Here is a 56,817-nt window from a genome sequence, read left to right on the forward strand (position 1 = left end):
CGAGCAGAACCGGCGGCAGCAGTTCGACGAGGTGTCCAGATAGACGTTGCCGCAGCGCTCGTCGGCGCAGACCCCGAAGCGGGAACTGCCGTACTCGCAGAGCCAGACGGCCAGCCCCCAGACGGCCCCGGCCAGATACTCGGCGCCGCAGTTGGCGGCCCGGCTGGTGACGTGCATGTGCCAGTCGCCGGCGTCGTGCCCGGAGATGCGCGGCTGGACCGGATGCACCTCCAGCAGGGTGTTCAGCTCCTCGACCGCCTCGGCGTCGCGCCCGGCGTTGCCGTGGATGAAGACCTCCCGGAGCCGTTTGCGGGCCCGGCGGAAGAGGGAGAGGTCACGGTCTGTCAATTCGTCGCCGGCCCAGTCGGGCAACAGCGTTCGCAAGTCGTCGAGGTCGTCCAGGCGGGCGTTGGCTAGATCAACTCCGGTCCGAGCGTACGCGTCGAAGTCCACCCGTCAAAGGTAGACGACGCCGCAAACACGGGCGGCGTCGATCGGAGAGGGCACCCGGGAGGTGATCGCGGCGGGGGTTGGAGCGCTCCCGATCAGCTCCGGTGGTCCCCGTCCGCCGCTGCGTGCTCCGCTCCCGGGCGAAAGGGCGGCCGGAGGCGTTAGGCTCCGATCATGCTCCGCTCGGTGATTCTCGCCGCATCCCGTTCCCCGCGGGTCGAACGGCTGGTCGCCGCGTTGCCGGCCACCCGGGACCTGGCCCACCGCTTCGTCGCCGGTGTCGACGCCGACGACGCGCTGCACGCGGCCACCGACGCGATCGGCGGTGGCCGGTCGGTGACCCTGGAGCACCTCGGCCCGGCCACGCACACCGTCGAGGCGGCGACCGCCATCCGCGACGAGTACGTCGAGCTGCTCACCCGGCTCGCCGCGGCGGGGCTCACCCCGGCCGGTGACGTCACCGTGCGGCTCTCCGCCCTCGGCCGTCGTTTCGACGAGCGTTTCGCCTACGACAACGCGCGCGCCGTCTGCGCCGCCGCTGCCGCGGCCGGGACGTCGGTGACCCTCGGCATGGAGGACCACACCACCACCGACCCCACCCTCGACGTGCTGCTCAAGCTCCGCGAGGAGTACCCGGCGACCGGGGTGACCCTCCAGGCGTACCTGCGGCGCACCGAGTCCGACTGCCGCGACCTGGCCGCCGCAGGCTCGCGGGTCCGGCTCTGCAGGGGCGGCTACCGCGAGCCGGAGTCGGTGGCCTACCGCTCGGCGCGTGACATCGGCAAGTCCTATGTGCGCTGCGCCAAGGTGCTGCTCGCCGGCGGCGGATACCCGATGTTCGCCACCGCCGACCCTCGGCTGATCGCCATCATCGAGGACCGGTCCCGCTGGTTCGACCGGCGGCCGGACCAGTTCGAGTTCCAGCTCCGCTACGGCGTCCGGCCCTCGGAGCAGGAGCGACTGGTCACCGAGGGCTACACCGTGCGGATCCAGATCCCGTACGGCCGGAACTGGTACCCCCACCTGATGCGCCGGCTCGCCGTACGCCCGGCGGTCCTCGGCCGCGCCCTGCTCCCGGCCGGCTGACGAGATGCCCTACGGGGTGTCGTTCCGGCTGAGACCGAGCAGGTGCCCGTCGACGATCATTTCGAACAGTTGGATGTCGTAGGCATCATCACCGCGGTACAGGTCCTGGTTTCGTTCGACATGCAGCTCACTGATTCGCCAGCCGTGGGCGTCGCGGGTGAAGCGGACGGCGTGGATGCCGTAGCCGGTCCAGCTGCGGTGCGTGTACAGCCACTCGTCGGACACGCGCAGGTCCCACTTCTCGTCCATGTCCTGCGCGGTGTATCCGGCCTGAATCCGCTGCCACTGCTCGTCGCTGAACACCCGCTGCGGCGCCGGGATCTGCTGTGGTTGCGTGATCGGCCAGCTCCGAATGCCGATCCAGTGCGGCAGCGTCTCCGTCTGCTCCCACCAGAATGCCGGTGGCCGGTCGGGGCCCGGTCGAGCACCGAGGATGCCACCGACGATCGCGCAGGTGGTGTCGATGTCCCCGCCGGCCGCCGCCATGGTCCAGAACGCGCGGGCGAAGTCGGCGCGGTGATGCGCGGCCACCCACAGGGTGATCGGCACGGTGTCGGGCGCACTGACCGCCGATCCGTTGCCGAGTACCCGGCCGACCTGCCGCGGGTCGCTCTCCCCGGGAATACCGGCAGCCGCGAGGATGCCGGCCCGAACGGCGCTGCCGGGTGTCCGCTCGCCAACCGCGGCAAGGAATTCGGCAGGATCGCCCGGGTCGTCTCCGGACGCGACCAGCGAGGCAGCGACCGCCACCGCGACCGCACCGGCGACCGCCTCCGGATGCGTGTGGGTCACCAGCGCGGACAGACGCGCCTGCTCCACCACGGCGTCAAGGTCGGCGGCGTACCAGGCCCCCAACGGGGCCACCCGCATCGCGGCACCGTTGCCATACGATCCCTGCCCGTCGAACAGCTCGCCGGCGAGCCGGCGCCAGTCGCCACCCGTACGGATCAGACGTAGCAGTCGGTTGGCGGCCGGTCCGTAGCCCCGGTCGAAGTCATGCCGGGTTGCGAAGCTCGCCGCCAGCGCGTCCTGGTCGACGTGACCATGTGTTTCGAGGATGTGCAGAACCGAGCAGGCCATCTCGGTGTCGTCGGTCCACTGCCACTGCCCCGGCGGCAGTGTCCGCTGCTCGAAGTGACCGCGGTTGTCCGGAACGAAGAACTGGGAACCCAACGCATCGCCCACGGCCAGGCCCCGCAGCGACGCCGAGGCACGAAGCCGAGAGTCGGAAGTCATTCCCGCCATGTTTCCAACCGGGCGGCTCGGCGTCCACCCCTCAAGGCAGCGTGACGTTCGGCTTCAGTCGTTGGCGAGGTGGGGTGGGAAGCCGCCGGTCGCCTGCGGACCCCAGCGGTCGATGGTGATGCGGATCAGGGCCTTCTGCTGGCGGAGCATGGCCTGCCGGTATTCGTCCCAGTCCGGGTGCTCGCCGGAGATGCAGCGGTAGTAGTCGACCAGCGGCTCCAGCGCCTCGGGCAGGTCCAGCACCTCGGCGGTCCCCTCCACCTGCACCCACGGGCCGTTCCAGTCGTCCGACAGGATGCACGCCGCGGCGCGGGGGTCACGGCGCAGGTTGGCCACCTTGGCCCGCTCCGGGTACGTCGACACCACGAGCCGGCCGGCCTCGTCCAGCCCACAGGAGACGGGCGAGAGCTGTGGGCGTCCGTCGGCCCGGTTGGTCATCAGGATCATCCGGTGCCGGGTATGGAGGAAGTCGTTCAACCCGGTGCGGTCGAGGCGGGTGTTGGTGGCGATGGCGCGTGGCATGGGGCGGGCTCCCGTCGTCGGCTGACGTCAGGCTACGTCCGGCTGGCGTTGCGTGCCCGAAGTCGTCAGGTGGAGCACTTACGGTGTCGGCATGGCTGACCGGCAGCAGGTGGGCAGGTTCCGGGCGCGGGCGCAGCAACTCGACCGGGAGCAGGCCACTCTCGACGAGACGGCGATCTGCGACATCGGCGTGCAGGACACCGGCCCGGACGGTGCCCGCTGGGCGCTGGCCGTGCGCGGGGTCGACGTGCAGGCCCTCGCCGACGACGACCTGATCCTGGCCTGGACCGTACGCGGTGCGCCGCATCTCTACCGCCGGGCGGAGATCGGGCAGGTCGCCGCAGCGGTGGAGCCCTACTCCGACGCGGACGCCGGCAAGCGCATCTTCGACGCCGCGAAGCCGCTGAAGGCGGCCGGCATCGCCAACCTGGACGCGCTCGACGAGATCGCCGCCCGGATGCGCGCCATCGTCACCACCCCGACCGTCAAGGGCGAGGTCTCCGCCCGGCTGACCGAGGCGATGCCCGAGCCGTACCTGCGTTTCTGCCGCCCCTGCAACGCCACCCACCTCTATGAGCAGCCGTTCCGGCTGGCGGCGCTGCGGGCCGGGCTGGAGCTGCGGCCGGGCACCTCACCGCCGGTGCTGCAACGGATCCGTGGCTTCCGAAAGGCGGCCGGTGCCGATTCGCGCTTCGATCTGATCCGGGCGTACCTGCGCCTGCTCGGCCCGGCCACCCCGAAACACGTCGCCGAATATCTGGACGCGCCGGCCCGGGAGGTCAAGGCCCGCTGGCCCGCCGACACGGTCGAGGTACGCGTCGACGGCGAGACCCGCTGGCTGCTCGACGCCGACCGGCCGGCGTGGGAGAGGGCCGAGGCGCGCGGCACCCGCCTGCTGGGCCCCTTCGACCTCTTCCTCCAGGCGCGGGACCGCGCCACGCTGGTGCCCGAGGCGGCGCGGATCAAGGAGATGTGGCCGGTGCTGGGCCGTCCCGGTGCCGTCCTGGTCGACGGCGAGATCGTCGGAGCCTGGCGGCCGCGCAAGTCCGGCAGGTCCTTCCGAATCGCCGTGACCGGCTGGCGCAAACTCCCCGCCACCACCCGCGAGGCCATCGCCGAGCAGGCAGAACGCCTCGCCGCCTACCGTGGAGTCCCGCTCTCCGGCGTCGACTTCACCGTCTGACCAGTGCCGCCGGTCAGGGTTGCGGAAGTTCGGTGTTGCGGACAGTCGGTGTCGGGGGCCGTCAGGGCCAACGCGGCAGGCAGCGGCCGGGATGCTGCCAGGTCCGCACGCACCGCTGCCCGCCGTCGAGCAGCCGGTCGCAGAAGACCCGATGATGTACGCCCTGCTGGTCCTCTGTGGAGACGGTTGTCTCGCCGGTGTCGATCTCGGGCAGGAAGGTGACCGAGTTGGCCAGGGCTCGGGCGAGGAACGCGGCCCGGCCGAGGTTCGCCGTCACGACCGGCAGGTGGATGACGTACCGGTGCTCGCCCGGCTCGCTCATACCCGGACCCGTGCCTGACGGGACTGCCAGTCGCGCAGCGCGTTCTTGATGCGGACGTTCTCGTCCCGGGCCACGCGCAGCTCGAGCTGGGTGATGGCGAGTTCGTCGGCGACCCGGGCGAGGAACGCCTCGACCTCGTCGGCGGCCAGGCCGCGCCGCCGCACCCCGAACCGCCGGTCGCGGATCTGATCCGCGCTCAACGGCGGCCGGTACGCGGAGCGGTAGTAGGTGCCGCCGCTGTTGCCGTACTTGCTCGCGTTGGTCGTGGGTGGCGACGTGGGACCGGACTGCCGTCGCAGCGGCCGGACCAGCCGGATGAGCCTGCGCATGACCTCTCACCTGCATTTCGATTGGGACTGATGCGGGCGGTCCGAGGTGGGGGCACGCCGGACCGCCCGGAGCGGAGTCATCGTTGCCACGCGAAGGCCGCTCTCGATGTAACTTATTCAAAGAACTGGCAGTAGTCAAAGCTTTCTTGTCCCGGATTCGGGCGGCGTGATCGAATCGGAGGTGCCACGCGAGGAGAGCCGATGCCTGCTACCCCGGATTACATCCGTATCGCCGACGAGATCATGGCCGAAGTGAGATCGGGCCAGCGCAAGCCAGGGGAGAAGCTGCCCACGATCGCCGAACTGTGTGACGCCTATGGCGTCAGCGCCTCCACCGTCAACTTGGCCAACGTTCGATTGGAGGCGCTGGGGGTGATCGATCGCCGACAGGGCAAGGGCATCTTCGTCACTGATCCCGACACCTGGCTGCGAAAGCCCGATCGGCCGCACCGCTGAGATCCTTGCTGGCGGTGGAGAGCCGGCGCTGGACCGGGCGGCTTGTGCCGTAATCGCGGAGGTGCGATGGAAGGAGTGCCGATGCCTGCTACCCCGGACTACGTCCGGATCGCCGACGAGATCATGTCCGATGTGCAATCGGGCCAGCGCAAGCCAGGGGAGAAGTTGCCGACGATTGCCGAGCTCTGCCTTGCCTACGGGGTGAGCTCCTCCACGATTCAGCTCGTCAACGTGCGGCTCGAAGCGCTCGGTGTGATCGATCGACGGCAGGGCAAGGGCGTCTTCGTCACCGACCCCGACACCTGGCTGCGTAAGCCAGGCGGTTGACACGGTAGAGGTCCTGACTGGCGTGGTGGGCGTTGCGGAGGTCGCACCGGCCGGGCGGCTGAGCAGTCCCGGTACGCGACCTGAGATAGTGGAGGCCGCTCCCAGCGCGGAGCCCCGAGTCGCGTCCGGACGTGGCGCGGGGCACCCGTCCGGTGGCTTCGGTGGCGCCGCCGGAGCCGCCGGGCGCCTTCCGCGGCTGCCCCGCCCGACGTGACCCGCAACCGTCGGCGGCGAGATCATCCTGTTGCCCATGATGGCGGCGTCGCGTCGCGAAACGGGCGAAATTCACACCTCGGTCTCGACTCTCGCCCCGGCCCATGATCCTTTCAAAGAAGGGATCGCGCCGGTCACAACCGCACCGCTACCGTACTGATAACACGCGCGTGCCCACCGTCACGGGAGCATCCCGCAGGACGGCTCGCGCCGGGTAACGGATGGGTCGGTGAGCATGGCCACGTCACATTCCGACGGCCGGTTGTCGGAGGTCAGGTTCCTCACCGTCGCCGAGGTGGCGACGGTGATGCGGGTGTCGAAGATGACGGTCTACCGCCTGGTGCACTCCGGTGAGCTCACCGCGGTGCGGGTCGGCCGCTCCTTCCGGGTCCCCGAGCACGCCGTCCATGAATACCTGCGAGGCGCGTTTCAGGAATCCGCCTGAATCAGGCGGGTGACGAAACCGCGGGAACAGGCCACCGTACCGAACCCCCGTTGGCCCGCCCGACGGGCTCGGGCTACCCTGGATCGCGACCGTGACCCCCTGCCGGTATCTCCCGGCTCCCGCCAGGCGGGTTCGGTTCGTTGTCCAGATCGGTTGTCGGTGGCGCCCCCGGTGCCTGCCGGCCCGACCCGCACGTTGCATCGAAAGGCTGTCGTATGGGCTCGGTGGTCAAGAAGCGCCGCAAGCGCATGGCTAAGAAGAAGCACCGCAAGCTGCTGCGCAAGACCCGCGTCCAGCGTCGCCGTCTCGGCAAGTGACCCGCGCCGGGCTGCCGCCCGGCCGTTTCACCTGCCTTTCAGTCGACCCTCGGAGGACCCGGTCATGAGGTCACGGCGGTCCCGATTTTCGTCGGGTCTGCCGGTGGGGTGCGCAAAATGACCCCCGGTGGCACGTCACGTGCGCCGGGGGTCGTTGTTGTCACCGGCATCAGCCGCTACCTCGGGGCGCAGGTCGCCGCCCGCCTCGCCGCCGAGCCCGGCATCGACCGGGTCGTCGGCCTCGACCCGGCCGACCCGCCGCCGGAGCTGGCGGCGATGCTCGACGGCGTCGAACACATCCGCGCCGGGTTCGACACCGCCGTGACCCTGCTGCCCAGCCTCGACGCCGACACGCTCGTGCACCTGGCCCTGGTCAGCACCCCCGAACAGGGCGGCCGGCAGGCGATGAAGGACCAGAACGTCATCGGCACGATGCAGCTGCTCGCCGCCGCCCAGCAGACGCCCCGGTTGCAGCGGCTCATCGTCCGTTCCTCCACCGCGGCGTACGGCGCCTCCTTCCGCGACCCGGCGGTCTTCACCGAGGAGACCGAACCGCGGGAAGTGCCCCGCGGCGGCTTCGGCCGCGACATCCTCGACATCGAGGGGTATGTGCGCGGCTTCCGCCGGCGCCGCCCCGACACCACCGTCACTGTGCTGCGCTTCGCCCCGTTCATCGGGTCCACCGCCGACACCACCATCACCCGCTACTTCGCCCAGCCGGTGCTCCCCACCGTGCTCGGCCGCGACCCGCGGCTGCAGTTCGTGCACGTCGACGACGCACTGACGGTGCTGCACCGCTCCATCGTCGAGGAGCACCCGGGGACGTACAACGTCGCCGGCGCCGGGGTGCTCATGCTCTCGCAGGCGATCCGGCGCGCCGGCCGGCTCGCGGTGCCCGTACTCGAAACCGGGCTGCCCGGTCGCGGCGGCCTGGCCCGGCCCTTCGGCGTCGACGAGTACGGCCTCGACCAGCTCGACCTCTTCGTGCACGGCCGGGTCGTCGACACCAGCCGGCTCATCGCCGAGTACGGCTTCACGCCCCGCAGCACCGCCGCCGCCTTCGACGACTTCATCAGCGCCGGACGCGGCCGGCGGATCTACCGGCGTGAGCAGCTGCTCGCCGCCGAGCAGGCGATCCTCGACGGCATCCGCCGGGTCCGCGCCGGACGGGAGATTTCGTGAGCGCCGAGCACCCCCGCAACGGCGCGGGCTCCCCGACGTCCCAGGGCCGCCGCTTCGAGGTGCCCAAGCAGGACCAGCCGGTGGCCTCGGCCAACGGGCACCGGCCCGCCGTCGCCGACCAGCCCGGCGACGTCTGGGATCAGCGGGTCGCCTCCGGCCTGGCGTTCCTGCGCCGGCGGCTCGCCGGGGACTACGACGTTGACGAGTTCGGCTTCGACCCCGAGCTGACCGACACCCTCATCTTCCCGATGCTGCGCCTGCTCTACCGGGACTGGTTCCGCACCGAGGTCTCCGGACTTGAACACCTGCCGCGCGACGACGCGGGCCTGGTGGTGGGCAACCACGCCGGCACCATCGCCCTCGACGCGATGGTCCTCGCCGCGGTCCTGCACGACCGGCACCCGACCAACCGCCACCTGCGGCTGCTCGGCGCGGACCTGGTCTTCCGGATGCCCTTCGTCTCCGAGATCGCCCGCAAGACCGGCGGCACCGTCGCCTGCAACGCCGACGCCGAACGGCTGCTGCGCGGCGGCGAACTGGTGGGCGTCTTCCCGGAAGGCTTCAAGGGCGTCGGCAAGCCCTACTCGGAGCGCTACAAACTGCAGCGCTTCGGCCGGGGCGGGTTCGTCGCGGCGGCGCTGCGCACCGGCACCCCGATCGTGCCGGTGGCGATCGTCGGATCCGAGGAGATCTATCCGCTGATCGGCGACATCGAGCCGCTGGCCCGGCTGCTCAAGACGCCGTACTTCCCGGTCACCCCGACCTTCCCGTGGCTCGGGCCGCTCGGCGCGGTCCCGCTGCCCAGCAAGTGGCTCATCGAGTTCTGCCCGCCGATCCCGACCGCGCACCTCAGCGACGCCGTCGACGACCCGATGGTGGTCTTCAACCTCGCCGACCAGGTGCGCGACACCATCCAGCAGCGCGTCAACGAGCTGCTGAAACGCCGCCCGGACCCGTTCGGCCCCTGAGCCCGCCGGACGACCCGTTCGGCCCCTCCAGCCGGCCGGGGTCGCGGATCAGTCCAGGTCCCGCAGGTCCAGCAGATGCCACCGGTCCGGGTCGCCGCGCTCGTCGCTGGTCGACCACCAGAGCGTGCCGCCCCGGACCGTCGCGCCCCGCACCCCCTGCGCCACCACCGCCGTACGGCCGGAGGTGATGTCGTGCAGCAGCAGCTCGCGGCCGTCGGCGGCGATCCGTTCGGCGTCGGCCAGCAGCAGCGGCACGAAGCGATCGAGTGCGATGACGTCCGGGCCGATCGCCTCGGTCTGCGGTCCGGCGATGCGGCGCCGGTCGCTGCCGTCGGTGCGCATCAGCTCCGTGGCGGTGGGTGCGGCGTCGGCGTGCACCAGCACCCGGCACCAGCGCGCGCCGCAGGTGGCGAGTTCGTCGGCGGTCACCGGCACCCGGACCGTCCCGCCGGTGACGGAGTCGCGCAGCACCGGCGCGTCGATGGCGGTGTCGCCGGCGGGGACCAGCCACGGCCAGGTCGTCCGGCGCCAGTGGCCCGCCGCGGTACGCACCTCGACCTCGCCCCCGGAAAGCGGCACCGACCGCAGTTCGGTGCCGGCCGCGGCGGCCGCCACCCAGTGCAGCCGGCCGTCGTGGATCACCAGGTCGTGTTCGGAGCCGGCCGGGGTGAACGCGCCGGTGTCGGCGGTGAGCAGCCGGGGCGTACCGCCGAGCGTCAACGCCCAGATCTCGTGGCGGACCCGGCCGGCGGGATCGGTCGTCGACTCCGCCCAGGCCACCTCCGCGCCGTCGCGGGTGAAGCCGCTGTAGCCGGGGGAGCGGTCCACGGGCAGCCGGCGCAGCTGCCGCACCTCGCCGTCGGCGTGGCGCAGCACCAGCCGCTGGTGGGTGCCGTCCGGGTCGGGGGAGGTGCCGAGGGTGTCGCCGCCGTCGAGGACGTACTCCAGCCGGTAGGCGGGACCGCCGGCGAGGTCGGCGGGGAAGGTGACGGGCGCCGCCTGCGGCCAGAGGTCGGCGAGCGGGACGCTGGTGGCGGCTTCGCTGCCGTCGGGTCCGGAACGCAGGAGCGCGACGGTCCCCGCGCCGATCAGCAGCACGGCGGCCAGGGCGGCGACGAGCCAACGCGCCGGGCGCGCCGGGGCGCGGCCGGTCACTTGCTCAGACGCCGCCGGCGAGCGGCGAGGCCGGCGGTGACGGCCCCGGCGACGATCCCGGCCGCGGCGGTCGACGGCACGGCGATCTTGACGGCTTTGCGGCCGGTGCGGAAGTCCCGCACCTCCCAGCCACGCTGCCGGGCCTCGCGCAGGAGCACGCTGTCGGGATTGACGGCGACGGCCCGCCCGACGGCGGTGAGCATCGGCATGTCGTTGGCCGAGTCGCTGTAGGCGACGCAGTGGGCGAGGTCGAGCCCTTCGGCGCCGGCGAGCCCGACGACCGCCTCGGCCTTGGCCGGGCCGTGCATCAGGTCGCCCACCAGTCGTCCGGTGTACGCGCCGTCGACGATCTCGGCGACCGTGCCGATGGCGCCGGTGAGCCCCAGCCGGGCGGCGATGACCCGGCCGATCTCCACCGGGGCGGCGCTGACCAGCCAGACCCGGGTGCCGGCCTCGAGGTGCTGCTGGGCCAGGGCGCGGGTGCCGGCCCAGATCCTCGGCTCCATCAGCTCGTCGAAGATCTCCTCGGCGAGCCGTTGGACGTCGGCGACCTTCCAGCCGGCCACGAAGGCGAGCGCGGCCTCCTTCGCCTCGGACATGTCCGTGGCGTTCTCCTTGGCGGAGAGGCGGAACCGCAGCTGACGCCAGGCGAAGCGGGCGAGGTCGGTGGTGGTGAAGTACTTGCGGCTGGCGAGGCCGCGGGCGAACCAGTAGATCGAGGCGCCCTGCATCATCGTGTTGTCGATGTCGAAGAAGGCGGCCGAGGTCGGATCCGGCGCTACCGGGGTGGTCGGGGCGAGCTCGGCGGCCGCCCAGCCGGGAACATGACTGTCGGGGTCGATGCCGACGGTCACCTTCTTCGTGCGAGCTGCCACGCACGTCCTCCCTGCGGTTCGGCTGAGCTGGTTGCCTGCCTCAGGCGAGACTATCCGTCGCGCTCGCGCCGTCGGCCGCACTGCCGGGATGTGGTCGCCCTGAGCAGGGCGTGGCGGCGGGGGGAGTAAGCGACATCACGTCGCAGTGGTGTCGGAGAGCCGTTCGGGAAGCAGCGGACGGGATCAGTCGCCGGGGCGGTCGGCCGCCGGCTTGTCGCGCTCCGTGCCGGTCTCCGGGCGGACCTCGACGCCGGTCTGCGCGGGCGCGTCGGCGGGCTCGCCGGTGGCCCGCGGCGCGTCCGGCGCGTCCTGGGCGGGCTGGGTCTCCTGGGCGGTGCGCACCGTCGCCGGGCAGCGGCCCGGCCGCGGGCCGAGGCTGTCGGCGCGGCCCGGCTCGGCGTCGCAGGCGACCGCCGTACGCATGTCCTCGGAGCGGTCGGCGACCGTGTCGATCAGGGCGAGCGAGGTGCGGATGCGGCCCTGCAGGGTGCCGGTGGCGGAATCCGCCAGCTGCTCGACGGTGGGGCGCTGGCCGGTCACGAAGAGGTCGATCAGGTCGAGGGCCGCCTCGTCCTGCCGGTGCACCGACGCCGAGGTCAGCAGCCGTACGCCCTCACGGGTCTCCTTGTCCATCTCGTCGAGGACGGCCAGGAGGCCGTTGACGTCGTCGCCGAGCACCTCCGCCTCGCCGAGACGGGTGCGGGCGAAGTCCAGGAAGAGCTGGCCTCGGCTCAGGTCGGAGCTGGCGAGCGCGAGCTGGGCGCGTTCGGTGGAGCGTTTCACCTGGTACAGGGTGTCGCCGGGCATCGCGTTCTCGCTCGCCGCCGACATCCCGCTCACGGTGATGGCGCCGGCGGCGATCCCGATCAGGATGGCGCCGCGGGCACGTACCCGGCGTCGGGTGACGGCGACGGCGTCGGCCGTACGGCGTGGGGCCGGGATGGCCGGGCGGGCGGTGACCGGCGCGACGGCCGGGGTGTGGTCGCCGACGCCCTCGCGTTCGGCGGCGGCCATCAGCATCGCCCGCAGGTCACTGCGGAAGCGCGGGTCGATCCCGGCGTCGGACTCTTCGGCGCCGGCGGTGCGGACCTGCCGGCCGAGTTCGACCAGTGTGGACAGCTGCTCGTCGTCACGGGTCCGCAGGCGGTGGCGGCGGCCGCCGTTGGCCTCGTCGAGAAGCTGCGCGAAGCGCTCGGCGCGGCGGCGGAAAAGGGAGAAGAAGTTCACCGGCGAACACCTCCTCTCCTGAAACAGCCCGATCGGCGCTTCCGGTCACAGCGGGCGCGGCGCCTGACGTCGCTCGCACTTCGTCAAACGCCGCAGAGCGGGGCGGAGTTACGGCGCGAGCAGGGCCTCTCCGGCAGGTCGCCGAGGTACGGCGGCGTGTCGCCACATGGCGGTGACCCGGATCACGATCGGAAACCGTCGGGGAGCAGCCGTGCCAACGCCCGGACGGCGCGGTACTGGAGGGCTTTGATCGCACCCTCGTTCTTGCCCATGGCGCGCGCGGTCTCGGCGACGGAGAAGCCCTGCAGGAACCGGAGCACGATGCACTCCTGCTGTTCCGGGTTGAGCTCCTTGACGGCGCTGAGCAGGGCGACGTTGGTGATGTGCTCCACCACCGCCAGCTCCGGGCTGCCCTCGGGGCCGCGGTCCTCGCGGTCGGCGTCCAGGACGTCGCCGGTGGTGACCTCGAGCCGGTACCGGCCGGACTTGAAGTGGTCGGCGATGAGGTTGCGGGCGATGGTCACCAGCCAGGCGCCGAGGTCGCGGCCCTGCCAGGTGAAGCTGCCGATGCGCTTGAGCGCCCGCAGGAAGGTGTCTGAGGTCAGGTCCTCGGCGAGCTGGCGGTTGCCGACGCGGAAGTAGATGAAGCGGAAGACGGTGTCGACGTAGCGGTCGTAGAGCTGCCCGAAGGCCTCGGCCTCACCGGCCTGCGCCCGCTCGACCAGGCCCCAGACCTCGGTCGCCGGGCGGTCGGAGGGGTCGGGGCGGCTGGGCGCGGCAGCGGGCGCCGCCGGGTCGGGTGCGACGGCGGGGATGACGGCGGTGGTGTCGGCGGGGACGGCGGGGATCACCGCGGTGGTGTCGGCGGTGATCGCCGGCAGCAGTGCCGTGCTGTCGGCGGCGCCGGGCGACGGTGGCGCCGTGGCCTCGGTGACGACGGGGATCAGGGCCGTCTCGCACTCCGTGGTCTCCGCCGGTGCCGGGCCGGCCGGCGTCCGCCCGTCGGCGGGGCGTCCCTGGGTGGGCATCACCGGCCGGGCGGGTGCGGTGACCAGGGCGCTCGTACGGCTGTTGGCGCCGGGGGTGGCCGGGCGGGCCGGCGGTTCGTTGCGGCGGGATCGGCTGCGTGCCCGCGGCGCGGCCTCCTCCCCGCGTACGCCGAGGTTGGACAGCTCCTCCACCGAGCTGCGCAGCAGCGCGACCCCTTCCTGCAGGGCGCGTGGCGCGGGGGCGGGCTGTTGTCCGGGCCGGTCGGCGAATCCGAAGGTGGTCACCGGGCGACCTCCACTGTCGCCACCGTCCGCGCGGTGCGCGGAGGGGGTGCCGCGGGTCTGGACCCGCGGTACGCGATGATGTCGGCCGGAGTCCGGCAGACATCCTTGAGGTGCTGATCCGGTGCGATTACTGGCACAGCGGCCTCCTCGGGGCGAGGGGTGTCGACTCACGGCAAAACGGGCGAGTCGACCCGAGTGATATTAGGGCCAACGTCACCCAGATGTGCTAAGTCCGTCACACAGAGCGCAAGTATTCACTGCCGCGTCGCACCGGTGCCGCACACTTTGTCCGTCGTCCGACGGCGGATCGAAGGGCGTTTTTCGTGAAGTTCCTTTCCGGGTGCCCCTGCTCCGGCGCGCCGGGCGCGACGGCAGACTGGTCGTGCTAACGACCCACCGGAGGAGAACCGATGAGCGCCGCCTCGTCCCGCCTGACCCTGATCACCCGGCCCGGTTGCCACCTCTGCGAGACGGCCCGCGAGGCGATCGCCCGGGTGGCCGCCGTCGCCGGTGAGGAATGGACCGAACTCGACGTCACCGAGGACCTGGAGTGGGAGCGCGAGTACGGCGACCGGGTGCCGGTGGTGCTGCTCGACGGCAAGGAGCACGGCTACTGGCGGGTGGAGGAGGAGCGGCTGCTGCGCGACCTGAGCGCGCCACGCAGCTGATCATCGGCGGCGCCGGATTGGACGGGGCGCGTGTGCCGGCGAGTAGAGTTCACTGATGACTCCGGCACGCAATCACCTGGTCTGGGACTGGAACGGCACCCTCCTCGACGACCTGCAGTTGATGGTCGACGCGACGAATGCCGCCTTCGCCAGCGTCGGTGGTCCCCGGATCTCCGCTGATCAGCACCGGACCCTTTTCCGGCGGCCGATCATCGACTACTACACCGAGGTCCTCGGCCGGTCGATCGACGACGAGGCGTTCGCCCGCTGCGACCGGATCTTCCATGACGCCTACCGCGACGGACTGACCGTCTGCGGTCTGGCCGCCGATGCCACCACCGCGATGCGTTCGTGGCAGGGCACCCAGTCACTGCTCTCCATGTGGTTCCACGACGAGCTGGTGCCGACCGTGCAGACCTTCGGCCTGAGCGGGCACTTCCGCCGCGTCGACGGGCTGCGCGAGACCATCGGAGGCGGGCCGAAGGCCGGTCACCTGGCCCGGCACCTGACCGAGCTGGCGGTGCCCGGGGGCTCGGTGGTGTTGATCGGGGACTCGATCGACGACGCGCTCGCCGCCGACGCGGTCGGTGCGCGCTGCGTGCTCTACGCCGGCGGGGTCACCCATCCGGACCGGCTGCGGGATTCCGGCTGGCCGGTTGCGGATTCGCTGACCGAGGCGGTCCAGCTGGCCTCGACCCTGGACTGAGCGCCGGGCGGATGGTCCCCGCCGTCGCTTTTCCGCTCCGCCGGACGGTTTTCCCGGCGTGGTCCGGCCGGTGGGTGTGAGCAAGGCTACGGTGGCGATTAGCGATGGAAGTCGGAATTGAGCAATAATCGCCGAGCGGTTCCGGTGGGAACCGCTTTACCGATCATGGGGAATGGAGAGCCTGGTGAATGCATGTCGCGGTCTAACAAGATCGCGATTTGTGCACGTCTTCACAAGCGCATACTCTGTAACTCCGACGAGCCCTGCTGGCACAGCCGGTCACCGCGGCAGCCGGCGGGAGTCCCTAATTGATCCGCCGCTCTGGCAGATCGAGGAACGCACCGCACGGAGTCTCATGAGTCAGCATCGTCACCCGGGCGCGTCCGGACGCGCCGGTGCCGTACCGGCGCTCCCGGATCTGCCGGAGGCGACCGTGGCCCGGCTCCCAGAATATCTGCGTGCGCTGCATCACCTCGCAGAGGCCGGACACGAAACCACCTCCAGCGAGGGGCTCGCCGCCGTGGCCGGAGTCAACTCCGCCAAGTTGCGCAAGGACCTCTCCCACCTCGGCTCGTACGGCACCCGCGGCGTCGGATACGACATCGCCCTGCTGGTCGAGCAGATCGAGTTCGTGCTCGGCCTGACCCAGCGGCGCGGCGTGGCGCTGGTCGGGATCGGCAACCTCGGGCACGCGCTCGCCGGGTACGCCGGTTTCGCCAGCCGTGGTTTCCGCATCACCGCCCTCTTCGACGCCGATCCCGAGCTGATCGGCGAGGAGATCAACGGTCTGGTCGTCCAGCCGATCACCGAGCTGCCGGCTGCCGCCGCCTCCGGGTCGATCGCCATCGGCGTGATCGCCACTCCCGCCGCCGCCGCGCAGCAGGTGGCGGATCTGCTGGTCTCCGCCGGAGTGACCAGCATCCTGAACTTCGCCCCGTGCGTGCTCGTGGTGCCCGAGGGGGTCGACGTACGCAAGGTGGATCTCGCCATCGAGCTGCAGATCCTCTCCTTCCACGAACACCGCAAGTCCACCCTGACCGGTATCCCCGGTGCAGGTCGCAACGCCCTCACCGCGTTCCCCGGCCCCCTGGGTGGCGGCGGTGCCCAGGAGGCGGTCGGCACGTGAACCTGCTCGTCGTCGGTGCGTCCTACCGCACCGCTCCGGTCTCCACTCTGGAGCGGCTGGCGGTTGCCGCCACCGACCTTCCTGATGTCCTGGCCCGGCTCGTGGCCCAGCCCTATGTCAACGAGGCGGTCGTCGTCTCCACCTGCAACCGGGTGGAGGTCTACGCCGCGGTCTCCGGCTTCCACGGCGGCCTCGGCGACGTCTGCGCGATCCTGGCCCAACACGCCGGGATCGCCCCCAACTCCCTGGCCGGCAACCTCTACGTGCACTACGAGCGCGCGGCGGTCGAGCACGTCTTCCGGGTCGCCGCCGGGCTGGATTCGATGGTGGTGGGCGAGGCGCAGATCCTCGGCCAGCTCCGTGACGCCTACCACGGTGCCGGTGAGGCCGACACGGCCGGACGGCTGCTGCACGAGCTGATGCAGCAGGCGCTGCGGGTCGGCAAGCGGGCGCACGCCGAGACCGGCATCGACAGTGCCGGGCGCAGTGTCGTCACCGCCGCCCTCGACCTGGCCGCCGCACAGCTCGGTGACGACCTGGCCGGGCGTCCCGCCCTGGTCATCGGTGCCGGCGCGATGGGCGCGCTCTCGGTCGCCACCCTCGCCCGGCGTGGCGCGGGCCCGCTCGCGGTGACCAACCGCAGCCCGCAACGCGCGGTGCGGCTGGCCGAGTCGTACGGCGCGGAGGCGGTCGCCGTCGAGCGACTCACCGAGGTGCTGTCCACTGTGGACATCGTAGTGGCCGCCACCGCCTCCACGGAAGCGGTCCTCACCCGCGAGGTGGTCTCGGCCGCGCTCGCCGTTCGCGGCCCCGCCCGCGGCCGGTTGGTCCTGCTCGACCTCGCCGTGCCCCGCGACATCGAGCCGGAGGTGGCGCAGCTGCCCGGCGTCGAGGTCATCGACATCGAACGCCTCGGCGAGGCGATCGCCGACAGCTCCGTCACCGCCGACGCCGCCGCGGTCGCCGGCATCGTCGACGGCGAGGTCGACTCCTTCCTCGCCTGGATGCGCGGCGCGGACGTCGGGCCGACAGTCGCCGCCCTGCGCTCACGCGCCGACGACGTCGTCACCACCGAACTGCGGCGCCTCGCCCAGCGCCGGTCCGAGTTCACCGACGACCAGCGCGCCGACATCGCGCGTACCGTGCACCGCATCGTGCAGCGCCTGCTGCACCAGCCCACCGTGCGGGTACGCCAACTCGCCGCCGAACCCGGCGGCGACCAGTACGCCGCACTGCTGCGCGAGCTCTTCGACCTCGACGTCCAGCAGAGCGCGCCGGTCGACGGCGTACCCGATCTCTCCGCCGTCCCACCTGCCACCGGAGCCGCCCGATGACCGCCGCACTACGCCTCGGCACCCGGGGCAGCGCCCTGGCGATGGCGCAGTCCCAGCAGTTCGCCGACTCGCTCACGGCCGCAACCGGCCGCGCCGTCGAGCTGGTGCCGATCGTCACCGCCGGTGACCGCTCGAGCGAACCCGTGGCCCGTCTGGGCGTGGGCGTCTTCGTCTCCGCCCTGCGCGACGCGCTGATCGACGGGCAGATCGACTTCGCCGTGCACTCCTACAAGGACCTGCCCACCGCCGGTGACGCCCGGCTGCACATCGCCGCCGTGCCGGTGCGGGAGGACCCGCGTGACGCGCTGATCTCCCGCGACGGCCGCACCCTGGCGGAGCTGCCCCCCGGCTCCAGGATCGGCACCGGGGCGCTGCGCCGCATCGCCCAGCTGCACGCCCTCGGACTCCAGCTGGAGGTGGCCCCGATCCGGGGCAACGTCGACACCCGGCTGGCACGGGTCCGCGGACCCGAGGCCGACCTCGACGCGATCATCCTGGCCCGCGCCGGGCTGAGCCGCCTCGGACGCCTCGACGAGATCACCGAGACGCTCGACCCGATGCTGATGCTGCCGGCCCCCGCCCAGGGCGCGCTGGCCATCGAGTGCCGGGCCGACGACTCCGAGACGGCCGAGCTGCTCGCGCTGCTCGACCACCCGCCGACCCGAGCCGCGGTCACCGCGGAACGGGCGCTGATGGCCACGCTGGAAGCCGGCTGCAGCGCTCCCGTCGCGGCGTTCGCGGTCCTCGCCGAGGGCGAACCGACCGAATCCGGCGACAGCACAGAAGAGATCTACCTGCGCGGGGCGGTGATCAGCCCGGACGGCTCCAGCGACCTCCGGCGGTCGCGCACCGGTACGCCCGCCGAAGCGGCGGAGATCGGCAAGGCACTCGCCGCCGAACTCCTCGACCTCGGCGCCGACTCGATCCTCGGTCAGCCTGCACGACACTCAGATCCGGGGACCCAGGAAATTGGGAGCACAGAATGACCCGCACCCGTAAGCCCGTAGGCCGCATCGCGTTCGTCGGGGCGGGCCCCGGCGACCCCGGTCTGCTGACCCGCCGGGCGCACGATGCCCTCACCGACGCCGATCACGTGGTCTACGACCGCAGTGTCCCGGCCGCGCTGCTCGACGTGGTACGCGCCCAGGCCAAGCCGGAGGCCGAGTTCACCCCGGCCGAGGGCGCACCGGGAGACGTGGCCAAGGTGTTGATCTCCGCGGCCCGCTCCGGGCTGGCCGCCGTGCACCTGGTCGCCGGTGACCCGTTCGGTCACGAGTCGGTCGTCAAGGAGGTGCAGGCCGTCGCCCGTACCGCCGCCCAGTTCGAGGTCGTGCCGGGCGTGAGCCAGGCCGAGGGCGTGGCCACCTACGCGGGTGTGCCGCTGCCGGGCGTACGCACGGTCGCCGACGTCGAGGACGTCAACACGCTCGACTTCGACGCGCTCGCCGCCGCCGTCGGCCGCGGCGCGCTGTCGCTGGCCGTGGACGCCGGCGACCTCGCCGCCATCCGCGACGGGCTGCTCGCCGCCGGCGTCGACGGCGCCACCACCGTGGCCGTCACCGGCGACGGCACCGGCGAGACGCAGTACACCACCACCTCCACCGTCGACAGCTTCGTCGCGGCGGCGCTCGGCTTCACCGGCCGGGTCGTGCTCAGCCTCGGCGCGGCGGTCGCCGACCGGGACACCCTGAGCTGGTGGGAGAACCGGCCGCTCTACGGCTGGAAGGTCCTGGTGCCCCGCACCAAGGAGCAGGCCGGTGTGATGAGCGCCCGGCTGCGCGCCTACGGCGCCATCCCCTGTGAGGTGCCGACGATCGCGGTCGAGCCGCCGCGTACCCCGGCGCAGATGGAGCGGGCGGTCAAGGGCCTGGTCGACGGGCGCTACGCCTGGGTCGTCTTCACCTCGGTCAACGCCGTGCGGGCGGTCTGGGAGAAGTTCGCCGAGCACGGCCTCGACGCCCGCCACTTCGGCGGCGTCAAGATCGCCTGCATCGGGGACGCCACCGCCGACGCGGTGCGCGCCTTCGGCATCCAGCCGGAGCTGGTCCCCAGCGGTGAGCAGTCCTCCGACGGGCTACTGGCCGAGTTCTCGCCGCACGACGAGATCCTCGACCCGGTCGGCCGGGTGCTGCTGCCCCGCGCCGACATCGCCACCGAGACCCTCGCCGCCGGCCTGACCGAGCGCGGCTGGGAGGTCGACGACGTGACCGCGTACCGGACCGTGCGGGCGGCGCCGCCGCCGGCCGAGATCCGCGACGCGATCAAGTCGGGCGGCTTCGACGCGGTGCTCTTCACCTCCTCCTCGACCGTGCGCAACCTCGTCGGCATCGCCGGCAAGCCGCACGCCCGTACCGTGGTGGCGGTGATCGGCCCCAAGACCGCCGAGACGGCGACCGAGTTCGGGCTGCGGGTCGACGTGCAGCCTCCGCACGCCGCCGTGCCGGACCTCGTCGAGGCGCTCGCCGCGTACGCCGTCGAACTCCGCGAGAAGCTGGCGGCCATGCCGGCCAAGCAGCGTCGCGGTTCCAAGGTGCAGGGGCCGACCGCGCTACGGTTCCGGTAGTCCCCCAGGAGGTCGCCATGTCGTACCCGCGGATCCGTCCCCGCCGCCTGCGCCGTACCCCGGCGCTGCGGCGGCTGGTCGCCGAGACCCGGCTCGACCCGGCGGAGCTGATCCTGCCGATGTTCGTCCGGGAGGGGCTGACCGAGCCACGGCCGATCAGCTCCCTTCCGGGCGTCGTCCAGCACTCCCGGGACTCGTTGCGCAAGGCCGCAGCCGAGGCGGTGCAGGCGGGCGTGGGTGGACTCATGCTCTTCGGGGTGCCGGCCGAGCGGGACGCCACCGGCTCCGGCGGCATCGACCCGGCCGGCATCCTCAACACCGCCATCCGGGACGTCGTCGCCGAGGTCGGTGACGCGACGGTGGTGATGAGTGACCTCTGCCTGGACGAGTTCACCTCGCACGGCCACTGCGGGCTGCTCACCCCCGCCGGTGACGTGGAGAACGACGCCACCCTGCGCGCCTACGCCGAGATGGCGCTCGCCCAGGCCACCGCCGGGGTCCACGTGGTCGGGCCGTCCGGGATGATGGACGGCCAGGTCGCCGCCGTACGCGAGGCGCTGGACGTCGCCGGCTTCACCGACGTGTCGATCCTCGCCTACGCCGCGAAGTACGCCTCCGCCTTCTACGGGCCGTTCCGGGAAGCGGTGGAGTCGGCGCTGGACGGCGACCGGCGCACCTACCAGCAGGACCCGGCGAACCTGCGGGAGTCGCTGCGCGAGGTCGCCCTGGACGTCGCCGAGGGCGCGGACATGGTGATGGTCAAGCCGGCGCTGCCGTACCTGGACGTGCTCGCCGCGGTCCGCGCGGCCGTGGACGTCCCGGTCGCGGCCTACCAGGTCTCCGGCGAGTACGCGATGGTCGAGGCCGCCGCGGCCAACGGCTGGATCGACCGCGAGCGGGTGATGTTGGAGACCCTGACTTCGATCCGGCGGGCCGGCGCCCAGATGATCCTCACCTACTGGGCCGTCGAGGCCGCCGACCTGCTGCGCCGAACGGGCTGATCGTCCCGCTTCGTCTCCCGTCACCCCACCACAACGGACAGACCCGTTACTCTCCCGGGGGATTGATCTAGTGGGGAGTGTGTCGTGGCGCGTCGAGGTCTGAAGTTGATGGCGGCCGGGGCCCTGGCGGCGCTCCTGACGGCCGGGTGCGCGCCGCCGGGCGTCGACGGGGACCTGGTCGACGACTGGCCCGTCGTCGCGGAGCCGCAGAGCTGGTCACCGGTGGCAGGGGAATGTCACCCCGCCGCCTACTGGGGCGAGAACAGCCTGGCCAAGTACACGCCGGTCAGCTGCGACGAGTCACACAGCTGGGAGACCTTCCACGTGGGCACCCTGCCCGCCGAGCGGGTGACCCTGCCGCCGGCGGGCGGCGTGGACCGGGCAGCCGTCTTCAAGGAGTGCTCGGCCGAGGCGGACAAGTTCCTCGGTGGCGACTGGCGCGACGCCCGGCTGTCGCTGCAGGTTCTCTATCCGACCAAGGAGGCATGGTCGGGTGGGGCCCGCTGGTTCCGCTGCGAACTCGCCAACATCGACATCGAGTTTCCGGTGAACCGGCGGGAGAGCCTGCGGGACTCGCTGGCCGGGTCGGCGCCGGCGCTGGCCCGCGGTTGTTACACCCGCGAGGGCGACAACTTCGAGCCGATCGCCTGCGACAAACCGCATAATTACGAGTACGTCGGCACGTGGTTCGCCGAGCCGTCGATGGAGTACGCGGACCTGCTGCGCCGCGCCAGCCGGATCCACCGGGAGTGCCGTTCGCTGGTGGCGAAGTTCGCGAAGGTCCCCGATGACGCCGCGATCAATGCCCGCACCGGCACTCAGCTTCTCCTGCCGGGCAGGCAGGAATGGGACGAAGGCGACCGGGGAGTGGGCTGCATGCTCTTCCTGAGCCGTACGTTGCACCGCTCGATGAAGGACGCCGGCACCAAGGGGCTCCCGATCAACTACCGCTGAGCCGGCAACGACCGGGCCCGCCGTCGGCTGTGGAACGGCGGCCCGGTCGTCGGACATCCCGGCCCCGCACCACAGCGGAGCGACCCGCTACCCTCCCCGGGGCATTGATCTAGGTGGGGAGTGTGACGTGGCACGTCGAGGTCTGAGGTTGACAGCGGTCGGAGCCCTGGCGGTGCTCCTGATCGCCGGCTGTGCGCCGCCGGGGACCGACGGCGACCTGGTCGACGACTGGCCGGCCATGGCACAGCCGCAGGTGTGGTCACCGGTGGAAGGTGACTGCCACGGTCCCAGCGGCTACGTCATCCGCCATGATCTGGGTGGCTACAAGCCGGTGAGCTGCACCGACGCCCACCAATGGGAGACCTTCCGGGTCGCTGCCTTCACCGGTGAGCGGGCGGAGCGGAAGAGCCCGCCGCCGGCGGGTGGGGTGGACCGCCGGGCCACTTTCGACGAGTGCTCGGCGGAGGCCGACAAATTTGTCGGCGGAAGCTGGCGCGACGGCCGGCTGGGGCTGCGGGTTCTCTATCCCACCGCGCAGGCCTGGTCCCACGGTGCGCGCTGGTTCCGCTGCGAACTCGCCCAGGTCGACACGATCTATCCGGTCGATCGCAAGGAGAGCCTGCGGGACGCGCTGACCGGCGCGGCGCCGCTCGCGCGCGGCTGCTACCGCACCGACGTGGAGTTCGACAAGGTGCCGGTCGCCTGCGACAAAGCGCACCAGTACGAGTACGTCGGCACCTGGTTGGCCCCGAACGGGGACTGGGCCGAGTTCGCCGCCCGGGAAAAGATGATCCACAAGCGCTGTCTCTCGCTGGTGGCGAAGTTCGCCGGTCTCCGCGACGACAGCACGATGCCTTACCGGAGCGGGACCAGCTACGCGCTTCCCGACCGGTCGCAGTGGGAAGAAGGCGACCGCGGGGTGGTCTGCCATCTGTGGCTGGACCGCAAGCTCACCCGATCCCTCAAGGGCGCCGGCGCCAAGGGCCTGCCGATGAACTGACGGCCGCGCCGGTCACCGACGTGCGACGGCCCGCCGGTCAGCGGTGACCGGCGGGCCGGACCCCGGACGGTGCGGCTAGTGCCGCACGCCTGGTGCCGCAGCGGTCTGGACCGTCAATCCCAGTACGCCGGTGTCCAGACGGCCACTGCGGTCCACCGTGAAACGCCAACGCTCCTGCCGGCTGGAGCCGAGGGCGACGGCGGCCCAGGCCGGCCGCGGCCGCGAGATCAGACCCTGCACCTGGTCCGCCTCCGCGGCGGTGGGGGCGGAGGCGAGGATCAGCACGCCGGGTCCGCTCGCCGGCTGATCCGGACCGTCAGCCTCGGTCAGCGCTTCGCTGGTGCCGTTGACCGAAACGATCCGCGAGTCAGTGTCGGCAGGTGTTGCGCGGAAGCCGCCCGTCACGACAGTGACCCCGTCGGACCAGGGGCTGCCGGCAAGCTCGGCCGCCCAGCCCAGGACCAGGAGCCGGGCGGCTGCCGTATCGCCGGTGACCGTGATCAACCCGTTCGCCTCGCCGAGGTCGACAAGCTCGCGCCGCCCGTCGTGGGTGCCGAGCGTGACCAGCCGCGGGAACGGCGCGTCGGTGCCGGGTTCCACCGGGAGCTGCTGCGTCATCCGCAGCGGCGCGCGCCAGGCCCGGCCGTTCTCCTCGGCCACCCACGGTTCGACTGGGCGCGGATCGGCGGTCGCCAGTCGGAGCATGATCTGTTCGTCGTCGAGGCTGACTCCGTGGATTCCGGGCACCGACCGGCCGGCCCGGGCGCAACTCGTGGCCAGCACCCGCAGTGCACGGTCGACCGTCCAGGCCGTCTCGGTGTCGAGGTGGCGGGCAGGAGTGGGCGCGGCGGCCCCGCGGCGCTGCCGCAGCCGCGCCAGGACGCCACCCTTGGCGGCGGCGTCGCCACCGCCGGCCGTTCCCGTGCTGCCGGCCCTGCCCGTGCTGCCCGTGCCACCGGCCCGGCCGGCATCCCGCGCCGTCGCCGGCCGGCTGGGCGCGCCGGCAGTGGCCGGTGCGGGCGTACGCCGCCGCCACCAGAGGCCGCCGACCGTGAGCAGCAGCACCACCATGGCGGCCAGCGCGATCGGCAGCACCGGCACGCCCGCGCCGCCGCGCTCGGCGGGAGCAGGCGCGGCGGCTTCCGCCGGGGGGGCCTCCGCCGGTGGCGCGGCGGTCGTCGGCGCCACCGCGGGCGCGGTCGGCAGTACGCCGAACTCGATTCCCTCACCCTTGGCGTCCGGCGGCAGCTGCAGGATCCAACCGGGCAGGATCGCCGCCGGGTTGGTCAACCGCTGTCCGTCCGGCTGGACCCGGCCCTTGTTCAGCTCGAAGATCTCCGGGTTGCGGTTCCCGTCGCCGAGGAACCGCTGGGCGATGGCGAAGAGGTACTCCTGCTCACCGTTGAAGCTCTGCTGGACGCGGTAGTACTTGACCGGTTCGTCGCTTAACGCACGCTGCGGCAGGACCGGCCCGGCGACGGCCGCGGTGGTCACCTGAGCGGCGGCCGGCGTTCCGGCCGGCACGGCCGTGGCGAGGACCGCGGCCAGCAGTCCCGTGCCGATCAGCGCAGCGGCAGCCGGCAGAGGTCGCCCCCGATCGGGTGTGATCATCCGAAAGCGGGCCGGCACAGTCCTGTGACGAGCGGTTCTGGCCATGTACGTCTTCCTTCGTGTCCAGCAGTGCGGGCCTGAGCGGAACCGGCCCGCCGGTCACGTGCTGACCGGCGGGCCGTTTGCTGTTCGTCGGGTGGATCAGTCGTTGTCGACGATGGTGCCGACGGCGACCGGGTCGGCCAGGCGCAGCCCCGGCACCCCGGCGACCAGGAGGGTGAACGTCTCGGTCCCCTCCTTCTTGCGGTCACCGCGCACCTGCACGGTGAACTCGACCGTCGTCTCGCCGGCCGGGAGCGTGCGGCAGCCGGCGTACGGGGCGAAGTCGGCTCCCTGCTTGGCGGTGCCGCTGACCGCGGCCGCGCAGATCAGCACCGGCTGTGACAGCGGCCGGGAGACCGTGGCGGTGAAGGTCAGCGGCGTGGTGCCCTTGTCACCCTCGACCACCGTGGCGTCGGCGACGCTCAGCGACGCCCGGGAGCGGAACCGGGCCACCTGCGGGTCGTGGTCGCTGGAACCGCGCGACCCGTCCGCGGCGTGGTTCGCCGGCCAGTCGGCGTTGATGTGCGCCGCCCGCATCTCGATCAGGTCGCCGTGCAGTGCGGCGTTGACGAAGAGGTGGTCGAGCGTCTGGGCATGCCCCTCGAAGCTGTACGAGTACGCCGCCGACGGCGCGTCGGCCAGCAGGTCGTCCCAGAGGTTGCGCAGCCCGGCGTCGTAGAGCGGCCCGAGCTGATCCGACGGGGTCGGGTTCGCGCCGGTGGCGATCGGGTCGTCGGGGCGGGGGAAGACGTTCAGGTCCCCGCCGTAGACCACCCGGGCGTTGCCGTCGGCCGCTTCGATGGCGTCGACGATCGCCGCGCCGTACGCGGCCTGTTCCCGCCGCTGTCCGACCCGGCTGTCCGGTCCGGAGGAGAAGTGGTTGCTGACCGCCCAGAGCGTGTAGTGCTCGCGGGCGCCCGGCGCCACCGCCACGGTGAACTTGCCGACCTGCGGCGCGCGGGTGTAGACGTTCGGCCCGTCGGTGCCGGTGGAGCGGTCAACGTCGGCGGGCAGCTGCGCGTTGAGCGACTTCGGGTTCTGCACGTCGGCGTTGACCGGCAGCCCCGCAGCCCGGTACTGCACGGCCGGCTCGCTGCCGAGCACCGCGTCGGAGGCGACCGCCTCGGCCAGTGAGATCCGGTCGGTGCGGTACATGAACGCCGAGGTGATGCCGCGGGCGTCCGCGCCGGTGCGGTCGTACGCCGCGGCGTACGCCGGGCCGCCGGCGGCGGTGACCGCCAGTGCCAGCTCCTGGAGGGTGTCCGGTGCGCCGTCGGCGTTGTCGGTGGTGCCGCAGCTCATCGCGCCGTCGACGACGGTGCAGATGTCCTGGTCCTCGGCCTCCTGCACCAGGATCAGGTCGGGGGCGTGCAGGTCGGTGACGATCTGGTCGGCCAGGTTGCCGAGCTGCTCGTTGTAGGCGGCCTCGCTGGCCGGCACGTAGTCGAAGGGCGGGCTCACCCCGGTGCAGCCGGAGTTGCCGGTGAAGTCGCAGCCGTCGAAGGGGTCGTCGCGGTAGTCGTAGAGGTTCTCCACGTTGTACGCGGCGATCGCGATCTCCTGGCTGCGCTTCGCCGGCTGCGGCGGGTGGTTCGCCGACGGGTCCGCCCCGGCGGTGAATTCGGCGCTCTCCACCTGGATGCCGAACTTCTCGAACGAGTAGTACAGCCCGCCCACCGCGTCAGTGGTCAGCGTGTCGAAGGTGCGTACCGGCGGCAGCAGGGTGGCGCTGTCACCGGTGGTCGCCTTGACCCCCATGCTGCCGAGCATGATCCGCTGGCCGTTGCCGTCGTCGAAGCCGCGGCTCGGGTCGTTGTCCAGCGGGTGGGTGTCGCGGAAGACCCGCCGGGCGTACGCGTCGGTGCGCTCCAGCAGCGGGTCGTCCCGGTCCACCAGCCACAGCTCCGAGTCGGCGGTGGAGGCGAAGACCGCCCGGCCGCTGACCGCGCCGCTGCCGGCGCGCACCCGCAGCCGGGCGCCCTCGTGCCGCTCCCAGAAGCGTTCCGCGTCGGCCAGTTCGGCCGGCGGCACCGCGTCGGTCACCTCGACGACCGTGTCGACGTCCAGATCGGAGGCGAGCTTGCGCACCAGTGAGGCGCCGGAGAGCTGGGTCATGTTGTAGTACTCCGACACCCGCGCCCGCAGCACCACCTCGTCGCCGACGGCCGGCGTGTAGCCGCCGATCAGTGACGTGAAGCCGCCCATGAAGACGAAGATGCCGTCGGAGCTGGCCGGGTCGCCGTCGGTCTCGCCGAGACGGCTCTGCAGGAAGAAGCCGTGCTGGGCGGCGCCGGCCGAGGTCCGGGCCAGCGTCTTCTGCGTGATCACGCCGCGGACGTCGTGGTACTCGCTGCTGCTGCCGTTGCCCGACGCCGGGGCGAGCGGCGAACGGTCCGCCAGCGGCGACTCGTCGTCGCTGGTCGGGCCCTGGACCTGGCCGACGGTGAGCACGCCCGCGACCTTCACCGGCAGGGTGCAGGTGGCGGTGGCGCCCTCGGCGTCGGTTGCGGTCACGGTGACCGCGTACGAGCCGGCCGGCAGGTCAGCGGCCGCGGTGATCGTCGCGGTCGCGGTGCCGCCCGTCTGGTCGCCGGGGGTGAATCCGGTACGGCTGATGGACCCGGTCGCCGGGGACACCGCAGTCACGGCGAGGTCGACGATCGTGTCGTCAGGATCGGTCGCGGTCACCTGCGTGCTGCCGCTCTCACCTTCGGAGACGGTCAGCGGGGCGCACGTCAGCGTCGCCGGGCGGTCCACGGGGCCCCCGCCGAAGAAGGTGTGCCGTCCCAGGTCATCGAAGGTGTCGGCCGGGAAACCCTCCCACTGTGCGGCCAGGTCCACCGCGTCGGCCGGGTCGGTGTCACCGGCGGCGACCGTCGGCAGCCGGCGCAGCGTGTTGTCGGCGGTGCTGAGCAGGCCACTGCCCCACTCGCTGCCCGGGTCGACGCCGACCTGGCCGATGGAGTCCAGCACCGTCTCGCCCTTGACCAGGACGATCGCGTCGTCGCCGTTGAAGAGGCCGGTGCCGGTGGTCTGGTCGGCTTCGGCCAGGATCGCCGCGCCGGCCGACGCCGAGGCGAAGACGAAGACGTCCCCGGGGGCCACCGTGCCGGTCAGCGGGAAGGCCGTCGAGTTGGTGGAGCCGTTGAAGTGGACCCGCAGCCGGTAGTCGCCGGCGGCCAGGTCGATCGGGGCTCCGGTGCCGTTGTAGAGCTCGATCGCCTTGTTGTTCGACGATCCCTCCACGTACTCGGAGATGAACAGGTCACCGGCGGCGACATCGGCTGCGGCGGGTGCGCCGAGCAGCGTCAGTGTCACCGCACCGGTGGTCGCGAGCGCGGCTAGTCTGCGGCGCGTACGCATGGGGCCTCCACGATGGGCGGATGGGACGTGCGGGCCGGGCGAGGGTGTGCGACGGCGTGCAGTACCCGACAAAGGTGAACGTAGATTAAGCCCCGTTGAGCCGGTGGACCAGGTCGGCCACGTCCACGCCGTACTCCCACCACTCGCGGTCGGGCTGGAAGCCGAGCTCGGCGTTGACCTGGCGCATCGCGACGTTCTCCGGCGCGTTCCAGGTCTGCACCTCGGCCAGCGCCGGCTCGGCGGCCCGCAGCTCCAGCAACATCCGAGCCTTGATCGCCCGGTCGATGCCGCGGCCCTGGTGGGCGCGGGCGACGATGGTGTCGTACTGGTCGGCGCGGGTCGGGTGCTGGGCCGGCACCACGACCTCGGTGAGACCCACGACCGCCCCGCTGGCGGTGTGCCGGGCCAGCACGATGTACGGCCGCATGCCGCGCCGCCGCAGGCAGTCGATGCTGTCGCGCAGCCGCTGCGGGTCGTACGAGCTGGGGCGCAGGTCCGGGTCGCCGTCGTCGTCGCGGGCCTCCGCCTTGGCCTGCGTGTACGCCTCGATCAGCGGCTCCGGGGGACTGTCGGGGTGGAACTGCACCTCGTACTCCGGGTCGAGGCCGGCGGCGAGCTTTTCGATCCGTACCCAGTCGACGTTGGCGAAGCGCAGCACCCCGCGGATCTCCAGGAACTGCCGTTCGAAGCCGAGCGACTCGTAGAACCCGGTCGCCGGGGTGCCCCCCACCACTTCGGCCCCCAGCCAGCGGAAGCCCTCCTGGTAGGTGCGGCGGGCCGCCACCTCGAGCAGATCCCGGGCCAGCCCGAGCCGGCGCGCGGCGGGGTGCACCAGGACCTCGATCACTCCGATGTCCCCCAGCAGCAGGACGTTGCCGTAGCCGAGTAGCGCCGGGGAACCGTCGGCCGGTTCGCCCTGGGCGATCCAGGAGATGCGCCGCGAGCCCGGCATCACTTCGGCGAGATACCCCCGTAGTTCGCCGTCGCGCCACGGTGGATCATCCGGAAGATCGGCCGTCCACGCCGCGTTCAAGGTCTCCAGCAGCTGGCTGATCTCGGCGGACGAAGCGGTCCTGGGGTCCCACTCGCGCACCATCACCCGTCTAGCTTGCCGCTAACGGCGGCCGGGCGAAAGGGGACGTCACGTCAAAGTAGGCGAACCGTCACCTCACGTACGGCTCGCGGTGCCGTACTCGTTGCTCTTGTCGAAGACGTCCTGGGCGTACTGGCCGACGTCGTTGTAGGAGAGGATGGCGTTCCACCAGTCCGCGGCTACCGTGAGGTTCCGCCCGCTCTGGCAGAGGTAGTTGCCGGCGGCGAGGGCGGCGTCGTCGAGGTCGTGCGGGTTGCGCCACCCGTCGTTGTCGGCGTCGATGGCCATCAACTCCCAGGTGGTCGGGATGAACTGCATCGGCCCCACCGCCCGGTCGTAGCTGCTGTCCTGGTCCAGCCGGCCCTCGTCGGTGTCCGTGATGCGCTGGGTGCCGCCCTGGCCGTTGAGCTGCGGGCCGATGATCTCCGGGGTGACGACGCCGTCTGGCTGCAGCCGCGCCCCGTTGGCCTGGCCGTGCCGGGACTCCACCCAGCCGATCGCGGCGAGCGTGGGCCAGGTCAGGGCGCAGCCCGGGGTGGTGTGGTTGAGCACCAGTTCGGCGTAGCCGTAGGCCTGCAGTGCCACCGGGTCGATGCCGACCTTCGGGGAGAGCTGCCGGGCCCAGTCGGCGAGCACGTCGGCCGGGCGGCCGGTGGGCAGCGGCGCCGCGGTCGCGGTGACCTCCGGTCCGGGGGTGGGCGGCAGCGCGAGTCCCGGCGCGGGCGCGGCCGGGAAGGGGGCTTCGGTGGCGGTGGGGGCGGCGGTCACCGTCCCGGCGAGGGTCTGCGGGACCAGCAGCGCGCCGGAGGCGCCGGTGAGCGCGACCAGCAGGAACAGGAAGAGCCCGGGTACGACGACACGCCCGTGCGGCTGCCGGGACCAGCTGCGCAGCGCCGGCCCGAGGCGCCGAGGGTTACGCAGCGCCGGGAAGCGGCGGCGGCTGCCCTCGGCCGCGGTGCCGGTGTCCGAGGCAGGCGCCGGCGGCTGCTTGGCCGCGGTGCCGCTGTCCGAGGCAGGCGCCGGCGGCTGCTTGGCCGCGGTGCCGGTGTCCGAAGCAGGCGCCGGCGGCTGCTTGGCCGTGCTGTCCGTGCCGGCTGCTCTCCCGGGCGCAGCGGGACGCAGGGTTCGCTTCGCCGGTCCGTGCTCAGGTTCCGCCACGTGTCGAGTATCGCCCATCTGTCCCGCGCGCAGGAGAGGGTCTTACCCTGTGCCCATGCCCCGGTACAAGTTCCGCTGCCACACCTGCGACGACGTCTTCGAGATCGACCGGCCGATGGCCCGGGCGAGCGAGCCGGCCAACTGTCCACAGGGACACGCCGAGACCCTCAAACTCCTCTCCACCGTCGCGCTGACCGGCCGCGCCGGCGCCACTGGGCCTGCCGCGCCCGCCGGTGGCTGCTGCGGTGGCGCCTGCGGCTGCTGAGGCGGTTCGGCCACTTCCCGGCCCGGCTGGGCGTACCGCCGGAATTGCCACCTTCATTGGTACCTTGGTGCTGTTTTTCGCCACCCGTTTTCACGATGCGTGACGGGCCGGTGCTGATGGAGTATTGACCCCGACGTGGGGGGAGGTCCACCGATGACGTCACGGATCGCCCTTCCCAGCGGGTTGGTGACCTTTGTGTTCACCGACATCGAGGGTTCCACCCGGTTGAGCCGGCGCCTTGGGGCCGACTACCGGGTGCTGCTGGGGGCACACCGGCGGCTGCTGCGCGCCGCGCTCGCCGAGGCCGACGGGGCGGAGTTGCTGACCGAGGGCGACTCGTTCTTCCTGGCCTTCGCCGACGCCCGCGCCGCGCTCGCCGCCTGCCTGGCCGCCCAGCGCTCCCTCGCCGCCTACGACTGGCCGGACCCGCAGACCCCACCACGGGTACGGATGGGTCTGCACACCGGTTGGGCCGAGCCGTCCGGCGGGGAGTACGTCAGCCCCGAGGTGCACCGGGCCGCCCGGATCGCCGCGGCCGCGCACGGCGGGCAGGTGCTCTGCTCCGCCGACACCGCCCGGCACGCCGGCCCGCTCCCGGACGGCGTGCATCTGCTCGACCTCGGCCTGCACCGGCTGCGCGGCTTCGACGAACGTGAACGGCTCTTCCAGGTCGCCGCCGAGGGGCTGGAGCGGGACTTCCCCCGGCCGCGTACCGAGGACGCCTCCGCGCACAATCTGCCGACCGAGGTCAGCTCCTTCATCGGCCGCGAGGCCGAACAGGTCGAACTCGGCCGGCTGCTCGGGGCGTACCGGCTGGTGACGGTGCTCGGCGCCGGCGGGGCGGGCAAGACCCGGCTGGCGGTGCGGGTCGCCGGAAGTGTCGTCGACTCCTATCCGGACGGCGTCTGGTTCGTCGACATCGCCGGCGTGACCGACCCCGGTCTGGTCGCGTTCGCCGTCGCCGGGGTACTGGGGATACGTCCCGAGCCGGGCCGGCCGGTGGCGCAGACCCTGGTGGAGTACGTGGCAGCCCGGCGGATGCTGATCGTTGTCGACACCTGCGAAGCGCAGCCGGCCGCCTGCGCCGAACTGATCGCCGGGCTGCTCGCCGGCGCCGGCGGAGTGCGGGTGCTGGCAACCAGCCGGGAGGCGCTCGGCATCCCCGGCGAGCTGATCTGGCGGATCCCCCCGCTCTCGGTCGAACCGGGACCCGAGGGGGCCGAGAGCGACGCCATCGCGCTGCTGCTGGACCGCACCGCGGCGGCGCGCGGCGGCCGGCGCCCCGCTGCCGACGAGGCCGCCGACCTGCTCCGGGTGGTGTCCCGGCTGGACGGGCTGCCGCTGGCCATCGAGCTCGCGGCCGCGCGGCTGCGGGTGCTCTCCGCCGGTCAGCTCGCCGAACGCCTCGATGACCTCCTCGGCGCGCTCGACGTGGGCGACGAGACCGCCGACACCAGCTACGCCGCCAGCCAGCTGGAGACCGTCCAGCTCTCGGCCCGGCAGATCGCCGCCCAGCGGGCAACCCGCGGCGAGCAGCGCGGAGTCGGCCACCGCCACGCCACCATGCAGGCCACGGTCACCTGGTCGTACCGGACGTTGAGCCCGGCCGCCGCCCGGCTGCTGCGCCTGCTGACGGTCTTCGCCGGACCGGTGCAGCTGGGCACCGTCGAGTGGCTGCTGCGGGCCGACCCCGTGCAGCCGCTCTCGGTGCTGGTCGACAAGTCAATGTTGATCGTGGAACCGGGCCGGTCCGGGAACACCTTCCGGATGCTGGACCCGATCCGGGCGTACGCGGGGCGGCTGCTCGCCGACGAGGGGGAGGAGCAGGCCGCCCGGGACCGGCACGTGGCCTGGTCGGAGCAGGCGCTGCGCCGGGCCTGCCGAGGGCCGGACGGACTGCCCGTCACACTCTCGCTCTACGCCCTGGACCCGCTCGCCGACGAGGTACGCGCCGCACTGCACTGGACGGCGGTCGGCGGCTCCGCCCGAGCCGGGCTGCGGCTGGCGGGCGGGCTGGAGCACTGGTGGCGGGAGCGGGGCCTGGCGCGGGAGGGGCGGCTCTGGCTGTTCCGCCTCTACGGCCGCGTCGCCGAGACCGGTGAGCGCATCCCGCAGGCCGAGCTCGCCGCGGCGTACCACCTGCATTCGCTGCTGGCCGGCGCTGACGGCGAGTACGCCGAGGAGCTGCGCTTCTCCCAGCGGGCCGAGGCGGCCGCCCGGCTCGCCGGCGACGCCGGGCTGCTCGCCGAGGTGGTCGCGGGCCGGGCCGCGCCGCTGATCGACATGGGGCGGCACGACGAGGCGGAGGAGGTCTGCCGCGAGGTCATCGACTGGGCGGGGGAGCAGGGGGTGGCCGCGGACGCGTTCTTCGCCGTCTGCAACCTGGCCGCCCTGCTCTGGCGCCGGGGCGCGCTCGACGAGGCCGCGGTGCTGCTCGGCGGGGCGCGTGCGCTGGAGGCGGGGCACCCGGCCGGCCGCGGTCAGCGGTTGCTGGACATGCTGCTCGGCATGGTGGCGCTCGGCCGCGACGACCTCGTCGCCGCGCACGACCACCTGGTGGTGGCGCTGCGCTCGCGGATGAACCACGGCTTCCACAGTCAGGCCTGCGACACGCTCAAGGCGCTGGCGGTGCGCTGCGCCGCGGGCGGGGCGCCGCTGGTCGCGGCCCGGCTCTTCGGCGCCGCGCACTCCACCGCCTCGGCGCTGCGGGCCGAGCCGGGGATCTTCGGCGACTACTGGCGGCAGTGGCAGAGCGCACTGCGCGAGCAGCTCGGCGAGGCGGCGTTCGACGAGGCGTACCGGATCGGCAGTGAGTTGCGGATCGAGGAGGCGGTGGCGCTCGCCGTGGCGATGGAGCACCCCGACCTGGCGGGGCGATCGCGGGAGGTGGCCGAGATCACCGAGGCTCAGGCGGTGGCGGCGTGGAGCGCGGCGACCCGCACCAGCGCGCCCATCCTGCCGCGCGGCGCCCCGTCGGGGCCGAGCGCCTCGCCGACGACCCAGAGCCACTCGTTGTCGTAGTAGCGCGACAGATCGGGGCGCAGCTGCTCGACCCGCAGAGTCAGGCGCCGTTCGCCGCAGCGCCAGTCCTCCTTGTCCAGGGTGAGCACGTGGCCGGCGGGGATGTCCGGAATCGTGGGTTCAGCGCTCACCGGCACCTCCGCGGCAGTCCAGGAATTGATCAATGTTATCGATACCACAATCCCAGAAGAGTCGATCGGTGTGACCCGGTGAGGTATGGGTTTTTCCGCTATCCGCAACCCGGGGATAACATCCCAACTGGTGAGAAGTCCGAGGTCGGTGGCGCGCGGCGACGGGAACGCGCCCTGGTGAGAGCCGGATTGGGCCACGACCCGCCGGGGTAGCAGCACCGGGCAGCAGGGCCCGCGCAAGCCGCGCCAGGAGGTGGAGATGTCGCTGCTGCAGACAAAGCCGGTCGCCGATGTGATCGCCCAGTCCTCCGGCGAAGGCGGGGCCGACGGTCACCAGTTGCGCCGCCGGCTCGGCGCCAAGGACCTGACCGGCTTCGGAATCGGCCTGGTCATCGGTACCGGGATCTTCACCCTCACCGGACTGCAGGCCCGCGACAACGCCGGCCCGGCCGTGGTGATCTCGTTCGCGATCGCCGGCGCCGTCGCCCTGCTCGCCGCCTTCTGCTACGCCGAACTCGCCGCCAGCGTGCCGACCGCCGGCAGCGCCTACACCTACGCGTACGCGACCATGGGCGAGCTCGCCGCCTGGATCATCGGCTGGGACCTGCTGCTGGAGTTCGCGCTCGGCGCCGCTGTCGTCTCCCGCGGCTGGTCCGGCTATCTGGCGCAGCTCTTCGGGCTCCCCACCGCCTGGTTCGGTGAGGAGGGGAGCATCGTCAACGTCGGCGCCATCGCCATCGTCCTGCTGCTCGGCGCGGTCGCCACCATGGGCATCCGCCAGTCCGCCCGGATCACCAACGTCCTGGTCGTGGTCAAGGTGGTGATCTGCGTCTTCGTGATCGTCGCCGGCGCGTTCTTCGTCTCCGCCGCGAACCTCACCCCGTTCATCCCGGCCGGACAGGACCCGCCCCCCGGTGAATCCGGTCTCGCCCAGCCACTGACGCAGCTGCTCTTCGGGCTGGAGCCGTCGGTCTTCGGCATCGCCGGCGTCCTCGCCGCCGCGGCGGTGGTCTTCTTCGCGTACACCGGCTTCGAGGCGGTGGCGAACCTGGGGGAGGAGACCAAGCGACCCGGCCGGGACCTGCCGCTCGGCCTGCTCGGCACCCTCGTCATCTCCGCCCTGCTCTACGTCGGCGTCTCGCTGGTGCTGGTCGGCATGGTCGACTACCGGGAGATCGACCGGGGCGCCCCGATCGCCGCCGCCTTCGCCAGCGTCGGCGCCGACTGGGCGGCGGTCCTGGTCGCCGTCGCCGCCGTGGCCGGACTGACCAGCGTGATGCTGGTGGAACTGGTCGCGATGGGCCGGATCGGCTTCGCCATCGCCCGCGACGGACTCCTCCCGCCGCGGCTGGGCGCGGTGCACCCGCGCTGGGGAACGCCGTACCGGGTCACCATGATCATGTCCGTCGCTGTCGCGCTGCTCGCCGGCTTCCTGCCGCTGTCGGCGCTGGCCGACCTGGTCAGCATCGGCGCGCTCTTCGCCTTCGTGATCGTGTCGCTGGCGGTGCCGTGGCTGCGGCGTACCCGCCCGGACCTCAACCGCCCCTTCCGGGTGCCGCTCTCCCCGGTGCTGCCGATCGCCTCCGCGCTGGCCTGCGTCTACCTGATGCTCAACCTCTCCGGCGAGACCTGGCTGCGCTTCCTGGCCTGGCTGCTGATCGGAATGCTGATCTACTTCGCCTACGGCCACCGCCACAGTCGCCTGACTCTCGCCCGCAACGCCGCTTCCGCCGCCGGTCCGGGTGCCGGCTCGCCCATCCCCGCACCTGCACCCCGCACTGATTCCGCTCCGGGCTCCTCCGGTCCCGCCGGTCCCGCCGGCTCCTCCCGGGCCACCGCGCCCGCCGCACCTGGGGCCGAAGACGAAGATCGTTAGTTGATTTCCGGTGCTCCGACAGGGTGGGAGCACCGGAAATCAACTAACGATCATGATTTGCCGCTGTGGTCAGTCGAAGAAGCGGGCCAGGTGGGTAGGGTCGGGGTCGGGATCGGTGGCGGTCAGCGGGGTCAGGTCGGCGAAGATCGAGGCGCCGTCACAGCCGGCGTGCAGCGGGTGCCAGCGCGGGGTACCGGGGGCGCGGCCGCAGATGCCCTTGAAGGTCTGCACGTCGAGCAGGCGTACGTGTGTCGGGTCGGCGACCGCGTTGACGTGCCCCCACCATGGGCTCATCACGTGCAGCACACCGCCGGGGCGCAGCACCCGGTGCGCCTCGTCGACCAGGGGCAGGAAGTCCGTCAGATGTTCCAGGATGTGCACCGCGAAGAGAACGTCCACCGAGTTGTCGGCCAGCGGCAGCGAACCGGAGAGGTCCGCCACCGCGTCGACACCTGGCGCGGCGCGCAGGTCCAGCCCGAGGTTGCCCGGGTACTGCTTCTGCGGACCGCAGCCAAGGTCGACAACCACCGGCTCGCGTCCCTCGACGGCGATCCGGCACCAGACGCCGAGCACGCCCGCCAGCTGCCCGACCCGTTCGCGTACGAAGCGCAGCTCCTGCGGCGTGGCGACCGTACCGGTCAGGTGGGCGACGCCCCGGTCGAAGCGGACCTGCACGTCGAGGTCGCGCAGCCGCGGGTCGTGCCGGGCGCGGTCGTCCCAGGCGCCCTGCAGGAAATCGTCGATCGCCCGCAGCCGCTGAGCCGAGGGCGCCGCCAGTGCCAATGCGACCATCAGGTCACCTCCCGCGCGCCCATACCCCGGGCCTGCGCCGTTACACCTGCCCGTCCGCGCACCAGGCGCCCGAATCCGGTCCGGAAACCACACCGGGTACGGGGATCCGCCGATTGGCGGCGGCACCAAGCGGGGAGACTGATGCGGTGGTGACGACTCTGGCCATCGACTGCGGTGGTGGCGGGATCAAAGCGTCGGTGCTCGACGGCGCCGGGACGATGCGGGCCCGGCCGATCCGGGTGCCGACGCCGTACCCGCTGCCGCCTGCGCTCTTCGTCAAGACGCTGCTGGCGCTCGGCGGGCAGCTGCCCCCGGCCGACCGGGCCACGGTGGGGATGCCCGGCATGCTGCGGCACGGCGTCGTGGTCGCCACCCCGCACTACGTGACCCGTGCCGGGCCGCGCAGCCGCGTCGATGCGGACCTGGTCACGGAGTGGAGCGGATTCGACGTACGCGGGGCGCTCTCGGACGCCTTCGGGGTGCCCGTGCTGGTGCTCAACGACGCCGAGGTGCACGGCGCCGGAGTGGTCGCCGGCACCGGACTGGAGCTGGTGCTGACCCTCGGCACCGGGCTGGGCTGCGCGCTCTTCGACGGTGGGCGGCTCGCCCCGCACCTGGAGCTCTCCCAGGCCCCGGTGCGCTGGGGGACCAGCTACGACACCTACATCGGGGAGACCGAGCGGCGGCGGCTCGGCGACGCGTTCTGGTCCCGCCGGGTCCGTACGGTGGTCGACACCCTGCGGCCGGTCTTCTGCTGGGACCGGCTCTATCTCGGCGGCGGCAATTCGCGGCTGATCCGCGCCGAGCAGGTCGCGAAGATGGGCGACGACGTGGTGGTGGTGCCGAACACCGCCGGGATCGTCGGCGGGGTACGAGCCTGGTCACTGGTGGACTGACAGCAGCCGATCATGGCGCTGGCGCTGCGTTGGCGGTGGCGTGGACGAGGCGCCGGCGGTGGTCGCGTCGCGGGTTCGAAAGCTGTCCGGTCGGTCGAGGAACACTCGCGCGTGCTGCGTTGTTTGTGCGAGCGTCGGAGTGTTCCGACAAGTGAGGGAGGTGGGCTCGATGGATCTTCTCGCGGAGTACCGGCGGGCGGAGATGTACTTCGAGGCCGGCGACGCCAGCAGCGCCGCCCGGCTGCTGGAGCCGATCGTGGCCGCCGAGCCGGGCAACACCTCGGTGCGGCAGCTGCTGGCCCGGGCCTACTTCCAGTCCGCGCAGCTCACCCGCGCCGAGGAGCAGCTGCGGACGCTGGTCGACCAGAACCCGGCCGACCACTACGCCCACCACGTGCTGGGGCGCACCCTGGAGCGGCAGAACCGTCCCGCCGACGCCCTGCGCCACCTGCGCATCGCCGCGGCCATGTACGCCGACAACGACGACTACCGGGTCGCGCTCGACCGGGTGCAGACTCGCGTGGGCGGCCGGCGCTGAGCGGGCAGTAGCCCGCCGAGCACCTTGATAGCCGGCGTCCCCGACCGGGGGCGCCGGCTATCGCTCTTCGCGGACCCGACCGCAGCCGACCCACGTGCGGTCTGCCTGCGTCCGGTCTGCCTGCGTCCGGTCTGCCCGCGTCCGGTCTGCCCGTCCGGTCTTCCCGTCCGGTCTGCCTGCGCACGGTTCTTCCGCGTACGGTCGCCGGGAGGCGCGGTCCGGCCCGGCCTACGATTGGCCGGTCACGGGAGCCGGGGGTGCGCGATGAAGCTGAAGCTGGACCTGCACGACATCTACAACCGTGGGCAGGACATCGACCGGGCGCTGCGCGGCATCATCGACGAGGCGGTGGCGAAGAAGGCCACCCTCGTGGAGATCATCCCCGGCAAGGGCTCCGGCCAGCTCAAGAAGCGGGTGCTGCGGTTCCTGGACCAGAAGGAGATCAAGCAGATCTACCACCGGGTGGAGAAGGACTCCAAGAACTTCGGCCGCCTCTTCATCCACTTCCGCTGGAAGTAGCGTCCGTCATCCGGTCGCCAACGTCGTGATCCCGTACCGGGTCGCGGGACGTGTGGCGGGCGGGCGGCGGGACTCTCTTGATCAGGGCACGGAGGCCCTCGGTGCGGGCATTCGGCTGTTAGTTTTGGCTTATGACCCTTGTGGCGCGGATCGTGTACCTCGTGGTTCTGGCCGGCCTTCTTGTGCTGGGTTTTGTCCTCGATCCTCCTTTTTGGACGGGTGCCGCAATCGGCGTCGCGGCAATGACGCCGGTGGTGCTCATCGATTTCCTGGCGGCGCGGTCGAGGCGGGGCCGCCGGGAATCGCTGGCGGCTCAGAACCGGTAGGCGGACCACCGCCACCATAAAGTGTCTCTTGTGCAGCCCGCGCCTCGCGGCGATCGTCGAAGCGGCCCGCTCCTAGCCCGGCCGGCAACGCGAGCGCAGCTGCGGCGGGTGCCGTCCCCGTGAGGTGGCACCCGCCGTCGTGCAGAACACCCACCGCGGCCGGGGCCACGGCGGCTGCGATCAGGAGCAGCGGACTCGTACGGGCCCGCAGGCCCAGGGCCGGCAGACGCGGGGTGTCAGCGCCCCTGCCGGACGCGTCTGGGAGGCAATACCGAGCGGAGCCTGGCGACGCCTGCGCTGTAGTCGGAGATGTCGGTGACGCAGCCGTGGCCGGTGTGTGCGAGCAGGTGCCTTCCGCCCTGTTCGATCAGGAGCGCGTCGGCCAGCGGCACCGTGTGCACGTTCCCGTCGCCGTCCACAATGGCGGCGCTGTCGGAGCTGATGATCAGGGCTCCTTTGGAGCGGAGCCGTTTGAGCATCGGGGGCCGGTAAACCTGACCGGAGGGGCGCCCGCTGCTGCGGGGACATGTCTGCTCGACCGCGCCGGGCAGTGCAGGTCGTGTCCCGTGCGGGACGACCATCATCGCGGAGGAGAACCATCCGGCCATCACGTCCCGGGCCTGCGCTGCGGTGAACCGGAGCAGGCGGTCCATCGGATCCGGCGACGGGATGAATCCGGGCGTGCCCAACAGTTCCCACTCATCGGGGGAGCCCAGGATGCTGAAGGGCGGGATGCCGGCGGCGACGATTGCCTCGTCGAATGCCTCCTGGGTCGAGCCCTCGGCAACGAGGCGATAGAACTCGGCCCAGAGCGCGACCGGCTCGTCGATTTCGGCCTGGGCCGGGCCCTCCACAACCAGGCGTTGGAACTCGGCCCAGAGTACTTCCGCCGCGCCCGCCGTGTCCGAACCCGTTGTGTCCCTCGATGACGTGGGAAAGCCCAGCCCGTGCTCGTGCACGTCCGCGTCGTGCTCCAGGACCTCGGACTGGGCCGTGTGGGCGTACCCGGCGCGGCCCAGGGCCTCGTTGACGCGCGACGTCAGGATCCGCAGGAGCAGCTCCGTGGCCGGGTCGGGTCCGCCCAGGAACGCCAGCTGGACCCCGCCGACCTCGTCGGCGTACCAGATGGGGCCGGCCTGATGGCGGGCGGACGGCGTGAAACGGGTGACCTGTGGTCCGGGGGGCAAGGGGAGGCGCAGGTCCGGTGGCGCCGCGCCGCTCAGGGAGAGGACCGCGTTGCCGGTGGTGAAGAACGTCCGCACGTGCCGCCGGATGTCTTCGGCGGTGAAGAGCCGAGGATCCACCTCTGGCCAGCGGAGCAGGCCGGCGCCGCGCGCACCGTAGCGGCGGGCGAGCAGTGATCCGAAGGGGTTGAGCGGGCCGCGGCCGGTAACCCAGAGGTGCCGGTCACGGGAGGCGACGTCGGCCAGCGCGTCGGCGAGGTCCGCGGGCGGAAGGTTGTCGAGGACCGTGCAGATGGCGGCTACCTGCTCCACGACCTGCGCCGGAGACCCGGCCACGCCGCTGAAACCCGTATCGCCCATGCCGGTAATTTGGTCGTTGTCGTTCGCGGCGGATGGCTGTGCCCGCACCACCAGCTGCTGCACCACGTGGGTCAGGCCGATCGTGTCGAGGTCCTCGTCTCGGGGGTCGCAGCCGAAAGAAAGTCTCCCGGCCAGCGGGCCGGGAGACTCTCCTTCCGAGACGGTGGCCCCGTCGATCTCATGTCGTCGCATCCGCGGATCCTAAGCGGGCGGGTCAATCCGCCGCTGCCGATGCGACCTCCGCTCAGAGCCGGTACGTCCGCGCCACCGCGACCATCTCCGAACTGTGCGACCCGACCACCCCGACCCCCGCCGGCCGGGGCTGGAACCCGGGTAGCCCGGTCAGCCCGTCGCTGGCGTCCATCGCCCGCAACGTCACCGGGCCGTCGGCCCGCAGCACCAGTTCGATCTCCACGCCCTCGGCCGGCGGTGCGTGGAAGACCACCCCGAACCCCCAGCCCTCGACGGGTTCAGTTGTGCCCTCGACCGGACGCCCGGCAACCGTCGCCCGCAGCACGGCTGCGTTGCCGGTCGATACGTGCAGGGTCGTCAGCCGTACGGTGCGTTGTGGTTCCAGGCGCACCCGCAGGGTGCGGACGTCGCCGGCGGTGGTGTCGGCGAGGGTGGTCAGCTTCGGTGCGGGCAGGCCGGCGGCCTGGGCCGGTCCGCCCTGCAGGGTCAGCCCGCCGAGTCCGGGGAAGCGGTCCTGCGGCCAGGCCGAGCCGTCGACGTGCCGGGCCGTCCAGGGCTGCGGGTCGGTCTCCCGGCTCAGCCAGTGCGCGCTGCCGTCGTCGGTGTCGAGCGCGTACAGCAGGTGGGTCGGCACCGGGTGGTCGGCGTCGAAGCGGTCGACGGCCAGCCCGGTGGTGAGGAAAGCCACCGTGGCGAGCCCGGCGACCAGCGCGGGGACCGCGCCGAGCCGCCGGTCCCGCAGCGCCACCAGCCCCCGTGCGCCACCCGGGGCCGGGAAGAGCAGATCGAGCACCGGCAGCGCAGCCAGGCCGAGCAGGACGGCGAAGAGCGCCGCCACCCCGCCCTGCTTCATCCCCAGCGCGGGGAAGAGCAGCACGATCGTCGGCACGAGCAGCAGCAGCGTCACCGCCGTTGCCGCCGTGACCGCGAGCACCCCGCCGAACCCGTCCGGCTTGAGCCGCAGCGCCACCAGCCCGGCGAGCGCGCCGGCCAGCGCCGGGAGCACCGCCAGGTACGCCCCGCCGGGGGTGACGGCCGCCAGGACCAGACCGATGATCGCCAGCCAGCCCAGTCCGCCGATCGCCAGCGCGGCCGGGCCGACGCGGCGGCGCAGCAGGGCGTACCAGATCAGCAGGATCGTGGCGGCGAGCGCCACCACCGCCAACCGGTACCAGACCGGCCGGTACGGGTCGAGCAGCGTGGCGTACCCGGGCCGGATCGCGACGATCGCCGCCCAGAGCAGCTGGGCGGCGACCGGGGCGGCGACCAGCGGCACCAGGGTCAGCCCGAACCCGGCCGCGAGGCGCGACCAGGCGGTCCGCCCCTGCCGGCGGGCCAGCCAGCCGAGCGCGGCCACCGTGAGCAGGGCGAGCGCCGCCAGCGGCCAGGTCGCCGCCCCCGGATAGCTGACCAGCGACCCCAGCACCGGGAAGTACGTCGCGTCCCCGCCGGCGTCGAGCCGGGTCAGGTCGGTACGCCCGAACTCCCGCGCCAGCCCCAGCGCGTTCGCCCCGTGGTGCTGGAGGCTGCCGCGGTCCAGCGACTCGGCGGTGTCCAGGGGTGTGTGGTAGATCGCCGCGCCGTCGATGTAGGCGGAGTTCAGCCCGGCGAAGCCGTTGTCGAGGAACGCGGTGAAGTCGGTGTCGTTGGGGAGCAACCGGTAGATCTCCACCGCGAACGAGGTGCCGAGCGGGTGCGCCGCGGCTTTGCCGAAGACGTCCACCAGCGCCGCGTTGCGCTCCGAGGTCTGGAACATGATCACCGGGCCGGTGGAGCCGCGGGCCTCCAGGTTCAGCACCACCCCGCCCTCGGCGGCCAGCGGATGCTCCGCCGCGAAGGCCTGCGCACCGCAGAGGCACGCCTCCTCGGCGTCGGTGAGGACGAAGACGATGTCGTTGCGGGGCGCCGGGCCGGCGGTCAGCGCCCGGGCCACCTCCAGCAGCGCCGCGGTGCCCGCCGCGTCGTCGTTGCCACCGGGGCCGACCTGCACCGAGTCGTAGTGCGCCACCAGGAAGACCCGGCCGGTGGGATCGGTGCCGGGCAGCCGCGCCACCACGTTGCGGACCTGGGCCAGGGTCGCGCCCGCCGCCGCCCCGCTCAGGTGGCCCGCCTCGGCGCCGACGGTCTCCTGCGTCTGCACCTCCAGTCCCAGTGCGCGCAGCTCCCGCTCCAGATGGGAGCGGACCTCATCGTTCGCGGCGCTGCCCGCCGGATGTGTGCGGGCCGCCACCACCTCGGCGTGCGCGTACGCCCGGGCGGCGCTGAACTCCCCGGGTGGCGCTTGCGCTGTCAGCGGTGTCGGTGGTCGTAACGTGAGCAGGGTCGCCGCGCCCAGGGCGATCAGGAAGACGAGGGCCGCGCACGCGGCAGCGAACCGGTGACGGGGCCGGATCAGGACGCGTTCGGCGGGCCGCGCGAGGGGTGCGGGCACGTTCTCTCCTTGCGGGGGACGGGGGTGTCGATCGTGTGGTGCGTCACATCCTGCCCGGCTGGTGCCGCTGATGCACAAGACCCGGGGGTCGTCGATGTCCGCGCCGATCGCCTAGCGTGGACGGGTGACCGGCCCGGGCCGCGGTGTGCTCCGGGCTGTTTGTGCGGCCCCCGCGTTGTGCATGCCCGGGTCGGTGAACAAGGATCTACCGGGACATGGGAAGAAGGAGCCTGAGATCAGCACCGAGACGCTGAGCGGAACGGGCGGTGAGCCGGCATGACCGGGTCTTCCGTCGCGCCTCTGGCGTACCCGCACGGCGGGCTGGGGCCCAATCCCAACCTGCCCCAGCGGGAGCGGCTGCGCGTCCTGCTGGTCGAGGACGACGAGGGCGACGCCTTTCTCGTCGCCGAACTGCTCGCCGAGGCCGACGCCGCGGTGGACCTTGTCGTCGCCACCAGCCTGAACGAGGCGCGGCAGCGGATCGCCGGCGTCGACTGCGTGCTGCTGGACCTGGGACTCCCCGACGCGCAGGGGCTCGACGGGCTGCGGCAGGTGCTGGAGATGCCGAGCAACACCGCCGCCGTCTGCGTGCTGACCGGTCGCTCCGACGAGCACCTCGGCATCGGCGCGGTCGCCAAGGGCGCCCAGGACTACCTCGTCAAGGGGCAGGTCGACGGCATCCTGCTGACCCGTGCGCTGCGCTACGCCGTGGAGCGCAAACGGGCCGACGAGAACGCCCGCCGGCTGCGGGAGATCGAGCTGCGCCAGGCCGAGTCGGCTCGCCTGGAGCGCGGCCTGCTGCCGCAGCCGCTGATGGAGACCGACGAGGTCGCCGTCAACACCTTCTACCGCCCGGGCCGGCACGCCGCCCTGATCGGCGGGGACTTCTACGACGTGGTGCAGACCCGCCCCGACTGCATCGATCTGATCGTCGGCGACGTCTGCGGGCACGGTGTCGACGAGGCCGCGCTCGGTGTCGAACTGCGCGTGGCGTGGCGGGCGCTGGTGCTGGCCCGGGTTCCGGACGACCAGGTGCTGCCGGCGCTGGAGCAGGTGCTGATGAGCGAACGGCGGGCGCGCGAGATCTTCGCCAGCGTCGCCGCCGTACGGCTGGACCTGGCGAACAACCGCGCGACAGTACGGCTGGCCGGGCATCCACCGCCGCTGTTGCTCACCGGCGGCCGGGCGACCGCGGTCGCCGCTCCGCCCGGGCTGCTGCTCGGCATCCGGCCGCGTCCCCAGATCGCCTACGACATCGAGTTCACCACCGACGATTGGTCGCTGTTGATGTACACCGACGGAATCATCGAAGGGCGCACCGGGACCGGCGACGACCGTCTCGACGTGCCGGGCCTCAGCGCCCTGCTCGCCGATCCGGCGAGCCGCCGGATCGGTCTGCCCGATCTGCCGGGCTGGCTGGTCGGCCGGGCCGAGGAGTTCAACGGCGGCCCGCTCGCCGACGACGTCGCGATGCTCCTGGTGAGCCGGGGCGGTGGACGGTGATGAAGCCCAGTAGCTGGAGCCTGCGGCAGCGGGTCGTCACGATCTGCGTCATCGTCGCCTCGGTGCTGGTGCTGATCGCCGCGGGCGGTGCGGCAGTGGCCGCCCAGAACCGCACCCAGATCGACATCCTGCTCAACAAGACCGGTCCGCTGCGCGCCGACGGCCAGGCAATGCTCGGCGCGCTGGTCGACCAGCAGACCGGCGTACGCGGTTACGCGGTGACCGGCCGGGAAGCCGACCTGGCGCCGTACACCGGGGGGCAGCGGGCCGAGGCCGACCTGGCCCGCAAGATGAACGCGCTGCTGGCCGATCAGCCGGAGATCCAGGCGCACCTGGTCAAGGTGCAGGAGCTCGCCGCCCGCTGGCGCGCCGAGATCGCCGAGCCCTCGATCGCGGCCACCCGAGACCAGGGCGCCGACGCCGGGCAGGCGGTGCTGGCCACGCACGGCGGCGCCCTCTTCGACGAGATCCGCGCCGAGGTCACCCAGCTGCAGGACTCCGTGCTCGTGCTGCGCAACCGGGTCGCCGACGACGCCGAGCGCACCAGCAACATGCTGGTGCTGCTGCTGGTGATCGCCGCGGTGGTGATGGTGGTCGCGGTCGTGGCGTTGATGAGCACCCTGAACCGGCTCTTCATCGGCCCGATCACGGTGCTCGCCGGCCAGGTGCGGGAGATCGCCGAAGGGGACTACGACCGCCACATCGAGCCCGCCGGCCCGCCGGAGCTGGCCCAGCTCGCCGGCGACGTCGACCAGATGCGCCAGAAGATCGCCAAGGATCTGGCGGAGGTCCGGGAGGCCCGGACCCGCATCGAGTGGGTCAACAGCCAGCTGCAGAAGCAGGCCGAGGAGCTGGTGCGCTCCAACCGGGACCTGGAGCAGTTCGCCTACGTCGCCTCGCACGACCTGCAGGAGCCCCTGCGCAAGGTCGCCAGCTTCTGCCAGCTGCTGCAGCGGCGCTACGCCGGTCAGCTCGACGAGCGGGCCGACCAGTACATCGCCTTTGCCGTCGACGGCGCGCAGCGGATGCAGCGCCTCATCAACGACCTGCTCGCCTTCTCCCGGATCGGGCGCCTCACCACCGGCTTCACCGAGGTCGACCTGAACAAGGTCATGGGTGACGTCGCCGGGCAGACCGAGGCGTCGCGCAAGTACGCCGACGGCGAGCTGACCTGGGATCCGATGCCGACCATCCGCGGCGAAGAGCCGCTGCTGACGAACCTGCTCGTCAACCTGGTCAGCAACTCGATGAAGTTCCGCCGTCCCGACGTCACGCCCCGGGTGCACATCTCGGCACGGCGCGCCGGCGACGAGTGGGAGATCACCTGCCGCGACAACGGCATCGGCATCGAGCCGGAGTTCGCCGACAAGATCTTTGTGATCTTCCAGCGGCTGCACTCCAAGGACGCCTATCCGGGCACTGGAATCGGACTGGCGATCGTCAAGAAGATCGTCGAATACCATGGCGGGCGGGTCTGGGTCGACACCGACGTCGACGAGGGCACCGCCATCTGCTTCACCCTGCCGGCGAGCGCCGACCTGGACGAGGCGCAGCCGACGGCCGACCCGGCCCCGGCCGGCGACCCGGAACCGACCGACACGGAGCGGGTCGACACGGAGCAGGCCGACACGGACCCGGCTGGTGGCGCGGAGCCGGCCGACACGGAGCCGGCTGATGGCGCGGAGCCGGCGGCGCCGGAGCAGCGCAACGGCACCACAGTGGCTGCGGCCGACGGTGCCGGCACGGCAGAGCAGCAGACCGGTGCGACCGACGCGCCGGCCACCGGATCCGATGGGGCGTCGCGGGCCGACGCCGACGACAGCACCGCTGGCGTGAAGGAGACGAGCGCATGACCGCACCGGCGGACGGCAAGAGCCCCATCGAGGTCCTCCTGGTCGAGGACGATCCGGGCGACGTGCTGATGACCCAGGAAGCGTTCGAGGAGCACAAGCTGCGCAACCGGCTCACCGTCGTCTCCGACGGCGAGCAGGCGCTGAGCTACCTGCGCAAGGAAGGGCCGTACGCGGGCGTGGTCAGCCCCGACCTCATCCTGCTCGACCTGAACCTGCCGCGCCGCGACGGCCGCGAGGTGCTCGCCGAGATCAAGAAGGACGAGGAGCTCTGCCGGATCCCGGTGGTGGTGCTGACCACGTCCCAGGCCGACGAGGACATCCTGCGCAGCTACCAGCTGCACGCCAACGCGTACGTCACCAAGCCCGTCGACTTCGAACGCTTCATCTCCGTGGTCCGGCAGATCGACGAGTTCTTCGTCAGCGTGGTGAAGCTGCCGCCACGTGGTTGATCCGCTGCTGCACGAGGTCGGCGAGCTGCTGCGACGCACCGCCGACGAGATCGTCGTACCCCTGTTCTGCCGGCTCGGCGCCCACGAGATCTCCGAGAAGGCGCCGGGGGAGATCGTCACCGTCGCCGATCAGCGGGCCGAGGCGGCCATCACGGCCGGACTGCGCGAGCTGCTGCCCGGCTCCCGGGTGGTCGGTGAGGAAGCCGTCGCCGCCCAGCCCGGGTTGCTGGCCGACGTGAGCGCCGACGGGGACGTCTGGATCGTCGACCCGGTCGACGGCACCGGCAACTTCGCCGCCGGGCGCCGCCCCTTCGCGTTGATGGTGGCGCTGCTGCAGGATGGCCGGCCGGCGGCGAGCTGGATCTACGACCCGCTCGCCGGGGAGCTCGCGGCGGCGCGGGCCGGCGAGGCGACGTACCTGGCGGACCGGCCGCTGCGGATGACGCCGGAGGCGCTCCCGCCCGAGGTGCTGCGTGGGGCGGCGATGACCCGCTTCCTGCCGCCGGCGCTGCGCGAACAGGTCGAGGCCAACGGCAAACGCCTCGGTACGGTCCTCACCGGGCAGCACTGCGCCGGGCGGGAGTATCTCGACCTGCTCACCGGGGCGCAGCACTTCGTGCTCTTCTGGCGCACCCTGCCCTGGGACCACGCGCCCGGCGCGCTCCTGATCCGCGAGGCCGGTGGCGTCGCCCGGCGCTTCGACGGCACCGACTACCACCCGGGAGACGCCGACCACGGGTTGCTGGTCGCCGCGAACGAACAGATCTGGGCCGAGGTTCACGGGGCTCTGCTGGCGGGCGGGAGTCCGGTATCGTGACCGCGCGTCCGACCACGTCCGCCTGATACGGCAGACGGCAAGCGCCGGACGCGCGCGGCCACGGCCTCCCCCAGGCCGGGGCGGGCGCGCCATCGCGGCCTCCCCCGGGCCGAGGCGGTCGCACCACCGCGCCGTGGCCAAGGAAGCGGGTAGGCGTGTCCAGGACTTTCCCGGGGTCGGCGGCTCTGCGCCTGACGATGACCCTGTTCCTGTCGGTGCTGCTGGTCGCCGGCGGGGCGGCGCGCGCCGGCGCCGATCCCGACGAGGGCGGCACCGAGAAGCTGCGCAGCACACTGGAGGCCACGGCGAAGGCCCACATCGACGCGCAGGCCAAGCTCAGAAAGTCGATCAAAAAGCAGCGGCGGCTCCAGGCCGAGCTGCAGCGCGCCGAGAAGGACGTGACGGCGCTGACCGCGCAGGTCCAGGTGCTGGCCGCGGCGTCGTACCAGCGGGGCCGGCTCAGCACGGCCGGCGCGCTGCTCAACAGCATCTCCCCGCAGGACTTCCTGCAGCGCAGCGCCACCCTCGAACTGCTGGCCCAGCGCGACAGCCGGCGTCTCGGGGACCTGCACCGGGCCCGGGAGGAGGCGTCGCGGGCCAAGCTCGCCGTCGACCAGGAGATCCGCGAGCAGCGCAAACAGACCGCGGTGATGGCCCAGAAGAAGAAGGACGCCGAGGCGGCGCTCGCCGAGGTCAGCCAGGGTGCCAGCGGGGGTTTCGTCGCCGTCGACTCGCCGGCGGCCAAGCCGGCGCCCCGCAACTCCGACGGGTCATGGCCGGCCGAGTCGTGCAGTGTCGACGACCCGACCACCTCCGGCTGCATCACGCCGCGGATGCTGCACGCGATGCAGCAGGGTCAGGCGGCCGGCTACAACCGGCACGTCTCCTGTCACCGTGGCGGCGGCTTCGGTGAGCATCCCAAGGGGCGGGCCTGCGACTTCGCCGCCGCCGTGGGTGGTTTCACCGAGGTGCACGCCAGCGGCGGGGACAAGGCCTACGGCGACGCGGTGACCTCCTTCTACGTCAAGAACGCCGACCGGCTCGGGGTGCTCTACGTGATCTGGTACCGGCAGATCTGGCATCCGGGCACCGGCTGGCAGTCCTACAGCGGTGGCGGCAGCCCTGCCGGAGACCACACAAACCATGTTCATGTGTCGATGTATTGACCGGGACGCCGCCTCGGCTGCGTAGCATCGCAGCGATGACGTCACCACCTTCGGACACCCGTACCGACCCGGCGCCCGCACCGGTCGAGGCCCCGCAACCGTTGCCCGGCGGGCTCGCGGCGTTCCTGGTTTTCCTCTCCAGCGGCGCGGTGCTGGTGCTGGAGACCGTCTCGTTGCGGCTCGTCGGCCCGTACGTCGGGATCACCCTCCAGGTGACCAGTTCGGTCATCGGACTGGCGCTGGCGGCAATCGCGTACGGCGCCTGGACCGGGGGCTGGCTGGCCGACCGCCGCAACCCGCGCCGGATGCTCGCGCCCGCGCTGATCCTCGCCGCGATCGCCACCGCGGTGACCCTGCCGCTGGTGCGCTACGCCGGTGAGGTGCTGCGCGGCGCCGCCGCGCCGGGCACCCTGCTGCTGACCGGACTGGCCGTCTTCGTGCCGGCGGCGCTGCTGTCGTCGATCACCCCGATGGTGGTGAAGCTGCAGCTGGGGGACCTGAAGCGGACCGGGCAGGTGGTGGGCCGGCTGAGCAGCATCGGCACGCTCGGCGGGATCACCGCCACCCTCGGCACCGGCTTCGTGCTGGTGGCGACCCTGCCGAGCACCGTCATCATGGTGGCGCTGGCGGTGGTGATCGGCGGGACCGGACTGGCGCTGGGCCGCTACCTGTATCTGCGCGATCGCACCGCGCTGCCCGGCCCGGCCCGGACCAAGACCGTGCTCGCGGTGGTGGGGCTCGGCGCGGCGATGCTCAGCGCGGTCGCCCCGACCCCCTGCGACGTGGAGACCGCCTACCACTGCGCCAAGGTCCAGGCCGACTCCGAGCGTCCATCGGGCCGGCTGCTGCTGCTCAACTCCGCCCACCACTCCTTCGTGGACCTGGCCGACCCGACGTACCTGCGCTTCGGCTACACCCAGTGGATCGGCGTGGCGGCCGACCAGATGGCGCCGCCGGGACAGCCGTTGTCGGCGGTGCACCTCGGCGGTGGCGGATTCACCATGCCGCGCTACCTGACGGCGACCCGCCCGGGCAGTGAGAACCTGGTGTACGAGATCGACGGTGGACTGGTCGAGCTGGCCCGCCGCAAGCTGGACGTACGCGACGGGCCGCAGCTGCAGGTGGCGGTGGGCGACGCCCGGGTGCTGCTGGCCGGTCTCCCCGACGGTGAACGGGACCTGGTGGTCGGGGACGCGTTCGGGCACTTGGCGGTCCCGTGGCACCTCGCCACCCGCCAGATGGCCGCCGAGGTCCGGCGGGTGCTGCGCCCCGGCGGGCTCTACGTGCAGAACGTCATCGACTATCCGGGGCTGCGCTTCATCAGGGCTCAGGTCGCCACCGTGGCCGCCGAGTTCGATCACGTCGCGCTCGTCGCGCCACCGGCGGCGCTGGCCGGCGAGCAGGCCTCCAACTTCCTCATCGTGGCCTCCGACGCGCCCCTGCCGCTGACCGAGTTGGATCGCCGCCTCGCCGGACTCGCAGAGCCGGTGCAGCTGCTGTCCGGCGCAGGGCTGTCCGATTTCGTCGGTGACACCCTGGTTCTCACCGACGATTACGCCCCGGTCGACCAGCTGCTCAGCCCTTCCTGACCGGCCGCGCCGGGCACTGTCCGATTCTGTCCGAGCAGGTGTAACCCCCTTCCGCCGCGGGCACCATGTGCCGCATGGGCGATGCGGGACATCAGCAGAGCCGACTGCTCGGCGACCGGTACCGGTTGGTCGAGCAGCTCGGCGCCGGCGGCATGTCCGTTGTCTGGAGCGGCTACGACGAGGTGCTCGGGCGCCGGGTCGCGGTCAAGGTGCTCGCCTCGCGGCTGGCCAACGACCGCGCGTTCCGGCACCGGATCCGCATCGAGGCCAAGGCCGCCGCTCGGCTCTGCCACCGGCACATCACCAACGTCTACGACTACGGCGAGCAGATCGACGGTGATCTCACCCTGCCGTACGTGGTGATGGAGCTCGTCGACGGCGACACGCTCGCCGCCGAACTGCAGCGCCACGGCGCGTTCCAGTGGCGTACCGCCTGCACGGTCGCCGCCGAGGTGGCCGCCGCCCTGGCCGTGGCCCACGCCCGCGGCGTGGTGCACCGGGACATCACCCCGGGCAACGTGATGCTGACCCCGGGCGGGGTCAAGGTCGTCGACTTCGGCATCTCGGCGCTCGCCGGTGAGCGGGACCGGGGTCCGGACGGCACCCTGCTCGGCACCCCCGCGTACGTCTCGCCGGAGCGCCTCGACGGCGGGGACGTCTCGCCGGCGACGGACGTCTACGCGCTCGGCCTGCTGCTCTACCGGATGCTCGCCGGCCGGATGCCGTGGCCGGCCGAGACCAGGACGCAGATGCTGCGGGCGCACCTCTACACCGAACCCGAGCCGCTGGAGGCCGACGCCCAGGTGCCGCCGGAGGTGACCGACCTGGTGCACCGCTGCCTGCTGAAGTCCCCCGATCAGCGGCCGAGCGCGGCCGAGGTGGCCCAGACCCTCGCCCGGATCGCCGGCGTGACGTCGGTGGTGCCGGTCTCCCCGGCGGCCGGCGGCCCGGTCGCCACGACCGGCGCGGTCCTTGCCGGCAGCGACGGCACGACGATCCTGCCCTGGTCGGTCGAGACCGACCAGGTCACCCCGCCGCCGCGGCACCGGCGCCGGATGCCGATGGGAGCGGTGGCGGCGGCGGCGGTCCTGGTGACGGTGACGGCGGGCCTCTGGACGCTCACCGGCCGGACACCGGCCGCCGGTGAGGACGAGAGCGCGGAAGCCGCAACGCCTGCCGCGCAGGCCTGCCAGGTGCGGTACGACGTGCGCACCGACCCGGCCGGGGCTTTCACTGCGGACCTGACGCTGTTCAACGCCGGAGCCGAGGGGCTGCGCGACTACGTGCTGAGCTTCGCGCTCCCCGGCGATCAGCGGCTGACCGGCGGTGAGGCGGCCCGCTGGGAGCAGCAGGGCCGGCGGGTGCTGGTCCGCCCCGCGAGCAGCGAGAAGCCGCTCGCCCCCGGTGACTCCGACACCATCAGCCTCGCCGGCCGGCACGCCGGAGCCAGCCTGCTGCCGGTCGAGTTCCGCCTCGGCGAACAGCACTGCGAGGTGCGGCTCTCCGCGACGGCGATCGAGAAGACCCCGGCTGCCACCACGGTCAAGGACGAGCGGGCCGGTGGGCCGGCTGCGGCCAAGGGCGGCCCGAAGGCCGGCCCCGGCAAGGGCGCTGAAGCGAAGAAGGGCCCGGGCGTAGATGCGAAGAAGGGCCCGGGCGCCGCGCCGAAGAAGGGCCCGAACCCCAACGCCAACCCCAACGCCCGCACCACCGGCCCCGGGAAGGGATGAGCAGGGGCGATCGGCCGTACGTCGTCCGGGTCCCGCCCAGCGGCGACGGGGGGTGCGTCGGTCCCCTGGGGTCTGCGTAGGCGACCGCCTGTTTGCGGCGCGGCGCACGTGCGGCGGCCGGCCGGGCCTGAGCCGCTGGTAGAAATGACCGGGTGAGCCAGGAGCGGACGGCGGTACGGGAACGAGCCGAGGCGGTGCTGCGCCGGCTCGCCGGCGACGAGGCGCGGCTGCGTGAGGATCAGTGGCGGGCGATCGAGGCGCTGGTCGTCGAGCACCGCCGGGTGCTCTGCGTGCAGCGCACCGGCTGGGGGAAGTCGGCGGTCTACTTCATCGCCACCGCCCTGCTGCGCGGCAACGGCGCGGCCGTCGGACCGACGGTGATCGTCTCGCCGCTGCTGGCGCTGATGCGCAACCAGGTCGAGGCGGCGGCGCGGGCCGGGATCCGGGCGCGCACGATCAACAGCGCGAACCTCGACGAGTGGGACGAGATCGCCGCGGAGATCGCCGCCGGGACGGTCGACGTCCTGCTGATCAGCCCCGAACGGCTCAACAACCCAGATTTCCGTGACAACGTGCTGCCCCGGCTCGCCGCCACCACCGGCCTGCTCGTTGTCGACGAGGCCCACTGCGTCTCCGACTGGGGTCACGATTTTCGCCCCGACTACCGTCGGCTGCGGACCTTCCTGGCCGGCCTGCCCGCCGGCACGCCGGTGCTCGCCACCACGGCCACGGCGAACGAACGGGTCACCCACGACGTCGCCGAGCAGCTCAGCACCGACGACGGCAGTGCCGCCCTGGTGCTGCGGGGCACGCTGGACCGCGAGTCGCTGCGGCTGGCCGTGATCGACCTGCCGGGCGCGGCGCACCGGCTCGGCTGGCTCGCCGCCCACCTGGAGGAGCTGCCCGGCAGCGGCATCGTCTACACGCTGACCGTGGCGGCGGCGGCCGAGACCGCCGAGTTCCTCCGCTCGCGCGGCTATCCGGTGGCCGTCTACACCGGGCAGGCGGAGGACGCCGACCGGCGCGCCGCCGAACAGGACCTGCTCGACAACAAGATCAAGGCGTTGGTGGCGACCTCCGCCCTGGGCATGGGATTCGACAAGCCGGACCTGGGATTCGTGGTGCATCTGGGTGCCCCGCCCTCGCCCATCGCCTACTACCAGCAGGTCGGCCGGGCCGGCCGCGCCGTCGCGCACGCCGAGGTGGTGCTGCTGCCGGGCGTCGAGGACGCCGCGATCTGGCGCTATTTCGCCTCGCTGGCTTTCCCGCCCGAGGAACAGGTCCGGGCCGTGCTGGCGGCGCTGAGCACCGAACGGCCGCTCTCCACCCAGGCTCTCGAGCCCATCGTCGACCTGCGCCGGGCCCGGCTGGAGATGATGCTCAAGGTCCTCGACGTCGACGGGGCGGTACGCCGTGTCCGGGGCGGCTGGCTCGCCACCGGGCAGCCGTGGCGCTACGACACCGCCCGGCTGGAGCGGGTCGCCGCCGCCCGCGTCGCCGAGCAGGAGGCGATGCGCGAGTACGCCCGCACCACCGGCTGCCGGCTGGAGTATCTGCGCCGCTGCCTCGACGACCCCGACGCCACCGCCTGCGGCCGCTGCGACCGCTGCGCCGGCCCGCAGTTCTCGCCGGAGGTGCCCGCGTCGGTGCTCGCCGCCGCGCAGGCGTTCCTCGGCCGTCCCGGCGTCGACGTGCCGCCGAAGAAGCTCTGGCCGACCGGCCTCGCGGCGGTCGGTGTGCCGTTGAAGGGGCGCATCCCGGCCGAGGAACAGGCCTGGCCGGGACGGGTGGTGGGACGCCTCTCCGACCTGGGCTGGGGTGCGCGGCTGCGCGGCCTGGTCGGCCCCGACGCGCCCGACGCCCCGATCCCCGACGATGTCGCCGCCGCCGTTATCGAGGTGCTCAAGGCATGGGCGCACGGCGACGACCGGTGGCCGCAGCGACCCGAGGCGGTGGTGGCGATCGGCTCACGCCGCCGGCCGACGCTGGTCGGTTCGCTGGCGGAACGGATCGCGTCGGTCGGCCGGCTGCCGCTGCTCGGCGTGGTCGAGCTCAGCGGCGGGGCCCAGGACGGTCCGCGCGGCAACAGCGCCCAACGGGTACGCGCCCGGCACGACGCCTTCGCCGTCCCCGCCGCACTGGCGGCGGCCCTGCCGGAGCTGACCGGCCCGGTCCTGCTGGTCGACGACCTGATCGACTCGGGCTGGACGATGACGCTGGTCGCCCGTGAACTGCGCCGGCACGGCGCGCCCGCTGTGCTGCCGCTGGCGCTGGCGATGGCCGGTTGATCCGTACCCTTTGTCCGAGGTTCCACGGGTTGACGGGGATCACCCCGGGCCGCTACTGAGCAGCGCGGCCCACGGCCGCCGATACGCTGGCCGGGTGAGCGAAGACGATCGCACCCCGGACGCGGTCCTGGACCACTCGCCGGCGGCCGTTCCGGCCGGCCTGGAGCGTCCGGCGGCGGCCGTCCCCGGCGGTCCGGTGCAACCGGCCGCCCCGGGCAGTACCCGGCTCGCGCTGGTCGTCGGCGGCCTGATCATCGCGCTGCTTGCCGGTTTCGCGATCGGTCGCACTCTCGACACCGGGACGGCCGCCGGTGGCGCGACCGGCGGCACCCCGGTCGGCGTCGCCGACGCGGCCGGGTCCGCCGCCCATGAGCACGGCGCCGGTGACGACTCCGCCGCCGGACTCTCCCTCTCCGCCGCCGGCTGGTCGCTGGCACCGGTCTCGGCGACGTTCACCGCCGGGCAGCCGCAGGACTTCCGCTTCCGCATCCTCGACCGGTGGGGACGCCCGGCGACGGACTTCGCGGTGGTGCACGAGAAGCCGCTGCACCTGATCGTGGTCCGCCGTGACCTCGCCGGTTTCCAGCACCTGCATCCGGAAATGGCCGCCGACGGCACCTGGAGCGTCCCGCTCACCCTGCCGGCGGCGGGCAGCTGGCGGGCGTACGCGGACTTCAGCGTGGTGGGCACCGACGGCGCGCAGACGGCGCTGACCCTGGGGGTGGATCTGGCGGTCGCGGGGGAGTACGCGCCGCAGGCACTGCCGGCGGCGGCGCGGGAGGTGGCCGTCGACGGCTTCACCGTCGGCTACGCCGGCGTGCCGCAGGCCGGCATCACCGCTCCGCTGCAGTTCCAGATCTCCCGCGGCGGTGAGCCGGTCACCGTCGAGCCCTACCTCGGGGCGTACGGCCACCTGGTCGGTATCCGCGAGGGCGACCTCGGCTACCTGCACGTACACCCGGACGAGAACCAGGCCAACGGTGAGATCAAGTTCTGGCTCTCCGTGCCGAGCGCCGGACGTTACCGCTTCTTCCTCGATTTTCAGGTCGACGGACTGGTCCGGACGGCGGAGTTCACCGTCGACGTGACGTAGTCGCGCCGACACGACGGCAGCGCGTTTGACCGTTCGTCGGACTCGGCGCATCGACAGGGTTTACTACGGTGGAGCCAGTACGGGCGCGGCCACCGGCTGTGACCTCCGGTCGGATCCGCCGGGTTACGACCCGGCCGTCATGCGGTCGGGGCACGTCAGCGGCGGGCGGCCGGAGCCCGGCGAGTGCGGTGCCATGCTGACCGGGGGGTAGCGTGGCACCGCACCTCGCCGGGCGTCACGTCACGGACCTGGCCGCATGTCCCGTCGGCGATCCGCCGGCCGAGGGCGCAGCGAGGCGTGGTCGATCCCTTTTTTCGCCGCCCAGGTTAAGCCGCTAGCATCCACCGGTGCCCGCCGCCGCGCTGAAGTCCCGCGATCCCTACTTCGACAACGCCCGGGCGGTGCTCATCGTCCTGGTCGTGATCGGCCATGTGATCGAGATGAGCTCCAGCGGTGCCGCCCGCGGTCTCTACACCTGGATCTACGCCTTCCACATGCCGGCGTTCATCCTGGTCAGCGGCTATCTGGCGCGCAACTTCACGGCGAGCGCAAAGCAGTGCGGCCGGCTGCTGGCGAGCGTGCTGGTGCCGTACCTGATCTTTGATGTGCTGCATTCGCTCGTCGGTGCGGCCGTGAACGGCAAGGCGCCGCAGTTCTCCCTGGGGATACCCGCGTTCACCCTCTGGTTCCTCTTCGCGCTCGTCGCCTGGCGGCTGATGGTGCCGCTGCTGAAGGTGTTGCGCCGGCCGGTCCTGGTCGCCGTGGCCGTCTCCCTGGTCGCCGGCCTCGGCACGGGTACCGGGTCTGCAGTCCTGGACCGGACGCTGGGCTTCCTGCCGTTCTTCGCGCTCGGGATCCTGCTGACCCCCGAGGGGATCGAACGCTTCAAGGCCGCCACCCGGGGTGCGCTGCCCCGGATCGCCGCCGTCCTCGTGCTGATCGGCACGCTCGGCGCCGCCCTGCTGATCCGCGACACGCTGCCCCGCTCCGCGCTCTACATGAAGCGGGGCTACGTCGCTGTCTTCGACAGCAACATCGAAGGGCTGCTCTGGCGGGCCGGGATCCTCGCGGTGGCGCTGCTGATCACCGTGGCGCTGCTCGTCCTCGTCCCGGCCGGGCAGACCCAGTTCACCTGGCTGGGCGAGGTGACGCTCTACGTATATCTGCTGCACGGACTCCTGATCAGCCCACTGCGCCCCACCATCGCCTCCTGGGACCTGCGCTGGCCGCATGTCGCCGCGCTCGTCGCCAGCGCGGTCCTGCTGACCCTGCTGCTCGGCTCCCGGCCGGTGCGGCTGGCCACCCGCTGGCTGATCGAACCGCGCGTCACCTGGCTGCTGCGCGCCGACGGGCCCGCTGCCGCGCAACCGGCCACATCGCATTCCGCCGACCCGAGCGCCGCCACCCCGCACCACGGCTTCGCCACACCGGGTGCCGCACCTTTCGTACCAGCCGACCGCGCCGCCGGACCAGCCGACGGGGCTCGTCTGCCCCACGCCGGTCAGGGCGCCGACCAGACAGTGGGGCAACGATGACCGGCATCTTCGGCGGACGGCTGCGTACAGCCGGCGCCGCACCCTCTCCGACGGCGGGCAAGGTCCGC

50 protein-coding genes and 2 pseudogenes (2 of these 52 running past the window's edge) are annotated in these 56,817 nt (G+C 72.4%); 35 read left to right on the forward strand and 17 right to left on the reverse strand.

Annotation, left to right across the window (positions count from 1 at the left end; genetic code table 11):
- A protein-coding gene (locus tag ACK8GG_RS12475; RefSeq protein WP_440356368.1) for a CGNR zinc finger domain-containing protein crosses the window boundary here: on the reverse strand, positions 1-453 show its 5' portion. 120 nt of this gene lie to the left of the window's left edge; only the first 453 of its 573 coding nucleotides appear in the window; its start codon is at positions 451-453; its stop codon lies off the left edge, out of view.
- 171 nt (positions 454-624) lie between these two features.
- Between ACK8GG_RS12475 and ACK8GG_RS12480 the strand changes: the two genes are divergently transcribed.
- Positions 625-1,536 carry a proline dehydrogenase family protein gene (locus ACK8GG_RS12480; protein ID WP_440356369.1) on the forward strand — a complete coding sequence of 304 codons (912 nt, stop codon included), beginning with the start codon at positions 625-627 and terminating at the stop codon, positions 1,534-1,536.
- A 357-nt stretch (positions 1,537-1,893) separates the two neighbouring features.
- On the opposite strand, the pseudogene ACK8GG_RS12485 reads toward ACK8GG_RS12480, so the two are convergent.
- Together ACK8GG_RS12485 and ACK8GG_RS12490 are read right to left on the reverse strand one after the other, a co-directional pair.
- Positions 1,894-2,781: pseudogene (locus ACK8GG_RS12485) on the reverse strand (ADP-ribosylglycohydrolase family protein); the annotation flags it as partial.
- 54 nt (positions 2,782-2,835) lie between these two features.
- Complete coding sequence (locus tag ACK8GG_RS12490; protein WP_440356370.1) at positions 2,836-3,303, reverse strand: PPOX class F420-dependent oxidoreductase; 468 nt, start codon at positions 3,301-3,303, stop codon at positions 2,836-2,838.
- A gap of 91 nt (positions 3,304-3,394) precedes the next feature.
- On the opposite strand from ACK8GG_RS12490, the gene ACK8GG_RS12495 reads away from it, so the two are divergent.
- Positions 3,395-4,486 carry a winged helix DNA-binding domain-containing protein gene (locus tag ACK8GG_RS12495; protein WP_440352448.1) on the forward strand — a complete coding sequence of 364 codons (1,092 nt, stop codon included), beginning with the start codon at positions 3,395-3,397 and terminating at the stop codon, positions 4,484-4,486.
- Positions 4,487-4,547: 61 nt separating this feature from the next.
- On the opposite strand, the gene ACK8GG_RS12500 is transcribed toward ACK8GG_RS12495, so the two are convergent.
- The gene (locus tag ACK8GG_RS12500) at positions 4,548-4,808 is read right to left on the reverse strand and encodes a hypothetical protein (protein WP_440352449.1); all 261 of its coding nucleotides are present in this window, start codon (positions 4,806-4,808) and stop codon (positions 4,548-4,550) included.
- Positions 4,805-5,137 (reverse strand): DivIVA domain-containing protein, encoded by a 333-nt coding sequence (locus tag ACK8GG_RS12505; protein WP_440352450.1) that lies wholly within the window; start codon positions 5,135-5,137, stop codon positions 4,805-4,807. Before ACK8GG_RS12505 ends, ACK8GG_RS12500 begins: the two co-directional genes overlap by 4 nt.
- Positions 5,138-5,338: 201 nt before the next feature.
- Here ACK8GG_RS12505 and ACK8GG_RS12510 point away from each other — a divergent pair, with 201 nt between their 5' ends.
- The 6 genes from ACK8GG_RS12510 to ACK8GG_RS12535 all read left to right on the forward strand — a co-directional run bounded on the left by ACK8GG_RS12510 (position 5,339) and on the right by ACK8GG_RS12535 (position 9,045).
- A complete protein-coding gene (locus ACK8GG_RS12510; RefSeq protein ID WP_440352451.1) occupies positions 5,339-5,593 on the forward strand; it encodes a winged helix-turn-helix domain-containing protein in 255 nt (84 codons plus the stop codon).
- A gap of 81 nt (positions 5,594-5,674) precedes the next feature.
- The gene (locus ACK8GG_RS12515; protein ID WP_440352452.1) at positions 5,675-5,920 is read left to right on the forward strand and encodes a winged helix-turn-helix domain-containing protein; all 246 of its coding nucleotides are present in this window, start codon (positions 5,675-5,677) and stop codon (positions 5,918-5,920) included.
- Between the two features lie 448 nt (positions 5,921-6,368).
- Positions 6,369-6,578 carry a helix-turn-helix domain-containing protein gene (locus tag ACK8GG_RS12520; protein WP_440349809.1) on the forward strand — a complete coding sequence of 70 codons (210 nt, stop codon included), beginning with the start codon at positions 6,369-6,371 and terminating at the stop codon, positions 6,576-6,578.
- Between the two features lie 215 nt (positions 6,579-6,793).
- Positions 6,794-6,895 carry a 30S ribosomal protein bS22 gene (locus ACK8GG_RS12525; RefSeq protein ID WP_007465623.1) on the forward strand — a complete coding sequence of 34 codons (102 nt, stop codon included), beginning with the start codon at positions 6,794-6,796 and terminating at the stop codon, positions 6,893-6,895.
- Between the two features lie 117 nt (positions 6,896-7,012).
- The gene (locus ACK8GG_RS12530) at positions 7,013-8,077 is read left to right on the forward strand and encodes an NAD-dependent epimerase/dehydratase family protein (protein ID WP_440349477.1); all 1,065 of its coding nucleotides are present in this window, start codon (positions 7,013-7,015) and stop codon (positions 8,075-8,077) included.
- Between the two features lie 80 nt (positions 8,078-8,157).
- Complete coding sequence (locus tag ACK8GG_RS12535; RefSeq protein ID WP_440356425.1) at positions 8,158-9,045, forward strand: lysophospholipid acyltransferase family protein; 888 nt, start codon at positions 8,158-8,160, stop codon at positions 9,043-9,045.
- A 48-nt stretch (positions 9,046-9,093) separates the two neighbouring features.
- On the opposite strand, the gene ACK8GG_RS12540 is transcribed toward ACK8GG_RS12535, so the two are convergent.
- The 4 genes and pseudogenes from ACK8GG_RS12540 to ACK8GG_RS12555 form a co-directional block, all read right to left on the reverse strand.
- Positions 9,094-10,200: a hypothetical protein gene (locus ACK8GG_RS12540; protein WP_440356371.1), complete on the reverse strand. Its 1,107-nt coding sequence runs from the start codon at positions 10,198-10,200 to the stop codon at positions 9,094-9,096.
- Entirely contained in the window at positions 10,197-11,075 is an 879-nt protein-coding gene (locus ACK8GG_RS12545) for an HAD family hydrolase (protein ID WP_440356372.1), read from the reverse strand. Before ACK8GG_RS12545 ends, ACK8GG_RS12540 begins: the two co-directional genes overlap by 4 nt.
- 342 nt (positions 11,076-11,417) lie before the next feature.
- Positions 11,418-12,302 (reverse strand): annotated as a pseudogene (locus ACK8GG_RS12550) (DUF5667 domain-containing protein); the annotation flags it as partial.
- A gap of 182 nt (positions 12,303-12,484) precedes the next feature.
- Entirely contained in the window at positions 12,485-13,576 is a 1,092-nt protein-coding gene (locus tag ACK8GG_RS12555; RefSeq protein ID WP_440352455.1) for an ECF subfamily RNA polymerase sigma factor, BldN family, read from the reverse strand.
- A gap of 410 nt (positions 13,577-13,986) precedes the next feature.
- Here ACK8GG_RS12555 and ACK8GG_RS12560 point away from each other — a divergent pair, with 410 nt between their 5' ends.
- The 9 genes from ACK8GG_RS12560 to ACK8GG_RS12600 all read left to right on the forward strand — a co-directional run bounded on the left by ACK8GG_RS12560 (position 13,987) and on the right by ACK8GG_RS12600 (position 22,928).
- Positions 13,987-14,244 carry a glutaredoxin family protein gene (locus ACK8GG_RS12560; RefSeq protein WP_440352456.1) on the forward strand — a complete coding sequence of 86 codons (258 nt, stop codon included), beginning with the start codon at positions 13,987-13,989 and terminating at the stop codon, positions 14,242-14,244.
- Positions 14,245-14,299: 55 nt separating this feature from the next.
- Complete coding sequence (locus tag ACK8GG_RS12565) at positions 14,300-14,950, forward strand: HAD family hydrolase (protein ID WP_440352457.1); 651 nt, start codon at positions 14,300-14,302, stop codon at positions 14,948-14,950.
- Positions 14,951-15,305: 355 nt separating this feature from the next.
- Entirely contained in the window at positions 15,306-16,076 is a 771-nt protein-coding gene (locus ACK8GG_RS12570) for a redox-sensing transcriptional repressor Rex (protein WP_440349483.1), read from the forward strand.
- Entirely contained in the window at positions 16,073-17,410 is a 1,338-nt protein-coding gene (locus ACK8GG_RS12575) for a glutamyl-tRNA reductase (protein WP_440349484.1), read from the forward strand. Before ACK8GG_RS12570 ends, ACK8GG_RS12575 begins: the two co-directional genes overlap by 4 nt.
- Positions 17,407-18,396, forward strand: a complete 990-nt coding sequence (gene hemC / locus ACK8GG_RS12580; RefSeq protein ID WP_440352458.1) for a hydroxymethylbilane synthase — start codon at positions 17,407-17,409, stop codon at positions 18,394-18,396. The genes ACK8GG_RS12575 and hemC overlap by 4 nt, the downstream gene beginning before the upstream one ends.
- A complete protein-coding gene (locus tag ACK8GG_RS12585; RefSeq protein WP_440349486.1) occupies positions 18,393-19,973 on the forward strand; it encodes a bifunctional uroporphyrinogen-III C-methyltransferase/uroporphyrinogen-III synthase in 1,581 nt (526 codons plus the stop codon). Before hemC ends, ACK8GG_RS12585 begins: the two co-directional genes overlap by 4 nt.
- 17 nt (positions 19,974-19,990) lie before the next feature.
- Positions 19,991-20,974, forward strand: coding sequence for a porphobilinogen synthase (hemB, locus tag ACK8GG_RS12590; protein WP_440349487.1), 984 nt, complete (start codon positions 19,991-19,993; stop codon positions 20,972-20,974).
- Positions 20,975-21,058: 84 nt separating this feature from the next.
- The gene (locus ACK8GG_RS12595) at positions 21,059-21,928 is read left to right on the forward strand and encodes a septum formation family protein (protein WP_440349488.1); all 870 of its coding nucleotides are present in this window, start codon (positions 21,059-21,061) and stop codon (positions 21,926-21,928) included.
- Positions 21,929-22,076: 148 nt separating this feature from the next.
- Complete coding sequence (locus ACK8GG_RS12600; protein WP_440356373.1) at positions 22,077-22,928, forward strand: septum formation family protein; 852 nt, start codon at positions 22,077-22,079, stop codon at positions 22,926-22,928.
- A 75-nt stretch (positions 22,929-23,003) separates the two neighbouring features.
- On the opposite strand, the gene ACK8GG_RS12605 is transcribed toward ACK8GG_RS12600, so the two are convergent.
- From ACK8GG_RS12605 to ACK8GG_RS12620, 4 genes are all read right to left on the reverse strand, one after another.
- On the reverse strand, positions 23,004-24,539 hold the full coding sequence (locus ACK8GG_RS12605) for a LysM peptidoglycan-binding domain-containing protein (RefSeq protein ID WP_440356374.1): 1,536 nt from the start codon (positions 24,537-24,539) through the stop codon (positions 23,004-23,006).
- Between the two features lie 141 nt (positions 24,540-24,680).
- Complete coding sequence (locus ACK8GG_RS12610; RefSeq protein WP_440356375.1) at positions 24,681-27,944, reverse strand: lamin tail domain-containing protein; 3,264 nt, start codon at positions 27,942-27,944, stop codon at positions 24,681-24,683.
- 85 nt (positions 27,945-28,029) lie between these two features.
- Entirely contained in the window at positions 28,030-29,040 is a 1,011-nt protein-coding gene (locus tag ACK8GG_RS12615; protein ID WP_440356426.1) for a GNAT family N-acetyltransferase, read from the reverse strand.
- Positions 29,041-29,112: 72 nt separating this feature from the next.
- The gene (locus tag ACK8GG_RS12620) at positions 29,113-30,195 is read right to left on the reverse strand and encodes a lytic transglycosylase domain-containing protein (RefSeq protein ID WP_440356376.1); all 1,083 of its coding nucleotides are present in this window, start codon (positions 30,193-30,195) and stop codon (positions 29,113-29,115) included.
- A 55-nt stretch (positions 30,196-30,250) separates the two neighbouring features.
- On the opposite strand from ACK8GG_RS12620, the gene ACK8GG_RS12625 reads away from it, so the two are divergent.
- On the forward strand, positions 30,251-30,460 hold the full coding sequence (locus ACK8GG_RS12625) for an FmdB family zinc ribbon protein (protein WP_440349493.1): 210 nt from the start codon (positions 30,251-30,253) through the stop codon (positions 30,458-30,460).
- Between the two features lie 153 nt (positions 30,461-30,613).
- Positions 30,614-33,481 (forward strand): ATP-binding protein, encoded by a 2,868-nt coding sequence (locus tag ACK8GG_RS12630; RefSeq protein ID WP_440356377.1) that lies wholly within the window; start codon positions 30,614-30,616, stop codon positions 33,479-33,481.
- Here ACK8GG_RS12630 and ACK8GG_RS12635 read toward each other — a convergent pair.
- Positions 33,367-33,612, reverse strand: coding sequence for a hypothetical protein (locus tag ACK8GG_RS12635; protein ID WP_440349495.1), 246 nt, complete (start codon positions 33,610-33,612; stop codon positions 33,367-33,369). The two genes, ACK8GG_RS12630 and ACK8GG_RS12635, sit on opposite strands and share 115 nt — an antisense overlap.
- A 259-nt stretch (positions 33,613-33,871) precedes the next feature.
- On the opposite strand from ACK8GG_RS12635, the gene ACK8GG_RS12640 reads away from it, so the two are divergent.
- The gene (locus tag ACK8GG_RS12640) at positions 33,872-35,488 is read left to right on the forward strand and encodes an amino acid permease (RefSeq protein WP_440356378.1); all 1,617 of its coding nucleotides are present in this window, start codon (positions 33,872-33,874) and stop codon (positions 35,486-35,488) included.
- A 69-nt stretch (positions 35,489-35,557) separates the two neighbouring features.
- Here the strand turns inward: ACK8GG_RS12640 and ACK8GG_RS12645 are convergent, their stop codons facing one another.
- Entirely contained in the window at positions 35,558-36,280 is a 723-nt protein-coding gene (locus ACK8GG_RS12645; RefSeq protein WP_440349497.1) for a methyltransferase domain-containing protein, read from the reverse strand.
- Positions 36,281-36,426: 146 nt separating this feature from the next.
- Between ACK8GG_RS12645 and ACK8GG_RS12650 the strand changes: the two genes are divergently transcribed.
- The 4 genes from ACK8GG_RS12650 (at position 36,427) to ACK8GG_RS12665 (ending at position 38,559) form a co-directional block, all read left to right on the forward strand.
- A complete protein-coding gene (locus tag ACK8GG_RS12650; protein WP_440349498.1) occupies positions 36,427-37,176 on the forward strand; it encodes an ROK family protein in 750 nt (249 codons plus the stop codon).
- Positions 37,177-37,345: 169 nt separating this feature from the next.
- A complete protein-coding gene (locus tag ACK8GG_RS12655) occupies positions 37,346-37,714 on the forward strand; it encodes a tetratricopeptide repeat protein (protein WP_440349499.1) in 369 nt (122 codons plus the stop codon).
- A gap of 264 nt (positions 37,715-37,978) precedes the next feature.
- Positions 37,979-38,233, forward strand: coding sequence for a Smr/MutS family protein (locus ACK8GG_RS12660; RefSeq protein ID WP_440349500.1), 255 nt, complete (start codon positions 37,979-37,981; stop codon positions 38,231-38,233).
- A 131-nt stretch (positions 38,234-38,364) separates the two neighbouring features.
- Entirely contained in the window at positions 38,365-38,559 is a 195-nt protein-coding gene (locus ACK8GG_RS12665; RefSeq protein ID WP_440356379.1) for a hypothetical protein, read from the forward strand.
- Positions 38,560-38,795: 236 nt separating this feature from the next.
- Here ACK8GG_RS12665 and ACK8GG_RS12670 read toward each other — a convergent pair whose 3' ends face one another.
- Both ACK8GG_RS12670 and ACK8GG_RS12675 read right to left on the reverse strand, forming a co-directional pair.
- Complete coding sequence (locus ACK8GG_RS12670) at positions 38,796-40,295, reverse strand: peptidase M16 family protein (protein WP_440356380.1); 1,500 nt, start codon at positions 40,293-40,295, stop codon at positions 38,796-38,798.
- Positions 40,296-40,347: 52 nt separating this feature from the next.
- On the reverse strand, positions 40,348-42,726 hold the full coding sequence (locus tag ACK8GG_RS12675) for a M28 family peptidase (protein ID WP_440356381.1): 2,379 nt from the start codon (positions 42,724-42,726) through the stop codon (positions 40,348-40,350).
- A gap of 276 nt (positions 42,727-43,002) precedes the next feature.
- On the opposite strand from ACK8GG_RS12675, the gene ACK8GG_RS12680 reads away from it, so the two are divergent.
- The 11 genes from ACK8GG_RS12680 to ACK8GG_RS12730 all read left to right on the forward strand — a co-directional run.
- Complete coding sequence (locus ACK8GG_RS12680) at positions 43,003-44,229, forward strand: PP2C family protein-serine/threonine phosphatase (protein ID WP_440349504.1); 1,227 nt, start codon at positions 43,003-43,005, stop codon at positions 44,227-44,229.
- Positions 44,229-46,082 carry a sensor histidine kinase gene (locus ACK8GG_RS12685; protein WP_440356382.1) on the forward strand — a complete coding sequence of 618 codons (1,854 nt, stop codon included), beginning with the start codon at positions 44,229-44,231 and terminating at the stop codon, positions 46,080-46,082. Before ACK8GG_RS12680 ends, ACK8GG_RS12685 begins: the two co-directional genes overlap by 1 nt.
- Positions 46,079-46,531 (forward strand): response regulator, encoded by a 453-nt coding sequence (locus ACK8GG_RS12690; protein WP_440349506.1) that lies wholly within the window; start codon positions 46,079-46,081, stop codon positions 46,529-46,531. Before ACK8GG_RS12685 ends, ACK8GG_RS12690 begins: the two co-directional genes overlap by 4 nt.
- A complete protein-coding gene (locus tag ACK8GG_RS12695) occupies positions 46,524-47,348 on the forward strand; it encodes an inositol monophosphatase family protein (RefSeq protein WP_440349507.1) in 825 nt (274 codons plus the stop codon). The genes ACK8GG_RS12690 and ACK8GG_RS12695 overlap by 8 nt, the downstream gene beginning before the upstream one ends.
- Before the next feature lie 197 nt (positions 47,349-47,545).
- On the forward strand, positions 47,546-48,514 hold the full coding sequence (locus ACK8GG_RS12700) for a coiled-coil domain-containing protein (protein WP_440353327.1): 969 nt from the start codon (positions 47,546-47,548) through the stop codon (positions 48,512-48,514).
- Positions 48,515-48,549: 35 nt separating this feature from the next.
- Positions 48,550-50,103 (forward strand): fused MFS/spermidine synthase, encoded by a 1,554-nt coding sequence (locus tag ACK8GG_RS12705; RefSeq protein ID WP_440349508.1) that lies wholly within the window; start codon positions 48,550-48,552, stop codon positions 50,101-50,103.
- A 74-nt stretch (positions 50,104-50,177) separates the two neighbouring features.
- Positions 50,178-51,833, forward strand: coding sequence for a serine/threonine-protein kinase (locus ACK8GG_RS12710; protein ID WP_440356383.1), 1,656 nt, complete (start codon positions 50,178-50,180; stop codon positions 51,831-51,833).
- Between the two features lie 152 nt (positions 51,834-51,985).
- Positions 51,986-54,121, forward strand: a complete 2,136-nt coding sequence (locus tag ACK8GG_RS12715; RefSeq protein ID WP_440349510.1) for a RecQ family ATP-dependent DNA helicase — start codon at positions 51,986-51,988, stop codon at positions 54,119-54,121.
- A gap of 94 nt (positions 54,122-54,215) precedes the next feature.
- On the forward strand, positions 54,216-55,214 hold the full coding sequence (locus ACK8GG_RS12720) for a DUF8832 domain-containing protein (protein ID WP_440356384.1): 999 nt from the start codon (positions 54,216-54,218) through the stop codon (positions 55,212-55,214).
- A 347-nt stretch (positions 55,215-55,561) separates the two neighbouring features.
- Positions 55,562-56,749, forward strand: coding sequence for an acyltransferase family protein (locus ACK8GG_RS12725; protein ID WP_440356385.1), 1,188 nt, complete (start codon positions 55,562-55,564; stop codon positions 56,747-56,749).
- Positions 56,746-56,817, forward strand: partial view of an acyltransferase family protein gene (locus ACK8GG_RS12730; RefSeq protein ID WP_440356386.1) — the 5' portion only. It continues 1,224 nt past the right edge of the window; only the first 72 of its 1,296 coding nucleotides appear in the window; it begins with the start codon at positions 56,746-56,748; its stop codon lies beyond the right edge, outside the window. Before ACK8GG_RS12725 ends, ACK8GG_RS12730 begins: the two co-directional genes overlap by 4 nt.

The organism is Melissospora conviva (assembly GCF_049523535.1).
Classification (GTDB): Bacteria; Actinomycetota; Actinomycetes; order Mycobacteriales; family Micromonosporaceae; genus Melissospora; species Melissospora conviva.

Bases quoted from the DNA above. Each gene is read 5' to 3' on its own strand.
- ACK8GG_RS12480 (WP_440356369.1), top strand. From the start codon at position 625: ATGCTCCGCTCGGTGATTCTCGCCGCATCCCGTTCCCCGCGGGTCGAA.
- ACK8GG_RS12490 (WP_440356370.1), bottom strand. From the start codon at position 3,303: ATGCCACGCGCCATCGCCACCAACACCCGCCTCGACCGCACCGGGTTG.
- ACK8GG_RS12495 (WP_440352448.1), top strand. From the start codon at position 3,395: ATGGCTGACCGGCAGCAGGTGGGCAGGTTCCGGGCGCGGGCGCAGCAA.
- ACK8GG_RS12500 (WP_440352449.1), bottom strand. From the start codon at position 4,808: ATGAGCGAGCCGGGCGAGCACCGGTACGTCATCCACCTGCCGGTCGTG.
- ACK8GG_RS12505 (WP_440352450.1), bottom strand. From the start codon at position 5,137: ATGCGCAGGCTCATCCGGCTGGTCCGGCCGCTGCGACGGCAGTCCGGT.
- ACK8GG_RS12510 (WP_440352451.1), top strand. From the start codon at position 5,339: ATGCCTGCTACCCCGGATTACATCCGTATCGCCGACGAGATCATGGCC.
- ACK8GG_RS12515 (WP_440352452.1), top strand. From the start codon at position 5,675: ATGCCTGCTACCCCGGACTACGTCCGGATCGCCGACGAGATCATGTCC.
- ACK8GG_RS12520 (WP_440349809.1), top strand. From the start codon at position 6,369: ATGGCCACGTCACATTCCGACGGCCGGTTGTCGGAGGTCAGGTTCCTC.
- ACK8GG_RS12525 (WP_007465623.1), top strand. From the start codon at position 6,794: ATGGGCTCGGTGGTCAAGAAGCGCCGCAAGCGCATGGCTAAGAAGAAG.
- ACK8GG_RS12530 (WP_440349477.1), top strand. From the start codon at position 7,013: ATGACCCCCGGTGGCACGTCACGTGCGCCGGGGGTCGTTGTTGTCACC.
- ACK8GG_RS12560 (WP_440352456.1), top strand. From the start codon at position 13,987: ATGAGCGCCGCCTCGTCCCGCCTGACCCTGATCACCCGGCCCGGTTGC.
- ACK8GG_RS12565 (WP_440352457.1), top strand. From the start codon at position 14,300: ATGACTCCGGCACGCAATCACCTGGTCTGGGACTGGAACGGCACCCTC.
- ACK8GG_RS12570 (WP_440349483.1), top strand. From the start codon at position 15,306: ATGAGTCAGCATCGTCACCCGGGCGCGTCCGGACGCGCCGGTGCCGTA.
- hemC (WP_440352458.1), top strand. From the start codon at position 17,407: ATGACCGCCGCACTACGCCTCGGCACCCGGGGCAGCGCCCTGGCGATG.
- ACK8GG_RS12585 (WP_440349486.1), top strand. From the start codon at position 18,393: ATGACCCGCACCCGTAAGCCCGTAGGCCGCATCGCGTTCGTCGGGGCG.
- hemB (WP_440349487.1), top strand. From the start codon at position 19,991: ATGTCGTACCCGCGGATCCGTCCCCGCCGCCTGCGCCGTACCCCGGCG.
- ACK8GG_RS12605 (WP_440356374.1), bottom strand. From the start codon at position 24,539: ATGATCACACCCGATCGGGGGCGACCTCTGCCGGCTGCCGCTGCGCTG.
- ACK8GG_RS12610 (WP_440356375.1), bottom strand. From the start codon at position 27,944: ATGCGTACGCGCCGCAGACTAGCCGCGCTCGCGACCACCGGTGCGGTG.
- ACK8GG_RS12615 (WP_440356426.1), bottom strand. From the start codon at position 29,040: ATGGTGCGCGAGTGGGACCCCAGGACCGCTTCGTCCGCCGAGATCAGC.
- ACK8GG_RS12625 (WP_440349493.1), top strand. From the start codon at position 30,251: ATGCCCCGGTACAAGTTCCGCTGCCACACCTGCGACGACGTCTTCGAG.
- ACK8GG_RS12630 (WP_440356377.1), top strand. From the start codon at position 30,614: ATGACGTCACGGATCGCCCTTCCCAGCGGGTTGGTGACCTTTGTGTTC.
- ACK8GG_RS12640 (WP_440356378.1), top strand. From the start codon at position 33,872: ATGTCGCTGCTGCAGACAAAGCCGGTCGCCGATGTGATCGCCCAGTCC.
- ACK8GG_RS12645 (WP_440349497.1), bottom strand. From the start codon at position 36,280: ATGGTCGCATTGGCACTGGCGGCGCCCTCGGCTCAGCGGCTGCGGGCG.
- ACK8GG_RS12655 (WP_440349499.1), top strand. From the start codon at position 37,346: ATGGATCTTCTCGCGGAGTACCGGCGGGCGGAGATGTACTTCGAGGCC.
- ACK8GG_RS12660 (WP_440349500.1), top strand. From the start codon at position 37,979: ATGAAGCTGAAGCTGGACCTGCACGACATCTACAACCGTGGGCAGGAC.
- ACK8GG_RS12665 (WP_440356379.1), top strand. From the start codon at position 38,365: ATGACCCTTGTGGCGCGGATCGTGTACCTCGTGGTTCTGGCCGGCCTT.
- ACK8GG_RS12670 (WP_440356380.1), bottom strand. From the start codon at position 40,295: ATGCGACGACATGAGATCGACGGGGCCACCGTCTCGGAAGGAGAGTCT.
- ACK8GG_RS12680 (WP_440349504.1), top strand. From the start codon at position 43,003: ATGACCGGGTCTTCCGTCGCGCCTCTGGCGTACCCGCACGGCGGGCTG.
- ACK8GG_RS12685 (WP_440356382.1), top strand. From the start codon at position 44,229: ATGAAGCCCAGTAGCTGGAGCCTGCGGCAGCGGGTCGTCACGATCTGC.
- ACK8GG_RS12690 (WP_440349506.1), top strand. From the start codon at position 46,079: ATGACCGCACCGGCGGACGGCAAGAGCCCCATCGAGGTCCTCCTGGTC.
- ACK8GG_RS12700 (WP_440353327.1), top strand. From the start codon at position 47,546: ATGACCCTGTTCCTGTCGGTGCTGCTGGTCGCCGGCGGGGCGGCGCGC.
- ACK8GG_RS12705 (WP_440349508.1), top strand. From the start codon at position 48,550: ATGACGTCACCACCTTCGGACACCCGTACCGACCCGGCGCCCGCACCG.
- ACK8GG_RS12710 (WP_440356383.1), top strand. From the start codon at position 50,178: ATGGGCGATGCGGGACATCAGCAGAGCCGACTGCTCGGCGACCGGTAC.